Source organism: Pseudomonas sp. M5A4_2d, from assembly GCF_053345295.1.
The window spans coordinates 1-57,671 of record NZ_JBKEZW010000016.1; the positions used below are offsets into that span (position 1 = coordinate 1).

Consider the following 57,671-nt stretch of genomic DNA (forward strand, 5'->3'; position numbering starts at 1 on the left):
GCGTTTTTTGGTTACTTTTTTAGGCGCTTTGTAAAAAAGTGACCCGCCGTAAGGGCGGAACCCTAAGCAGCCGTTACCGCAGCAACGGATATGTACTCAACCTACCTAACCCCCTCACAGGCCTAAAGCGACACAAATAGTTGCGTAGATACCTATGCCGCGATGGCGGTGGGTCCGTCAATGTATCTGGCGACTGACACAACGTATTCGCGAGCAAGCCCGCTCCCACACGAGCCCCCTCCCCCATGTTTGCTCAGCGTTTGGCCTTGGCACGGCGCATCAGGTGATACGCGGCCGGGATCACGAACAGCGACAACAACGGCGCCGTTAGCATGCCGCCGATCATCGGCGCGGCGATGCGGCTCATGACCTCACTGCCCGTGCCGCCGCCCAGCAGGATCGGCAACAACCCGGCGATGATCACCGCAACGGTCATCGCCTTGGGCCTCACCCGCAGCACTGCGCCTTCGGTGATGGCCGCCAGCAGGTCACCGTCCTTGCGCTCGGCCCAGGCGTTTTTCAGGTAAAGCAGCATGATCACACCAAACTCGGCCGACACGCCCGCCAACGCGATAAAGCCCACGCCAGTAGCCACCGACAGGTTGAAGCCCAGCCAGTAGAGCAACCAGACGCCACCGGTCAGTGCGAACGGCAATGTACCGAGGATCAGCAACGCCTCGTCCACACGGCGGAAGGTCAGGTACAGCAACACAAAGATGATCAGCAAGGTCGCCGGCACGACCAGCTTCAAACGCTGATTGGCCCGCTCCAGAAACTCGAACTGCCCCGAATAGCTGAGGCTCATGCCCCGTTGCAGGTGCACCTGCTGGTTGATGGCCTCACGCAGGTCCTTGACCACGGACGCCAAGTCGCGATCACGCACGTCGATATACACCCAACCGGAAGGCCGTGCATTTTCACTTTTGAGCATCGGCGGGCCTTCACTGACCTTGAGCCTGGCCACCGTACCGAGGGTGATCTGGCTGCCCTGTGGCGTATAGATCGGCAGATTGCGCAGCGACTCCACCGAGTCGCGCCAGGCCTTGGGGTAACGCAGGCTGATGGGGAAGCGCGCCAGACCTTCTACAGTTTCGCCAATGGTTTCCCCGCCAATGGCCCCCGACACGATCGACTGCACATCAGCGATGTTCAGACCGTATTGCGCGGCTGCCGCGCGGTCGATATCCACATCGATATAGCGCCCGCCGGTCAGGCGCTCGGCCAATGCCGAACTCACGCCGGGCACACCCTTGGCGACCTTCTCCACGGCCTGGGTCACCGCGTCGATCTGCATCAGGCTGGTGCCCGCCACCTTCACGCCGATCGGGCTTTTGACGCCGGTGGCGAGCATGTCGATACGGTTGCGGATGGGGGGAATCCAGATATTGGTCAGGCCCGGCACCTGCACCACACGGTCCAGCTCCTTCACCAATGTTTGCGGGGTCATGCCGGGGCGCCATTGGTCCCGGGGCTTGAACTCGATCGTGGTCTCGAACATCTCCAGCGGCGCCGGGTCGGTGGCGGTTTCGGCGCGGCCGGCCTTGCCAAACACATGGGCCACTTCCGGCACACTCTTGATCAGGCGGTCCGTGCGTTGCAGCAGTTCACCTGCGGTCTGCGTCGACAGCCCCGGCAATGCCGACGGCATGTAGAGCAAGTCGCCCTCGTCCAGCGGCGGCAGGAACTCGCCACCGAGTTTCGCCACCGGCCACAGCACGCTGGCGACCATCAGCAGCGCCACCAGCAAGGTCACGCGCGGCCAACGCAGCACGGCATCCAGGGCCGGTTGATAGAGTTTGATCAGACCGCGATTGAGCGGGTTACGCTGCTCGTCGGGAATGCGCCCGCGAATCCAATAGCCCATCAGCACCGGGATCAACGTCACCGACAACCCGGCCGCTGCCGCCATGGCGTAGGTCTTGGTGTAAGCCAGCGGGCCGAACAAGCGGCCTTCCTGGGCCTGCAAGGTGAACACCGGGATAAACGACAGGGTGATGATCAGCAAACAGAAAAACAGCGCCGGCCCGACCTCCACCGCCGCATCGGTCACCACCTTCCAGTGCTCATCACCCTCAAGGGTTTTGCCAGGATGGGCGTGGTGCCAGGCTTCGATCTTCTTGTGGGCGTTTTCAATCATCACCACCGCCGCGTCCACCATCGCACCGATGGCAATCGCGATGCCGCCCAGGGACATGATATTGGCGTTGAGCCCCTGGAAACGCATGACGATAAACGCGATCAACACGCCCACCGGCAGCGAGATGATCGCCACCAGGGATGAGCGCAGATGCCAGAGGAAAATCCCGCACACCAGCGCCACCACCAGGAACTCTTCCAGCAGCTTGTGGCTCAGGTTGTCGACGGCACGGTCGATCAATTTGCTGCGGTCGTAGGTGGTGACGATGTCCACACCGGGCGGCAGGCTGCTCTTCAATTGCTCCAGCCTGGTTTTGACCGCAGCGATGGCTTCACGCGCATTTTTACCGCTGCGCAGAATCACCACGCCGCCGACCGCTTCGCCTTCGCCGTCGAGCTCGCCGATGCCACGGCGCAGGTCCGGGCCTAGTTGGACCGTTGCCACATCGCCGAGCGTCACCGGCACATTGTTGCTGTCGAGGCGCAAGGGAATGGCGCGAAAATCAGCCAGGCTTTTCAGGTAACCGGACGCTCGCACCATGTACTCGGACTCACCCATATTCAGCACCGAGCCGCCGGTTTCCTGATTGGCCTTGCCGATAGCCTGCGCAACTTTAGCCTGGGTGATGCCGTGGCTGGCCATGGCCGGTGGGTCGAGCTGCACTTGGTACTGCTTGACCTGGCCGCCGATGGTCGCGACTTCCGCCACATTCGGCAGGGTCTTGAGTTCGAATTTAAGAAACCAGTCCTGCAAGGCACGCAACTGCGCCAGGTCGTGTTGGCCCGTGCGGTCCACCAATGCGTATTGGTAGATCCAGCCGACCCCGGTGGCGTCCGGCCCCAGCGAGGGTTTGGCCGAGGCAGGCAAGCGTGCCTGCAATTGGCTGAGGTATTCCAACACCCGCGAACGGGCCCAATACAGGTCGGTACCTTCGTCGAACAGCACGTAAACGTAGCTGTCACCGAAGAACGAAAACCCGCGTACCGTCTTGGCGCCCGGTACCGACAACATGGTGGTGGTCATCGGGTAGGTGACCTGGTTTTCCACGATCTGCGGCGCCTGGCCCGGGAACGGCGTACGGATGATCACCTGCACATCCGAGAGATCTGGCAAGGCATCGACCGGGGTGTTTTGCACCGCCCAAACGCCCCATGCCGTGATGAATAGCGTGGCGAGCAACACCAGAAAACGGTTAGCCACCGCCCCACGAATCAGCAGGGCGATCATGGCTGGGCTCCCGGTTGCATACCCATTTCAGGCATGCCGGACGGTGGCGCGGTAATTCCCCTCAAACTGGCTTCCGAGTCCAGCAGAAATTGCCCGGAAGCGACCACCTGCTGGCCTTCCTGCAAACCGCTGCGGATCACCGTCTGGTCCCGGTTTTCCGCGCCGGCTTCGACTTCGACCGGCCGATAATGCCCGCCCTCCTCGGCCAGCATCACCAGCACGCGTTTGCCGGTGCGGATCAAGGCTTCGCTGGGCACTTGCAGCACCGCTTGCCCGCTGGTTTGCGCCAGGCGCACTTGAGCGGTCATGCCCGGGCGCAAGGTGCCATCGGGGTTGGGCAATTCCACACGTACCTGCACGGTGCGACTGTCCATGGCGGTGGCCGGCAAGATCGCGCTGACGGTGCCGGAGACGCGCTTGCCGGGTAAACCGACAAACCGGCTCTGCACGGTTTGCCCCACCGCCAATGTCGCCCCTTGGGCCTCCGGTACGGCGATCTGCAGCCACACCTGATCCAACCCGTTGATCCGCGCCAGGGTCTGCCCCGCCGCCAGCGTCATGCCTTCGCGCACCTCCAGGGTTTGCAATGCGCCGCTCAACGGGCTGGTGACCGTCAACACCGACTGCACCCGGCCACTGCGCTCCATTTGCTGGATCAAACCGGTAGGCATGCCGCTCAGTCGCAAGCGTTGCCGGGCCGCCGCGATCAACCCGCTGTCACCGCTGTGACGCAGTGCGAGGAATTCTTCCTGGGCCGCCGCCCACTCGGGGATCAGGAGGTCCGCCAAGGGCGCGCCGGCTTTTAGCACATCCCCCGGCGCGCGCGCATACACCCGCTCGACAAACCCGGCGGCCCGCGCCTGGACCACCGCCACCTCACGCTCGTTGAAGGCAAGGATGCCCGACAGGTCCAGCGTAGAGGTCATCACGCCACGGGTCACGCTCGCCAGGCGCACGCCGATATTCTGGGTTTGCCGTGGGTCGATCTGTACCGTTGGCATAGTTGCAGCAGCACCTTCAGCTTCGGCGTAGCGCGGAACCAATTGCATATCCATGAAGGGCGACTTGCCGGGTTTGTCGAACTTCTGCTGCGGGTACATCGGGTCGTACCAGTACAACGCCTGCTTATCGTCTTTCGATGCAGGCGCAACCGAGGTTTGCGGATGCAACTGCGCCAACCCGTAGCCCGCCCCCAGCCCCAGCAGCACCAGTGCTGCGACGATTCGATTATTCATTGCTGGGCTCCCCATAGGCGAAATACAACTGGGCACCGATCAAGGCGCGCTGCTCGATGGCATCCATCTGTTTGAAGCGGGCCTGGACCAGCTCGCGACGGGCACTGACCACATTCAACAAGTCGCCCTTGCCCGCGCGATAACCGGCCAGGCTCAACGCCACCTTCTCTTCGGCCAGCGGCACCAGGCTGTCCTGGCTGCGCAGCACGGCGCGGTCCAGGCGCTGATACACCGCGAGGTCGTCATCGAGCATCTGGGTATGTTCACGGGTAGCGGCTTCGCGCTCGGCATCCAGTTGATCCACCTCGGCCTGCTTGGCAGCGATACCCGGGTTTTGTCGGCGGCCAGGGAAAATCGGCAGGTCAAAACTCAATTGCAGGCTGACCATATCGCCGTATTCCCGGCCCCGGTGCTGGTAGTCGACCTCCCAACTCCAGTCCGAGGTCTTTTGCGCCCTGGCTTCCTGCAAGCGCGCCTGCGCCTCGCGAGTGCGCGGTACAAAGGCTTGCAGCTCAGGGTGTTGATGCAGGTTGTGGCTGTAGCCGAGACTGTCGATGGTCCATTTGGGTAACTGGCCGCTGGGCGCCTCATTGGCGGCCGCGCCGATCCAGCGCTTGAGGGCGGCGCGCGCCTGGGCGCGTTGTTGGGTCAGCTCGTCCTCGCGCTCCGCCAACTCGGCGGCTTCCTGCTTGGGAATAACGGCATCAGAAGCCTGGCCACGTCCCGCAGCCAACTGCGCACGCACGCTGTCTTGCAGCAGGCGATTCTGCCGATAAAAGTCTTTGAACAAGGCCTCTTTGCGCTCCACGGCGTAGGCGCGAATCCACGCCTGGGCCGTGGCCTGGCGCACGCTCAGCCGCTCGATCCGGCCTTCAGCTGCCGTGCGTTCTATCGTTGCATCCGCCAGCTCCACGCGGGCCTTGCGCTTGTCGCGGCTGGGCACCTGTTGCTGGATACCGATCATCTGGTCGGTCATGTCATCGCCATACAATGTGCCGCGATTGGGCCCGCCGATGGGGAAGTTTTGCAGGCCTACCACCAGTTTCGGGTCGGGCAATTCACCGGCCGCAATTGCCCCCTGTGTGGCGGCTTGCAGCTTGGCCGACTCTGCCGTCAGTGAGGGCGCGTTGTTTTGCGCCAGGCGCAGGGCGTCATCCAGGGTCAGCGCAGAGGCCAGCGCCGGCCACACCAGCACGCCCACCACCAGGGCGCGCATGTAGAGGGAATTCATGTTGAAGATTCCTGATCTGTTCCGCTGCGTCGCGCTTTAAGCGGCCCACAGCAAGGTCATCCCGAGTCGGGATGGGTCTTCAGGTGCAACAGGAATCAGCGACGGGGCGGGCGCCAGACGCCGGGCGGCGTGCGGTCGGGGATGAAGTCCGAGGAGAGGCTGGCGGTTAAAGGGTGTGCCAGGGTCAGTGGGGCCTTGAGCACCGGCATCGACAGTTGCAGCAAGCCACCGCTCTTGCATTCCTGCCCAGGCTTGCAGGCCTTGCCATGGTCGACGCCGTCCTGGCAGCAATCGGGGGACATGTCCGTCATCATTTGCATGTCCGACATCTGCATCGGGCAAGGCTCGGTGCTCGACGGCACACCCGCCATCCCGGTCAGGGGAAGCGTGAGGCTTAACAGCATGACCAGGATTAAACGCAGCAGGCGGCTCATGGGGCGCGAGTCTAGCCAAGCGGGCGTTAAGTCGCCATTAACAATTTCGTGAGCACTCGCCCGTGAAAACGGATCTGCGCCAGGGTCAACGCGGTGTAGCCAATGATCACTGCCGGCGCCAAGCTCGCTTCGACGCAGAACTTGCCCAACGGCTGCAACGTCAGCCCCACAGCGGCGGCACGCGTGCAGAAATCCGCCTCATCACTGCCGGCCGGCAACCACAGCACAAAGTGCAACCCGGCCTGCTGGCCGCTGACCGTGCAGCCTTGCGGGAGACAGGCCAGCAAGGCATCGCGCCGGGCCTGATACGCCTGACGCGAGGCGCGCAGATGGCGCACAAAGGCCCCGCTGCCCAGGAACTCCACCAATCCCACTTGATCCGTGGCGCCCACTGAATGCCCGGTCAGCTGCAAGGTACGCAGCAACGCGGGTCGCAGCGTCCTGGGCACGACCATGAAGCCCACGCGCAAGCCGGGGAACAGGTTCTTGTTGAAGCTGCCGCAGTAAATCACCCGATCGCCGGAATCCAGGGATTTGAGCGCCGCCAGGGGCGCACTGCTGTAGTTGTATTCGCTGTCGTAATCGTCTTCGACCACCCAGGCATCCGCGCGCGCGGCCCAATCCAGCAGCGCCAGGCGGTGCGAGACCGACAGGGTCATGCCCAACGGCGCCTGGTGTGCAGGCGTGACATACGCCAAGCGTGCAGCACCCGGGAGTTGCGCGGTGTCGAGGCCTTCGGCCGTGACCGGGATCGGCACAACCTGCGCGCCTGCCAGCGTGAACAGGCGGCGCGCCGGTGTATAGCCGGGGTCTTCGACACACGCCGTGTCGCCCGGCTTAAGCAAGGTGCGGGCAATCAGGTCGAGGCCATGGCGAATGCCGGTGGTGACGATCACCTCGTCCGCCTCGCAGTGCATGCCGCGATAGCTGCGCAAGTAATCGGCAATTTGCGCGCGCAACGCCGGCAACCCGGCCGGGTGGGAAGCTTCCAGCGCACCCGGCCCTGCCGACAGCAGCCCGCGGGAGATGCAGCGTGCCCAGGCTTTCAGATCGAACAGGCCGGCATCCGGGCGCCGTGCAACGAAGGGCACGTGACTTTGCACGCCCGCATCAGGCTGATCGGGCACGGCCATACGGCGTGGGCTTTCGGTGGGCGCCACGGCCGCAATAAATTGCTCGGGGATCACCGCGCACACCCGCGTGCCGGAGCCCGCCACGCGCTGCACGTAGCCTTCGCTGTGCAATCGCTCGAACGCCGCTTCAAGCGTACCGCGCGACAGCAGCCAGCGTTCGGCCAGGCTGCGGGTGGACGGCAATCGGCTGCCGGCCGGCAATTGGCGGTTCAAGATCGCCGCACGCAAGGCCTCGTAGGCGCCCTGCTGCTTGCCGGCCTCCAATGTATCGGGGCGCGGCAGGTCCAGGGCGGATGCGGCTTTTCCTCGGCTCATAGTGGTCCAATCACTCTATGCATAAGTGGCCCTGAGGATTAAACCACAAAGCCGTTAGAGTTCGGGTTCAATGCATTGCGAAGAAGCTTCCCATGACTCAACGCGCCCTCTCCTCCTGCTTCTGGCTGGTACTGCTGACCGTACTGATCGGCCTGCCACGTATCACCCTGGACATGCACCTGCCGGCCCTGCCCGCCATGGCCGATTACTTCCACACCAGCGACAGCCAACTGCAACTGACGCTCACGCTGTACACCTTGGGTTCGGCGATTTCCCTGCTAGTCAGCGGCCCACTGACGGACCGCTTCGGGCGTCGCCCGATTTTGTTGGCCGGGCTGTTTCTGTATGTGCTCGCGACCGTGGCCTGTGCGCTGGCCAACAGCCTTGAGGTGCTGATCGTCGCCCGCCTGTTCCAGGCCCTGGGCGGTTGCTGCACCACGGTGATCGGTCGGGTAATCGTGCGTGATTACTTCGAGCGTCATGAACAGGCGCGCCTGCTCGGCCTGATCTCCATGGCCATGGCGATCTCGCCGATGGCCGCGCCGGTGCTGGGCAGCCTGATGCTGCCCTTTATCAACTGGCGTGGCCTGTTTGTGGTGCTCGGCGTCATCGGCGCGGGGCTGTACCTGGTGGTGTATCGCCGCTTGCCAGAAACCCGCCCGCCGGAAGTCGCCGCGGCGCCGCCAGGCAACCTGCTGCGCCTCTACGGCCAGCTCCTGCGCGACCGCTACTTCCTGCGTTACTCCCTGGCCATCGGCTGCGTGTACAGCACCTATTTCCCGTTTATCAGCGAATCTTCGGCCTTGTTGCAACGGGGCTTCCACCTGTCCGCCACGGCCTACGCGCTGGTGTTTGCTGCAACCATCAGCGGTTATATGCTCGGGGCAAACCTGTTCCGGCGCCTGGTGCTGCGTTTCGAACCCGACGCTTTGATCAGCGCCGCAATCGGCCTGAACGTGCTGGGTAGCCTGATGCTCGCGGGGGCTACGGCCCTGCTGCCGGGTGATTGGCTGGCAATTGTGCTGCCGATGGTGGTGATCATGGTGTCGGTGGGGATGGTGATTCCGGCCTGCCAGCTCTCGGTATTGCAGCCTTACGGCGCGATTGCGGGGACGGCATCGGGGTTGTTCTTTTTTACCCAGATGTTCCTCACGGCGGTCAGCAGTTGGGCGACCGGGCTGCTGTCGGACGGTACTTCAGAACCGTTGGTGATCATGACCCTGGTCGCCAGTGCATTGCTGGTCACAGGCTGGCTGACCCTGCGCCAAACCAAAAGTGGGAACGGGCTTGCTCACGAAAGCGGTGTATCCGTCAGCTCATGAGTCGCTGAAAGACCGCTTCGCAAGCAAGCCCGCTCCCACTGGGGACCGAGCCAGGCTCAGGTTTAGTGCATGAAGATCGCGATCAGAATAATGACCGGGATAGGCACGCCGAGGAACCACAGAAGTAATGAGCGCATGATGTTCTCCTTGAATTAACGGACAAAGTGTTCGGTTTCGACATACACCACGGCATCCCGACGACGGCCGCCGAAGGTAGCAGCGAAGCTGGCGAAGAAGGCACCGATCAACAGCGCAACAAAGGTCCACAGCGACGTGTAGGCAGCGACTTTCGCAGCGGTATCGGCAGCTTGCTTGGCCTTGAGCTTGGCGTCTTCGATGGCTTTACGGGCTTCGCCGTAGACCTTGTCGATCCGCGCTTCGGCGTCGGCCTGGCTGAGGTTGGTGCGCTGGCTGATCAACTGGGCGAGGTAGGTACGGTCTTCCGGCGCCAGTTGGCCGTCGTTGCTCAGTGTACGGGTGAGGATGCGTGCTACCACGCCGTGTACGGCGTCGTCGCTGACGGCAGCTGGGCGGTCATCGCGGAACAGGCTATCGACGTAATAGTCGAAGTCGCCGCTGTTGGCGCCTTTGGCTGCGCTGCCGGCTGCCTGGCTCATGCCGCTGGCGGCACCCGCTGCAACACTGGCACCGGCTTTAACGCCACCGCTGACCACGCTGCTGACCGAACCGACTACCAGCACCGCAGTGACCAGCGTCGCAACCGCCCAAGCGAGGAAACCATGGGCCGTGTCGCGAAAGTACACTTCATCGCCGTGCATATTGGCCCACTTCACGCGCAACCGACCGGCGATATAACCGCCTAGGCCCGAGGCAACGATCTGGGTAAATGCCAGCCAGACAATGGTGGAAATGCCCAGCCCCTTGGCGCTAATGCCGCTATCGGCCCACGGCGACACCGCCGAAAAGCCCAGGCCGAAGCCCAGCAACACGAGGATCAGGGACAGTGCAGCCGCCGCAGCGGCCCCGGCAAAAATTGCACCCCAGGAAACCCCGGAGCGCGAACTCGACTCTTGCAGCGTGGATGAGGATGTGATCATTGTTGTTTTGCTCCCGGCAGGAAAAATAGTGTTACAAGTCTCAAAAGGGACAGTGCAGGCAGCGTGCCAGTCGGCGCAAAAATTAAAATCCTTATATTTCAATACGTTAACTAAATTGAACTTCGTTAAACCATGCAAGTTGCAAGAAATGCCTGTTCGGGGCGGGCGTTCTGCAATCTCCCCCCAAACGCGGTGCCTGTGGGAGCTGGCTTGCCGGCGATAGCGGTGTACCAATGACAAAACGGTTGCCGGCACACTGCCATCGCCGGCAACCCATCGCCCACACCGGACCGGCTCAGTGATTAAATTTGTGGTGGTTTTGCCAACATGAAGTTTAATTTAGGAAACATTCAGCTGGTTCTTGGCAAAATGGCCCCACTTCTAGTGTGAATCGCTCACCAGGTAATCCTATGACCCGTATTTTGACCATCGAGGATGACGCCGTAACGGCCCGCGAGATCGTCGCCGAGCTGAGTAGCCATGGACTGGACGTGGATTGGGTGGACAACGGCCGCGAAGGCCTGGTCCGCGCTGTGAGTGGTGATTACGATCTGATCACCCTCGACCGTATGCTGCCGGAGCTGGATGGCCTGGCCATTGTCACGACCCTGCGCACCATCGGGGTGTCGACGCCGATCCTGATGATCAGCGCCCTCTCCGATGTCGACGAGCGTGTGCGTGGCTTGCGTGCCGGCGGTGACGACTACCTGACCAAACCGTTCGCTTCTGACGAAATGGCCGCCCGCGTCGAAGTGCTGCTGCGCCGCAAAAGCACGGTCAAGGAATTCGAAACCGCCCTGCGCGTGGCCGACCTTGAACTGAACCTGATCAGCCGCGAAGCCAGCCGCGCCGAACAACCGCTGAGCTTGCTGCCGACCGAATACAAACTGCTCGAATTCCTGATGCGCAACACCGGGCAGATTTTGTCGCGGATGATGATTTTCGAGGAAGTCTGGGGCTATCACTTCGACCCGGGCACCAACCTGATCGACGTGCACATCGGTCGCCTGCGCAAAAAAATTGATCCGCCGGGCCTCACGCCGTTGATCCGCACGGTACGAGGTTCCGGTTATGTCATTGCTGAACCCCTCTAAGGGCTGGCGCTCCTCCAGCAGCCGCTTGCTGGCGCTTTACAGTTCGCTGTTTGTGGCCTGGAGTTGCATCCTCATGGGGGTGCTGTACTACGAGGTGTCAGGGTACCTCGGCGACTTGTCGCGCCACTCCCTGATGCAGCGTCAGCATTTGTTCCAGCGTTTCGACGGCGAAGAACTGGTGGAAGCCCTGACCACCAGCATGACCTTCGACATGAAGGGCGTGGACGCCTACGGCCTGTTCGATGAGCAATTTCGCCCCTTGAGCGGCCCGATCCGCGCCGTGCCACCGGACCTGCCGTTGGACGGCAAGATCCACGCCCTGGCCAATTGCGTCGACTCCGACGACCCGAAACTCCCCAAGGACAGCTGCGACGCCGTGGCCACCCACACCGAAGACGGTCGCTGGCTGGTGCTGGTACGCGCCAACGGTTCGCTGTTCGGCGTTACACGGATCATCTGGCATGCGCTGCTGTGGGCGCTGTCGCTGACGATTATTCCCGGAGCGGCCGGCTGGCATTTGTTGCGCCGGCGCCCGCTGCGACGCATTCGCGGGATCCAGGCCAGCGCCGAAGCTATCGTCGCCGGCGACCTGACCCACCGTTTGCCGCTGTCGAACCGGCGTGACGAACTGGACATGCTTGCCGCCATCGTCAATGCCATGCTCGACCGTATCGAGAAGCTGATGAACGAGGTCAAGGGCGTGTGCGACAACATCGCCCATGATCTGCGCACCCCACTGACACGCTTGCGTGCGCAGCTCTACCGCATCAAACAAGAGGCAGAGCAAGATTCGGGCTACGCGGTGAAACTGGACGACGCGATTGCCGAAACCGACACCCTGATGGCGCGCTTTCGTGGGCTGCTGCGGATCTCGGAGCTGGAAGACCACCAGCGCCGCTCAGGCTTCCTGGTAATGGACCCGTTACCACTGCTGCGCGAGTTGCATGACTTCTATCTACCGCTGGCCGAAGAAGGCGAATTGCAGCTGCGGCTCGAAGTGCCGGACTCACTGCCGTGGATCACCGGCGACCGCGCATTGTTGTTCGAGGCCTTGGCCAACCTGTTGAGCAACTCGATCAAGTTCTCGCCACCGGGCGGTGAAGTGATATTGCGCGGGGTCAATGACAGCGGCAGCACGCGCATCGAAGTACACGATTCAGGCCCGGGCATTCCGGCGGCGGAACGCGATGCGGTGTTCCAGCGCTTCTATCGCGTGGATGAAAGCGACCAGCAAGGCGGGTTCGGCCTAGGCTTGTCGATTGTCGCGGCGATCATCAACTTGCACGGGTTCAAGCTGGACGTCGGCAGCAGCCAGAGTGGCGGTGCGCGGTTGGTGTTGGAGTGTCGGCAGCAACTGATGCCCGAAGCCTGAACATCACAGCGGTAAAAAATGTGGGAGCGGGCTTGCTCGCGAATGCGGAGTATCAGCCACTTAAAATATCGACTGACTCACCGCTTTCGCGAGCAAGCCCGCTCCCACATCAGGCCTGCTTTGCCTGTTAGAAGTTAGCGCGCAGCGCCTCAAGCCCGCCGCTGTAAACACCGGCAAACAAGGCCTCCACCTCCGCATCCGTGGTCCCGGCAGCCGGGGTAAATACGCCGGACCAGGTCACTTTCGCCGACGCCTCGGTCAACGCTTCAACCTGCAAGGTCGCCAGGTAAGCACTCACCGGAAACGGCGACTGCTCAATGGTGTAGCTGTAGGTGCGCGCCACGTTATCAAAGCTCTGCATACGCTCGACCACCACGCCGCCATCTGCGGTTTCCAGGTGACGCACACGCCCGCCTTCACTCGCCTCACTCTTGACGATCAGGGGCAGCCAATCCGGCAGCGCGTTGAAGCCACCGACCAATTGCCAAACCTGATCGGCCGAGACCGGAATTTCAATAACAGAAGAAGCTGTCGCCACAATAAATACTCCAGAAAAAATAAGACTTCAGATCGCCATGCTGTCGACAACACCGCCGTCGACCCGCAACGCGGCACCTGTGGTTGCAGAAGACAGGGGTGAAGCAATGTACGCCACCAGGTTGGCCACTTCATCCACATTTGCCGCACGCTGGATGATCGAAGTAGGCCGCGCATTACGCACGAATACATCCGCCTCGTCCCGCGCACTGCGCCCGGACTTCGCCGTGGCGTCCTTGAGCATATGCTCCAGGCCGTCGGTAAAGGTCGGCCCCGGCAGCACCGCGTTGACGGTCACGCCCGTACCGGCCAGACGTTTGGCCAGGCCGTGGGACACGGCCAAATTGGCGCTTTTGGTCACGCCGTAGTTGATCATGTCCGCCGGTGTCGCCACGCCGGACTCCGACGACAGGAAGATCACCCGCCCCCAGCCCTGCTCGACCATACCCGGCACATAATGCCGCGCCAGGCGCACGCCAGCGATCACATTGACCTCGTAGAAGCGCGTCCACTCACTGTCTGGCGCTTCAAAGAAATCCACATCATTGAAGATGCCCAGGTTGTTGACCAGGATGTCGGCGCGCGGTTCGGCGGCGAACAGTGTCGCTGCGCCCTCAGCCGTACCGAGATCCGCCACCCAGCCACGCAGATCAGCGCCCGGTACCGCCTGGCGAATGCTCGCCAGGGCGTCATCGACCTTCCCTGCTTCACGCCCGATCACCACCACGGTCGCACCGGACTCTGCCAGCGCCTGGCTGATGCCCAGGCCAATGCCTGCGGTGCTGCCGCTGACGATGGCTACTTTGCCGCTTACATCGATGTTCATATCAGACTCCTGAAATTAAAGCGGCAACGGCGCACGGGTCGAGACCAGGCCGGCATCGCGCAGCGCCTGCCAGAAGGCCGCCGGAATATTCTCTGACAACGCTGCGACGTCTTCGGCAATCCGCCCCGGACGACTGGCACCCGGAATCACTGCGGCCACCGCCGGGTGGGCCAGGGAAAATTGCAGAGCGGCCGCTTTCACGCTGACGCCAAACGCCTGGGCAATGGCCTTGATCTGCTCGACCTTGTGGATAATCGCCGGGCTGGCGGACTGGTATTCAAAGTGCGCGCCGCCGGCCAGGATGCCCGAACTGTAAGGGCCGCCGACGACAATCTCGACGTTCTGCGCCAGGGCTGCGTCCATCAAACGCTGCAGCGCACGCTCATGGTCGAGCAACGTGTAGCGGCCGGCCAGCAGGAAGCCATCGGGCTGGGCCTCGCTGAGGTCCAGGGTCAGCTCACAGGGCTCAACGCGGTTCACGCCCAGGCCCCAGGCCTTGATCACGCCTTCTTCGCGCAAGCGGGTCAATACCTTGAAGGCGCCGGTGCGGGCCTGGTTGAAGTAGTCCAGCCACTGGTCGCCGTAGAAGTCCTGGGCGATGTCGTGAATCCAGACGATGTCCAGGCGATCGGTTTGAAGGCGTTCAAGGCTGTCTTCGATGGAACGCAAGGTAGCGTCGGCGCTGTAGTCGTTGAGCATCTTGTTCGGTCGACCGTGCTCAAACACGCCGCTTTTTTCGCCCAGGTCGCGGGTGCTGTGTTCGATTTCATCGAGAATCACCCGTCCGACTTTGGTGCTGAGCACGAAGTCATCGCGGTTGTACTGCGACAGGGCCTGGCCCAATCGAATTTCCGCAAGGCCCGAGCCGTAGAACGGCGCGGTATCGAAGTAGCGCACGCCCGCATTCCATGCGGCTGCGACAGTGGCCCGGGCTTCGTCTTCAGGAATGGCGCGGAACATATTGCCCAATGGGGCGGTGCCGAAGCCCAATGGGCCGGGCAATTTGTCTTTCAAGCTCATGGTGGATCCTTAATCGGGTTCAGGGTCGCTGTGACCGTTGAGCAGATCCTAGATTGCGCAGATCAGACCGTCCAAGACATACTGCGACCAACTTGAGTCCTCGCAGGTCTAACATGATTGATCTCCGCCAACTGCGCTACTTCGAAGTGGTCGCAGAAGAAGAACACGTGGGCCGCGCTGCCGAACGCCTGCACATATCCCAGTCCCCCCTGAGCCGGCAGATCGCCCAGCTCGAAGAACGCCTGGGCCTGACCTTGTTCGAACGCAGCCAGCAACGCATCCGACTGACCCGCGATGGCCAGACCTTTCTTGCCGAAACCAAGGCGCTGCTGACCCATGCCAATCGCCTGGAGTCGTTGGGCAAGCGCCTGGGTCGCGGCGAAGAAGGCGGCCTGTGCATCGGCTATATCGAAAACGCCATGCACGCCGGCGTGCTGCCCAATGCCTTGCGTGTATTGCGGGGCGACCGGCCGACCGTGCATATCAAGCTGTACAACTTGCCCTCCCTGGAGCAGCTCGAGGGCCTGCGCCAACGCAGCCTCGATATTGCCCTGGTCAGCGAACCACCGGCCGCTGATGACCCGGACCTGATCGCCCTGCAAGTGCTGGACGACCCGATGCTGCTGGCCCTGCCGGAGCATCATCCCTTGGCCCGCCAAAGCGAGCTGTTACCCGAACATATGGCCGATCAGGAGTGGATCGGCGTCCAGCGCAAACCTGGCGCCAACCCGGCCGATGACTTCGTCGCCGCCTGCATTCGCGCCGGTTTCACGCCGCAAATCCCCATGGAAGCCAGCGAGCCGTTTACCGCACTCGGCCTGGTAGCCTCGGGATTGGGCGTGGCAATGGTACAAAAAGGCCTGAGCCGCAATGCCCCGCCCGGCGTGGTGTTGCGCGAATTACCATGGCTGACTTACACCACCCCGCTGTGGGCCGCGTGGCATCGGATCAACCTGCGACCCTTGGTCGAAACCTTCCGTAAGGTGCTCACCGAACCTGAAGGCTGACGATGCATTAAATATGGGAGCGGGCTTGCTCGCGAAGGCGGTGAATCAGTCACCGAATGCATCGCCTGACACCCTGCATCGCGGGCAAGCCCGCTCCCACACTCAGACCGCGGCGCATCAGCTAACCCACTCGCGCAGCCGAAACCACAACATCCCCAACGCCAACAGCGGCGAGCGCAAGGCCTTGCCGCCCGGAAAAGTCATGTGCGGCACCTGGCTGAAAATATCCAGGCCCTGGCTGTGGCCGGCATGAATGGCTTCGGCTAAAAGCTTCGCGCACCAATGCGTCACGTTGAGCCCATGCCCGGAGTAGCCCTGGGCGTAGAACACATTCGGGTATTGCTTGAGCCGCCCGACCTGAGGAAAACGGTTGGCGGTGATGCCAATTTTGCCGCCCCACTGAAACTCGATGGGCGTGTTTGCCAAATGCGGAAACACCTTGAGCAGCTTCGGTTGCATATACGCGGCGATGTCCGCCGGGTCACGCCCCGAATAATGGCAGGCACCGCCGAACAACAGGCGTCGATCAGCGGAAAGCCGGTAGTAATCCAGGCCGACTTTCTGGTCGCACAGCGCGAAGTTTTGCGGGATCAATTGCTTGGCCAGCGTCTCGGATAATGGCTCGGTGGCGATGATGTAACTGCCCGCCGGCAGGACTTTACCGCTTAAGCGCGGCTCCAATTCGTCCAAATGTGCATTGCACGCCAGCACCAGGCTGGCGGCACGCACGGTGCCGCCGGCGCAACGCACCTGCACCGTGTCGCCGTGGATCAGTTCAAGCACCTGGGTGTGCTCGAAAATCCGCACCCCGAGGGACTCGGCCACCTGCGCTTCGCCCAGCACCAGGTTCAGCGGGTGCAAGTGCCCGGAGCCCATATCGACCAGGCCACCAGCATAGGCCACCGAGCCGACGACCTGTGGCATATCCTGCGGGCCGACCAGACGGGTTTGATGGGCATAGCCCATCGCCGCCAAACTGTCCTGCTCGCCTTTGAACGCGGCGAACTGCGCCGGGGTATTCGCCAACTCGCAAAAGCCCCAGCGCAGGTCGCAATCGATGGCGTGTTCGCGGATACGCTCGCCCACCAATGCGACTGAATCAATTCCGGCCCGCTCCAGGTAGCGAACGCCCTCCTCGCCTACATACTTGGCAAACCCCGACACATCGTGGCCGATACCGCGGATCAATTGCCCGCCGTTGCGCCCGCTGGCGCCCCAGCCAATGCGCCGGGCTTCCAGCAGGATCACCGAAAGCCCGCGCTGAGCCAGTTCAATGGCGGTGTTGACCCCGGTGAAACCACCGCCGATCACGCACACATCGGCGCTCAGGTCGGTGCCCAGCGACGGACGCTCAGGCATGGCATTGGCCGAAGCCAGGTAATAGGACTGGGCGTGGTCGCTGGCGTGCTTCATTTGTTGGTCTTCACTTTGCTCCAGGCGCGGGTCATCAGGCGCATGGTCGCCGGGGTCGGCGTGGTGGAAATATAGAGTTTGTCGAGCACTTCCTGAGACGGGTACACCTCAGGGTTATTCACCAGTTCCGGCGCCATAAAGGGCTTGGCCGCCGGGTTGGCGTTGGCATAACCGACCGAGGCACTGACCTTGGCGATCACCTCAGGGTCGAGCAGGTAGTTGATAAAGGCGTGGGCTTCTTTCGGGTTGGTGGCGTCGGCGGGAATGGCCAACAGGTCGAACCACAGGTTGGAGCCTTCCTTGGGAATCGCGTACGCGATATTCACGCCGTTCTTGGCTTCCTTGGCGCGGTTGGCGGCCTGGAATACGTCGCCGGAATAACCGAAGGCCACGCAGATATCACCGTTGGCCAAGTCCGAAATGTACTTGGAGGAGTGGAAATAAGTGATGTACGGCCGCAGCGTCAACAGCTTGGCCTCAGCCTGTTTGTAGTCCTCGGGGTTCTCGCTGCGCGGGTCTTTGCCCATGTAGTTGAGGATCGCCGGGAACAGTTCGTCCGCCGAATCGAGGAAGGCCACGCCGCACTCGTGCAGTTTTTTGATGTTCTCGGGTTCGAACAGCACCGCCCACGAATCGATATGGTCGACGCCCAGCACCTGCTTGACCTTGTCGACGTTATAGCCGATGCCGTTGGTGCCCCACAGGTACGGCACCGAGTGGGCGTTGCCCGGATCGTTTTTCTCCAGCAGCTTGAGCAACTTGGGGTCGAGGTTCTTGAAGTTCGGCAACTGCGAGCGGTCCAGCTTGAGGAACGCGCCGGCTTTCACCTGGCGCGCCAGAAAGTGGTTGGACGGCACCACCACGTCATAACCCGTGCGCCCCGCGAGAAGCTTGCCTTCCAGGGTTTCGTTGGAGTCGAACACGTCGTAGACCACTTTTATACCGGTCTTGGCCTGGAAATCGGCCAGGGTGGTATCACCGATATAATCGGTCCAGTTGTAGACGCTGACCGTCGGCGCGGCCTGGCTTGCACTGCTGAACGCCGCCACCAGAGCCAGCGGGAGAAGCTTTTTCACAAGACGCATATCGACACCCCTTTTAGTTTTTTTAGACGCTCAACAGCAGGAACTCACGCTCCCAGGAACTGATCACCCGCTTGAAATTCTCATGCTCGGCGCGTTTGACCGCGACGTAGCCGCGCACGAACTTGTCGCCCAGGTACTGCTTGACCGTGTCGCAGTCCTCCATCCGTGCCAGCGCATCTTCGAGGGTGAACGGCAGGCGCAGGTTGCGGCGTTCATAGGCACGGCCTTCCACCGGCGCGCTCGGGTCGATCTGTTCGATCATGCCCAGGTAGCCACACAGCAAGCTGGCGGCAATCGCCAGGTAGGGGTTGGCATCTGCGCCCGGCAGGCGGTTTTCCACGCGCATCGCGTCGGGGCTGGAGGTCGGCACGCGCAAGCCGACGGTGCGGTTTTCTTCGCCCCACTCGACATTAACCGGCGCCGAGGTGTCCGGCAGGAAGCGGCGAAATGAGTTCACATTGGGAGCGAACATCGGCAGCAGCTTGGGGATGTACTTTTGCAGGCCACCGATGTGGTGCAAAAACAGTTGGCTCATCTTGCCGTCGGCGTCGACGAATACCGGCTTGCCCGTGGCAATGTCCACCACGCTCTGGTGCAAATGCATGGCGCTGCCCGGTTCGTCGGCAACTGGCTTGGCCATAAAGGTGGCCGCCACGTTGTGCTTGAGCGCGGCTTCGCGCAGGGTGCGTTTGAACACGGTGATCTGGTCGGCCAGGTCAAGGGCGTCGCCGTGGCGGAAGTTGATTTCCATCTGCGCCGGGCCGTCCTCGTGGATCAGCGTATCGAGGTCCAGGCCCTGGAGTTCGCACCAGTCGTAGACGTCTTCGAACAGCGGGTCGAATTCGTTGGCGGCGTCGATGGAAAACGACTGGCGCCCGGTTTCAGCCCGACCGGAACGGCCTACAGGGGTTTTCAGCGGCAGGTCCGGATCTTCGCAGCGCTGGGTCAGGTAGAACTCCATTTCCGGCGCGACAATCGGCTGCCAGCCCTGGTCGGTATAGAGCTGCAGGACTTTTTTCAGCACGTTGCGCGGCGACAACTCGATGGGGTTGCCCTGCTTGTCGAAGGTGTCGTGGATCACGATGGCCGTAGGCTCGATGGCCCACGGCACCACGTACGTGGCGTTGGACACCGGGCGGCAGATCATGTCGATGTCGGCCGGGTCGAGCAGGTCGTAGTAGATATCATCGTCGACAAAGTCCCCGGTCACCGTTTGCAGCAACACACTTTCCGGCAGGCGCATGCCTCGCTCATGCAGGAACTTGTTGGTGGGCGCAATCTTGCCGCGTGCGATGCCAGTCAAATCACTGATCACGCATTCGACTTCGGTAATCTTGTGTTCTTTCAGCCAGGCGGACAGCTGATCGAAGGGGGCGTTCATAAGGACCTCGTCATGGGTTGGATGCGGCGTCGGCTTGTACTCTCGGCGCATTGAGGTCTATCTTGATGCCGCCGCACGTCGGTATCTATCCACTTTGCACGAACCATAACGCACCAATAGAGTGCGCCCAGGTTACCCATGACACAGGCAACAGCTTTGCGCGTACAGGCCTTCACCACCGGTGATGTGGCCGCTCAATGCAGTGCGACACCCGGTTGGGTGCAGCAGTACCAGCAGATGTCCCCGGGGCATTTTGCCGGGCAGATCCGCTACCTCGACCTGCAAGGGGTACAAGTGTACGAAGAGTGCATGAACACGCGCGTGGAACAGCACTTCAATGCCCCGCCGGGCGCGTTGGCGTTCTGTTTCGACGGCAGCGACAACGCGCTGTACATGCTCAATGGCGAAAGCCGCAACACCTGGATCACTCCGGAGAATTACCGTGAAGTGGCCGTCGTGTTCGGCCCGCAGTTCGTCCAGCGCCATGGGCTGGACGTGGCGAAACTGGAAGGGTTGTTCATGGCACCGCTGACGTGCCAGCAGAACGCGCTGTTCACGCGCTGGCTCAGCGGCACCCTCACACGGTTGTCCGCCACGCTCGACCCGATCAGCCGCGACACCCTCACCCAACAGTTACTCGACGATTGCCTGTTCATTCTCGACAACGCTTGCGTGTGCCTGGACCGTAGCTCGTTACAGCGCCGCAGTGCAGAACGCCAGTTGATGGCGCGCATCGGCGAGTGGGCAGCGGATGCGCCGGATGAAACCGTCAACCTGTTGGAGCTGGCGCAGATTGCCGGCGTGCCGCTGCGTCAATTGCAGCAAGGGTTCAAGACCTACACCGGGATGAGCCCGGCACAGTGGTTGCGCCTGCGGCGTTTGAACGGGGCTCGACGCGAACTGCTCAATGCCACCGACACCACCGTGGCCGAAGTGGCGATGAACTGGTCGTTCTGGCATTTGGGGCGGTTTTCCAACAGCTATCGGGCGTTGTTCAAGGAACTGCCCAGCGAGACCCTCAAGCGCCACGGTTGACCCACCGTCAACCGGTGGCCGAGTCCGCGCTTTGCATCTTGTAAAACCTCACACATACCCCTAGTTTATGCGCCCCCCTGCCCTGCGCTTTAAGGCCCTGCCCCCATGGTGTTGCGTTTTAGTCCCGTCGTCACTTCACGTTTTGCCCTTGGCTTGCTGCTCAGTGGCGGTATCGGTAGCAGTCCAGCGGCTGACATAGAACTGCCGGCGGTACAGGTCCAGGGCCAGGAGGAATCGGGCTACCGCACGGACACCGCTTCGGTCGGCGGCTTCAGTGAAGCCCCCTTGCTGGACACCCCGGCGTCAATCACGGTGATCAACGCCGCACTGATCAAGGACCAACAAGCGCGCCTGCTCAGTGAAGTGCTGCGCAACGATGCCTCGGTGGGCGACAGCTATGCGCCCATCGGCTACTACGAAAACTTCGTGGTGCGCGGCTTCTCGCTGAACGCCGCGAGCAGCTACAAGATCAACGGGCGCACCATCACCGGCGAACAGAACGTCGCCCTGGAAAACAAGCAGCAGGTGGAAGTGCTCAAGGGCCTGGCCGGTTTGCAAAGCGGGATTTCCGAGCCCGGCGGCGTGATCAACTACGTGACCAAACGCCCGGAGAATGTACGTTCGGTGACGGTGTCTACCGATGACCGTGGCAGTGGCTATATCGCCACCGATGTCGGCGGCTGGTTTGGCAGCGAACAGCAGTTTGGCCTGCGCGCCAACGTCGCCCACGAAGACCTCAATGCCTATGTGGAACATGCCAATGGCCAGCGCGACTTTGTGTCCCTGGCCTTCGACTGGAACATCAGCCCCGACGCGCTGCTGCAACTGGATGCGGAATACCAGAACAAGCAACAGCGCTCGGTGCCGGGTTATCAACTATTGGGCGGAACGCAAGTGCCGCATGACGCTTCGCCAAAGAAACTGTTGGGCCACCAGAGTGGTTCCCATCAGGTCGGTATCGACTCGTTGAACCTCAACGGCAAGTTTGAATACCGCTTCAGCGATCAGTGGAAAGGCAGCGTGAGCGCGGCGCGCAGCCAGGTGGTGATTGATGACTACAGTTCGTTTGCGTGGGGTGGAGACACTCAGGGCGTCGGCAATTACTTCACCCCCGAAGGCAACTACGACATCTACGACTACCGCAGCCCCGACGACACCCGCCGCAACGATGAAGTCCAGGCCGCCATGACAGGGCTATTCGAAACAGCTGGCCTGGGCCATGAGTTGACCTTCGGCACCAGTGCGTTTCGCCGGGTGATCGACAAACGTAAGTCAGTCAATGAGTGGATCGGCAGCGGCAATATCTATGAGGATGCGCCCACCTTCACGCCTACCGATAAACCCCTGAACGACAGCCACCGCAACCTCGACAGCCGCCAATACGGGCTGTTCGTCACCGACCGCATCCGTTTCAACGAGCAATGGCAGACCATCCTCGGCGGTCGCGAAGTGCGCCTGGATGAAAAAGCTTTCGATGAGAATGGCAACGAGTCACGCCACACCCAGCAATACGTGTTCCTGCCTCAAGCCTCGTTAATCTACAAACCCGTGGAAAATATCTCGCTGTACACCAGCTACAGCAAGGGGCTTTCGCTGGGCGGCACTGCGCCGTGGTTCGCCAGTAACAGCGGGGACACCTTGGCACCTACTGTCTCGCGGCAAATCGAAGCCGGCGCTAAATATGACTGGCGTCGCATCAGCTTCGCCGCCGCCGTATTCCAGACGCGCCAGGCTTATCAGTACGCCCGGCCCGCAGGCGACACCTTCACCTACGTGCAACAAGGCGAACAAAAAAACACTGGCCTGGAACTGTCCGCCAACGGCTGGGCCACCGACCGCCTGCAAATCGCAACCAGCGTGGCGGCGATTCGCGCGCGGGTGAACAACAGTGGCACGCCAGATTATGAAGGCCACCAGGCGATCAATGTGCCCACACTGCGCGCCAGTGTGTACGCCGACTACGCGTTGCCATGGATGAATGGTTTAGCGCTGCTCGGCGGCGTGCAATACAGCGCCAGGAAATACGCCAACCGCACCGGCAACGTGGAGGTGGGCGATTACGCAGTGGTCAATGTCGGCAGCCGTTACACCACTAAAATCGACGGTTATGAAACGGTGTTTCGCCTGAGCGTCGACAACCTGTTCGACAAGCGCTATTGGCGCGATGCGGGCGAGTACATGGGCGATGACTATCTGTTCCAGGGCGCACCGTTGACGGCGCGCCTGAGTGCTTCGGTCAACTTCTGAGGGGGGCGGACAGCGGGTCGTCAACCCGGGCAGCGGCGCAAAGCCTCAGCCCGGTAGCGGAATCACCCGTAACCGCCGTACCGACTTGTAGGAAAAACTCGAATAGATCTCTTTGACGCAAGGCAAGGTCTGCAACACCTCCCGCGCAAACTCGCCAAACGACTCCAGGTCCTTGGCCACTACCTCGAGTAAAAAGTCATAGCGCCCCGACACGTTATGGCACGCCACGATCTCGGGAATGTCCAGCAATCGTTGCTCAAACGCACGGGCGATTTCCTGGGTGTGGCTCTCCATCATGATGCTGACAAATGCCGTCACGCCATACCCCAGCGCCTTGGGCGAGAGGATCGCCTGATAGCCGCTGATCACCCCGCTCTCCTCCAGGTTGCGCACCCGTCGCCAGCACGGCGAAGTAGTCAGGGCAACACGGTCGGCCAACTCGGCCACGGTCAGGCGGGCATTGCCTTGCAATGCGTTTAAAAGTGCTTTGTCGGTGCGATCCAGGCTGACGGGCATAGCTTGCCTCTATTCATTATTTTTATGGATATTTCGTCCCTTAATCCGGGATTTTCCTGCCAATGTTGCAACGTTCATCTGTGGTTATGAGCATAGCATTGTAGGAAATAAGGAGCGCCCGACATGAACAATAAACACAACACATTCGGCTTTTCCACCCGCGCTATCCACCACGGTTATGACCCCAAGGACCATCACGGCGCGCTCGTGCCGCCGATCTACTTGTCCGCCACGTTCGCTTTTCCCACGGTTGAATACGGCGCTGCCTGCTTTGCCGGTGAAGCCAGCGGCCATTTTTATACGCGTATTTCCAACCCGACCCTGGCGCTGCTGGAATCGCGCATGGCGACCCTGGAAAACGGTGAGGCGGCCGTGGCCTTCAGTTCCGGCATGGGCGCGATTGCCGCGACGTTCTGGACCCTGCTGCGCCCGGGCGATGAAGTGATCGTCAGCCAGACCCTCTACGGTTGCACCTTCGCCCTGCTGCACCACGGCATCGGTGAATTCGGTATCAAGGTGCGTCATGTCGACCTCACCGACCTGGCCGCCCTGCGCGCTGCACTCACCCCCGCCACCCGCATGATCTACTGTGAGACCCCGGCCAACCCCAACCTGCGATTGGTGGATATTGCCGCCGTGGCCGACCTCGCACATCAGCAGCCCAACGTCACCGTGGTGGTCGACAACACTTACTGCACGCCTTATCTGCAACGCCCCCTGGAGCTGGGGGCCGACGTGGTGGTGCACTCGGCCACCAAATACCTCAGCGGCCATGGTGATATCACCGCCGGTATCGCCGTGAGCAATCAGGCCCTGGCGCAACGCATCCGCCTGCAAGGGCTCAAAGACTTGACCGGCGCGGTGATGTCGCCCCAGGACGCCTCACTGTTGATGCGCGGCCTCAAGACGCTGGCCCTGCGCATGGACCGCCATTGCAGCAACGCCCAGGCGGTGGCCGAAGCCTTGCAGGCGCACCCGGCCGTGCAGTGGGTGACCTACCCCGGGCTGCGCTCTTTCCCACAATACGAATTGGCGGCACGCCAGATGAAACTGTCCGGCGGCATGATTGCGTTTGAACTCAAGGGCGGCATCGAGACCGGTCGGCGCTTTATGAATGCCCTCGGGTTATTCACCCGCGCAGTCAGCCTGGGCGATGCCGAGTCGCTGGCCCAGCACCCGGCCAGCATGACCCATTCCACCTACACCCCGGAAGAACGTGCGCAACACGGTATCAGCGAGGGCCTGGTGCGGCTGTCGGTCGGGCTTGAGGATGTCGCCGACCTGCTGGCAGACATCCATCAGGCGCTGGCCAAATGCAGCCGCACTGCGCCGCGTCGGGCCTTGATCGATACGCACGCCATGAAGTAAGTCCTGTGTTTGATGTAATCATTTCCCACAAACGGTGGTCGGACTGGTCCGACCGCCGTTATGCGTTTTTAATCTGATTTTTTCCAGATTGGATCCCCATGCTTTTGCCAGGCTGTACTAGCATAGGTTCTCGGCGGGAGCATTATCACTGTAGGTTATTCACCTTGGTTACCTTCTTGGACCCCGTCGTTATAAGGCTGAATACCGACATTTAAAACTCATGGACGAACTGATGAACTCACACCTGTTCCCCCATATAGGCAAGGTCATCGCCAGCACCGGCAGTCGCCATTTCCCGCGCATGCTGCATGACCTGATCCTTACTCAACTGGCAGTGGACGCCACCCATATCACCCAATTGCGGGTGAGTGCCGAGGGGCACACCCGACGCCGGATCAGCCCGGTCTACACCGACTCGGTGGCGGCTTTGGGCGCAGAGCAACCCGCCGCACAACTGCACCTGACGCGCCGCAAGGACGATGTGCGCTACGTGCTGTCGGTGTATCGCTCGCATCAGTCCGAGAGCTTTTCGGCGCAGGAACGCAACATGCTGCAGGACTTCTCCACGCTGTTGCTGCCCATGGTCGAGAAGCACATCACCGCCATTCAGCCCGGCCGCCAGAGCAACGACGCAGCGGAGCCGGAAAAACAAGGCATCGAAACCCTGCGCCGACGCATCGAAGAACGCCTGGTGCAATCGGGGCTGCGCCTGTCCAACCGTGAACTTGAGGTGTGCGTAGGCCTGCTGGCCGGGCGCACTGCGCCGGAGTTGGCCGAGCAATTGACGTTGAAGGTCAACACCATCGAGAGCTACCTCAAGCGCGCGGCGATCAAGCTGGGGATCAGCGGGCGGCACTCGTTGTTGCGGTGGATGTACGCGACTGAGGAAGGGATAGCCACGCCGCTTTAACTCAGCGCAAAATCCGGTGGGAGCTGGCTTGGCGGCGATGGCATCGATTGAGTCTTAATGACCATCCGCGGTGCCTGCGTCGCAGCCAATCCAGCTCCCACACCTGATAACGGTTGCTTGAGCGAAATCAGTCCCTTGCAAGCGCCTCAATCGGGTCCAACCGCGCCGCGTTCCTTGCGGGCACAAAGCCAAACACAATCCCGATCATCGTCGAACAGGCAAATGCGGTGACGATAGACCCCAGGGAAAACACCATTTCCCACTCCTTCACAAACAACGAAAACAGATAGCCGATCGCAAACGACAGCGAGATACCAATCATCCCGCCGATCAGGCAGACCATCACCGCCTCCACCAGGAACTGTTGGCGGATGTCCGACTGCCGCGCGCCCACGGCCATGCGTATACCGATTTCACGGGTGCGCTCGGTGACCGACACCAGCATGATGTTCATCACCCCGATACCACCTACCAGCAACGAAATGACCGCGATCAGCGACAACAGCAGCGCCAGGGAGCGGCTGGTTTTCTGTACGGTCTGCATAATGCTGTCGAGGTTATTGGTGAAAAAATCCTTGGTGCCATGGCGTTGCAGCATGAGTTTATTGACGTTGTCTTCCACCACCTTGCTCGGCTGGCCGTCCTTGATGCGCACGGTGATGCTGTCCAGATGGCGCTGCCCCAACAACCGCCCCGCCGCCGTCTCATACGGGACCCACACGTTCAGCGCCTTGCTGGCGGCGAACATGTTTTTGTTGTCAGCCGTCACGCCAATCACCGTGCACGGCAGGTTGCCTACCAGGATCACCTGGCCCAACGGGTCAACGTTTGGCCCAAACAGACGGTGCCGGGTGTTGTGGTCGATCACCACCACCTGGGCCTGGCGCCGCGCGTCGCTTTCACTGAAGGCAATCCCGGCTTCCAGTTTCAGCCCCTTCACGGTGAAGTAACGGTCGCTGACCCCATTCACCTGCGCATCCACGTCGATATTGCCGAAACGCAACAACAGGTTGCGGCCGACCACCGGCGTGGCGCTGTCGACGTAGTACAGTTGGTTCAACGCCTCCACATCCGACGGCATCAGTGTCTCGATGGCCGAGGCGCGACTGTCACCGAAACTGGTGCCGGAAAAGATGTCGATGGTGTTGCTGCCGATGGCCTGGATGTCCTTGAGCACATAGCGCTTGGCGCCTTCGCCAATGGCCGAAATCGACACCACCGAGGTGATGCCGATGACGATGCCGAGCATGGTCAGCAAGGTGCGCATGCGGTGGGAAATCAGCGCCACCCAGGCCATGTTGAACGCTTCCTTGAACAACCCCAGGCTCGCCACCAAACGCCGGGCGCCGCTGCGCTTGGACTCGATCGGGGCCTCGCTGGGCAGCTCCAGGCCGACACTGTCATTGGCCTTGTCGCTGACAATCTCACCGTCGCACACCTCGACAATGCGCTGGGCATTCGCCGCCACCTTCGGGTCGTGGGTGACGATAATCACCGTGTGCCCGGCGGCGTGCAGTTCAGCAAGGATACGCATAACCTCCTTGCCGCTGTGGGTATCGAGTGCGCCGGTGGGTTCGTCGGCGAGAATCACCTCGCCGCCGTTCATCAACGCCCGCGCGATACTCACCCGTTGCTGCTGCCCGCCCGAAAGCTGGCTGGGCCGGTGGGTGGTGTGCCCGGACAGGCCCAGGCGCGTGAGCAATTCCCGCGCCCGGCTGTGGCGTTGGGTCTCCGGTGTGCCGGCGTAGATCGCCGGCATTTCGACGTTATGCAATGCACTCAGGTGCGCGAGCAAATGGTAGCGCTGGAAGATAAAACCGAAGTAGTCGCGGCGCAGCTCCGCCAACTGCTCATCGCCCAGTGAGCGGGTTTCGATACCATTGATCTTGTAGCTGCCGGCGGTGGCGTAATCCAGGCCGCCGAGGATGTTCATCAGGGTCGACTTGCCCGAGCCCGAGGCGCCGATGATCGCCACCATTTCCCCGGCATGAATGGTCAGGTCGATACCTTTGAGCGCAATGAACTCACGCTCGCCGGCCATGAAAGTACGGGTGATGCCCTTGAGTTCCAACAGTGGCTGGGTCATGCGTCAGCTCCCCGCCACAGCGGGCGTTGCGTCGCCGATCACGACCTTGTCGCCCTCGGCCAGGCCCTCCAGAATCTGCACTTTGACGTTGTTATTGATCCCGGTCTTCACGTTGCGCGACACCGCCTTGCCCTTGGCATCCAGCACGCGCAGCGGGTAACTGCCATCGGCGTTGCGCGCACCGAGCGCCGCCACCGGCACCATCAATGCGGCCTGGGCGGTGTCGAGCACGATGCGTACCTGCGCAGTCATCGCGATGCGCAGGCGGTGTTCGGGGTTGGGCACGTCGAACAGCGCGTTGTAGAACACCGCGGTGTTTTGCTTGGGTGTACCGGCCGTCTGGGTTTCGAGGAAGTTCTGCGGCGCCGGCTCAGTGCCGCGCAACTTGGCGTAGTAGCGCTTGTCGGCCTCACCCAGGATGGTGAAATACACCTGCTGGCCGGGGCTGATATGGATTACATCCGCTTCGGACACTTGAGCCTTGACGGTCATGGTGTCCAGGTCCGCCAGCTTGAGCAGCACCGGTGCCAGCTGGCTGGCGATCACAGTCTGGCCTTCCTGGGTGACGATGCCCACCACATCGCCGTCGATGGGCGCGACGATACGGGTGTAGTCCAGGTTGACCTTGGCGGTGTCGATCTGGATATGCGCGCTTTTTATCTGCGCATCCAGGGACAACAGGTTGGCCTGCTGCACCTGGAACGTCGATTCGGCGTCTTCGAAATCCTGGCGCGAGACCGACTCGTCAACCTGCAAGCCTTTATAGCGCTCGTAAACCGACTTGGCCTGTTTGAGTTGAGCGGCCGTGGCACGGCGCTGGGCCTGCAGGTTTTCCTCGTCAACCTGGGCTTTGCGCAGGGTATTCTGCAGGATCAATGGGTCGATTTCGGCAAGCCATTGGCCCTTTTTCACCTTGTCGCCGACTTTGACTTTGAGGGATTTCAATTGGCCGGAAACCTGGGAGCCGACATCCACTTGCTTGACGCCTTCCAGCACCCCCGTGGCCAATACAGCGTTTTCGATGTCACCCCGTTCGGCCGTAGCGGTCAGGTATTGCGGGGCATCGGCGGGTGCTTGCACCGTGTAGACGACCAGACCGGCCGCGATGGCGACTGCCAGGAACACGCCTGTTTTACGAAATTTCACGAAACCACCTCCCCAATCACCACACCTTCCAGCCACCACTGCGCAAGCCCGTGAACATTCGGGGCCTTGAGCAACGTGAAGTGATTCCCGCCGCCATACCAAACCTCCAGGCCACTGCCCTGACGCCGCCAACCGTCGATCATTAACCCCTGCTCCCGTTGATTGCCCGCCGCATCCAGCGCCGGGTCCTGCGCCAATACCAATCGCACAACCCCGTGGTAGCGCTGAGTCGGTCGATACACCGTGCGCAAGGCTGCGGCATACGTGCGTGCGGGCCCCGCCATCGCGTCCACACTGGCACGCGCCGGCAACAAACCAACCGCGACCATACCGGCGTGAAGCCACTGGCGCTGCGCCACTTCATCGCGCCCGGCAAACGCCACAGGGTCGATGTCCAGGGACTTTCCGGCGGACAACTGCATGGCTTCAATCAACCGCAACAACGCCGCCGTCGACGTATACGGCCGCCCTACCACGCCATTGCCCCCCGGCGACTCACTGTCGATCACCGTCAACGACGCCACCTCTCGGCCCATCGCCTGCAACCGCACGGCCATCTCCAGCGCGACCCAGCCGCCGAACGAATGCCCGACCAGATGCACCGGCCCGCGCGGGCACTCCTGCTCCAGCGCCGTCAGATAACACTGGGCTGCCGCTTCCACCTGGCTATGGGGCACCGCCTCGCCATCCAAGCCTCGTGGCTGCAACCCGAACAGCGGCCAGTCGCGCCCCAGCGCTTCACTCAATCCGACAAACCCGGTGACGCTGTCCCCCGCCCCAGGTACACAGAACACTGGCGCATACCCCGCCCGCCCACTCTGAATGCGCAACAGCGGCTGATGCACCCCTTCCTTCACCGCCGAACCTGTCGCCAGCGCCTCGCTCATCGCACGGCCCAACGCCTGAATGTGCGGCGCCTGCATCATGCTCTGGTGGTCCCCTGGCACGTCTATCCGGCGCAATTGCCCAGGTGCCAACGCATCCTCCCAACCCAGCGAAACACTGCGCCGCGACAACTCGGTGGGCCGCTCCATGGCGCTGAAGAGCTGCACCGGCACCGGCAACGCAAACACGCTGTAATGCGCCAGCGCATGCCCATGCCCCACTTCCCGCTCGATAAAGCTCAAGAGGTCCGCGTCCGTAGCCGCTGCCATTTGCGCGTATAGCAAACCTTCATCGCGACAGCGTTGCAGCAGAGCCGCAAAGTCCAGCTGTCCAATGCCCGCCTCCAACTGTTCAAGGCTCGCCAGCTCATCCACACCTCCCTGTGCTTTCCAATACGCTGTGCACTGCAACAACAAATGCCGCTTCAGGGCATCCGGCCCGCTCCAGCGCGCCTTGCCCTGGTCGGTCATGCGCGGCACGTAACTGTCGATCAAACCGAGGAACTCAACCGCTTCATCCAGCCCCAGCAATTGCATCGCCACTTCATACGCCAGCACGCCGCCGAACGACCAGCCCGCCACACGGTAAGGCCCATGGGGCTGAACGCTGCGTATCAGGCCGACCAGGCGGGCCGCCAGGCCTTCCATGGTGTTCAGGTGCGCCTCACCGAGTGCCAGGCCCGCCAGGCCATAGATCGGATAATCACCGGGCAAGTGTTGGCCCAGTGCCGGGAAGTACACGTCCATGCCGCTGAATTCGTGGATCAGGAACAGCGGCGGCTGCGAGCCGCTGCTGCGCACCGTTATCAATGCACTGTCACGCACCACCGGTTCATCCGTGCGCTGGCGCAGCATTGCGGCCACGCTGGCGACGCTGGCGTGCTGGAACAACTCGGCCAAAGACACCTGCAGGCCCGCTTCATCCATCAGGTTGACCAGTCGAATCGCCAGCAATGAATGCCCGCCCAGTTCAAAGAAACTGTCGTGTCGCCCGACCTGTTCCAGCTTCAAGACACCGGCCCACAGCTGTGCGAGGGTGTCTTCCAACCCGTCGGCAGGCGCTTCAAAATCGCGGTGGGTAAAGGCGTCCAAGGCCGGCAAAGGCAAGGCTTTGCGATCGACCTTGCCATTGGCCGTCAGCGGCAAATGCGCCAGCGGCACATAGGCCGACGGCAGCATGTAGTCCGGCAACTGGCCGTGCAGGTGCGCACGCACGTTGTCGATGCCAACAGGCGCGGCCGCCCAGGTGAAATACGCCACCAGGCGCTTGTCACCCGGCACGTCCTCACGCGCCAGCACCACCACGTCCTGGATGCTCGCAAAGCTCGCCAGGCGTGCTTCGATTTCACCCAGTTCGATGCGAAAGCCGCGGATTTTCACTTGGTCGTCATTGCGCCCGATACATTCCAGCAGGCCATCCGCCGTCCAGCGGCCAAGGTCGCCGGTGCGGTACATCAAGGCGCCCGCGTTGAACGGGTCATCGACAAACTTTTCCGCCGTCAGCTCCGGCCGGTTCAAATACCCCTTGGCCACACCGTCACCACCGATGCAAATCTCACCGGTCACACCCAGCGGCACCGCCTGCAATTGCGCATCCAGCACATGGATTTGCGTGTTGGAAATCGGCCGCCCCACCGGCACGCTTTCAGCGTCATACGCGATAGCGCGCACTTCATAAGTGCTGGCGTAGGTGGTGGTCTCCGTCGGCCCATAGCAATGCACCAGGCGCAAGGCGGGCGCGCGGGTCAGCAGGGTGCGGAACGCCGCCGGGTCGGCACGTTCGCCACCGCACAACAGCACGCGCAAGCCGGCCAGCGCATCGGGAATCATCTGCACGTACTGGTTGAACAGCGCCGTGGTGACGAAGAGCACCGTCGCCCCGCTCAACGCCCGACCGAAAGCCGCCGGCTCGAGCAACGTCGCGTGGTCGATCACCTGCACCTGGCCGCCGTTCAGCAGCGGGCCCCACACGTCCATGGTGCTGGCGTCGAACGCCGGGTTGGAGGCAAACGCCACGCGGTCGGCGGCATTGAAGTCGGCGTAGCCGTTGTTAAGCACCAGGCGCGTGATACCGCGATGGGGCACCAACACCCCCTTCGGCGTGCCGGTGGAACCGGAGGTGTACATGATGTACGCCACGCTGTCCGAGGACTGCGACAGGTCCGGGTTATGGCTCGGTTGAGGGTCAAGCGCCAGGGTGTCCAGGTCGAGGCGCCGGGCCGGGTACTCGATGGCGGCATCGCTGCGGGTAATGACCCAGGTCGCGCCGCTGTCATGCACCATAAAGCCCTGGCGTTCGGCGGGCGCGTTGATGTCCAGCGGCACATAGGCAGCGGCGCATTTGAGGATCGCCAGTTGGCTGACCAGCAGGTCCAACGAGCGCGGTAGCAAGATCGCCACGTTATCGGCAGGACGCACGCCCAGGCTCAATAAGTGATGAGCCAGGCGATTGGCGCGAGTGTTCAGTTCGCCGTAACCGAGCACTTGCTCGCCGTGCAACGCCGCCAAGGCATCCGGTCGTGCCTGGGCCTGGGCTTCGAACAGGCGCTGCACCGTGTGTTCGCGGGGAAACGCCCGGGCGGTAGCGTTGAAGTCCGCCAGCTGTTGGCGCTCAGCGATCGGCAGGATCGGCAGGCAGCCGATGGCGATTTCGCGATTGTGCTCCAGCGCCTCCACCACCTGTTCAAGTGCAGTGTGCAGGTAGTCACACAAACGTCGGGCGCCCGGCCCCATGGCTTCAAAGCGGAAGCCATCGCCCAGGTCATCCACGCTCACCGACAGCCCGTAACTGGTATGTTCCTCGGCCTTGAGCAGCTGAATGCCCTGCCATGCCGCCGCCACGCCACCGGCTTGCGGCGCGCTGTGACGGTAGTTGAACAGCACGCTGAACAACGGCGTCGCCACCGGCACCTTACTGCAACGTTGGGCCAGCGCCAGCGGCGCATGTTCATGGCTGAGCAGTTGGGTCAGCCGTGCATGGGTTGCACGCAGCGCCGTACGCACTGAGTGTTGGCCCAGGTCGACCCGCAACGGCAAGGTGTTGATAAACACGCCCATGGCCCGTTCGGCGCCTTCGCCCCCTTGCAGGCGACCGAGCATCACCGTGCCAAACACTACCTGTTCGCGACCGCTGACTTTGCCCAGTACATGGGCCCAGGCCATATGCATCAGGCTGGCGGCGCTGACACCCGATTGGCGCGCCTGGGCACGCAGGCGCTGGCTCAATTGAGGCTCAATTGCCCGCTGAACCTTTTCATCGGCGCCCAGGTTTGCGACCTCGGTTGGCTCGTCGATCTCACCCAGCATCTCGCGAAAGAAGGCCTCGTGATCATCAAGCCCCAAGCGAGTCTGGGCCACATAGTTGCGATACGGCACCGCCGCGCCCAGTTCTTTCTCTTGCCCCAACAGAAACGCCTGCATTTCATGCTGCAGGATTTCCAGCGCAATGTGGTCCATCACCAAGTGATGGAAAAGCAACGTGGCGACCACTCGTTGCGGCTCCTGTGTATACACCAGGCGCATCAAGGGGGCTTGGGCCAGGTCCAGGCGCTGCGGCAACGGGCCTGTTTCGACGCTTAACGAGGCCTCACGCCAAACCACCTGCACCGGCTCTTCCAGACCGTCCCAATGGAAGGACGAACGCAGGATGTCATGTCGCTGAATCACCGCCTGCAACGCCCGGGCAAAGGCTTGCAGGCGCAGCGGACTGTCAAAGGCAAACTGCGCCTGCAGCAGATAAGCATCACCGTCGAGCACGGCGCGATGGTGATAAAGAATGCCCGCCTGCAACGGTGCCAGCGGGTAGATGTCCTGCACATTCGCCGCACCGCCGGGGATGCAGGCGACAATGCGCTCGATGGCGGCCTGGTCCAACGCGATCAGCGCGAGCATGTCCGGCGTGATATGGGCGCAATCAGAGGCAATGCGATTGGCCGGTACCGCGACTTCGCGACCGCCACCCAGCGCCGCAGCCAAGGCGGCCAGTGTCGGCTGACCAAACAGCACTTTCACATCCGCCGACAACCCGAGGCGGCGCATCCTGCCCATCAGGCTGACCGCCAGCAATGAGTGCCCGCCCAGTTCAAAGAAATTGTCGTGACGGCCCACGCGTTCCACATTGAGCAACTCGGCCCACAGGCTGGCCAGGCTGATTTCCGTATCGCCTTGCGGCGCTTCGTACTCGCGCACCACCACCGAATCCAGGCCCGGCGCCGGCAGGGCCTTGCGGTCGAGCTTGCCATTGGGGCTCAACGGCAGCCCCTCCATGTGCACGAAAATCGCCGGCACCATGAACTCAGGCAGGTGCTGCAGCAGATGGCTGCGCAAATCGTCGATGTCGCTGTGAGTGCCGGTGTAATAGGCGACCAGCCGCTCTTCGAGGGCCACCACGGCGGCTTCGTTGACCTGAGGATGCTCCAGCAGCCGCGCCTGGATTTCGCCCAGCTCAATACGCAAACCACGGATCTTCACCTGGTCGTCATTGCGCCCCAGGTACTCGAGAGTGCCGTCGGCCAGGTAGCGGCCGACGTCACCGGTGCGGTACATCCGGCCGTGGGTAAACGGGTCGTCGAGGAAACGCTCGGCGGTCAACTCCGGCCGGTTCAGATACCCCCGCGCCACTTGCACGCCACCAATGAACAACTCGCCCACCACGCCCAACGGCACCGGCTGCAACTGGCTATCGAGCACATACATGCGTGTATTGGCGATGGGTTTGCCGATGGGCGTATTGTCCGGCGTCACCGCGCCTGCGCAGTTCCACGCCGTCACATCCACAGCGGCTTCGGTCGGGCCATACAGGTTATGCAGCGCGCTGCCTGGAAGCTGTTGTTTAAACCGTCGCACCAGGCTGCCCGGCAAGGCTTCACCGCTGCACATCACGCGTACCAGCCCGGCGGCCTGAGTCACATCGCCGTGGGCGAGGAACACATCGAGCATTGAGGGGACGAAATGCAAGGTGGTGATGTGTTCGGCCGCAATCACTTCGCACAGGTAAACCGGGTCTTTATGCCCGCCCGGGCGCGCCATCACCAACCGTGCGCCGGTAAACAGCGGCCAGAAGAACTCCCACACCGACACGTCAAAACTGAAGGGGGTTTTCTGCAGCACCGTGTCCTGCGCCGTGAGCCCATAGGCGTCCTGCATCCACAGCAGGCGGTTGACCACACCGGCATGGTCGTTGATCACGCCTTTGGGCTGGCCAGTGGAGCCGGAGGTGTAAATCACATAGGCGCTCACGCCCTGGACACCGAGGTTGTCGACCGGTTGATGCTGCCAGGTCGGCTGGTCCAGGTCGACCACCGCCACCTCGCCCAGCAACCCACGCGTAGCGCCTTGGGCCAGGACCACTGCCGGTGCGCTGTCCTGCAACATGTAGGTAATGCGTTCGTGTGGATAGGCCGGGTCCAGCGGCACATACGCCGCGCCAGCCTTGAGAATCGCATACAAGCCGATGACCATCTCCAGGCCCCGCTCGACGCAGATCGCCACGCGCGAATCCGGCTGCACGCCCAGCGCCCGCAGGTGATGGGCCAACTGATTGGCCTGCGCGTTCAGCTCGGCATAGGTCAGGTGCTGCTGGCCCGCCTTGATCGCCATCGCGTCCGGCGTGCGCGCCACCTGCGCTTCGAACATCCCGTGCAAGGTCTGCTCAAGGTTGTAACTGACGGCGGTGGCGTTGAAATCGAACAGTAAATGCTGCCGCTCACGTTCACCCACCAGCGGCACATGCTCCAGCACCGCCTGGTCGTTATCGACCATGGCCTGCAGCACGCGGGTGAAGTAGCCGACATAACGCTGCACGGTCGATTCATCAAACAGTGCCACCGCATATTCCAGTGCGCCGAGAATGCTGCCCTGCACTTCGCCGAGGTTCAGCGACAGGTCGAACTTGGCAAAGTGGCTGTTCTCGACGATACCTTCCAGGGCCAGATCACCCAGCGCGAGGATCGGCGCGCTGCTGTCCTGCCAGGTCAGCAGCGTCTGGAACACCGGGCTATGGGCCAGGCTGCGCACCGGCCGGGTGATTTCCACCACCTGTTCGAACGGCAAGTCCTGATGGGCCTGGGCTTGCAGCGTGAGCGCCTTGACCCGCGCCAGCAACGCCTCGGTGCTCAACTCGCCCGACGTGTCGATGCGCACCGCCAGGGTGTTGACGAACAGGCCGATCAACCCTTCGATTTCGCTGCGGTTGCGGTTGGCCACCGGCGAGCCGATCACCAGATCGTGTTGCCCGGACAGCCGCGCCAACAGCGAGGCCCAGGCGGTCATCAAGGTCATGTACAGCGTGGTGCCGTGGCGTTGGCTCAAGGCCTTTAGCCCGGCGGTGAGGCGTTCATCCAGGCGCACGTCGACGCTGCTGCCGGCATAGTCCTGCTGCGCCGGGCGCGGGCGGTCGGTGGGCAGTGTGAGCAAGGCCGGCGCACCGGCCAGGGCTTGCTGCCAATAACTGCTTTGGCGCTGCAGCACTTCACCACTGAGCCACAAGCGCTGCCACACGGCAAAGTCGCCGTACTGAATCGGCAACGGCGGCAACGGGTCGGGCCGGCCGTGGCTGAAGGCTTGATACAGCGCCATCAGTTCGCGGGTCAGCACGCCCATCGACCAGCCATCGGAGACGATATGGTGCAAGGTCAGCAACAGCACATGGTGCTCGTCCGCCATCACCACCAGTCGCCCGCGCAGCAACGGGCCGCGCTCCAGGTCAAACGGCGCCGAGGCCTCGCCATGGATCAACGCATCCAGCGCCTGTTGGGGTTGCGGGTGACGGCGCAGGTCCTGCACTTGCAAGGGCAGCACGTCTTCGGCGGGCACGATCAGCACATGGGCGTCGTCGCCGTGCTGGGCAAAACGACTGCGCAGGGTTTCGTGGCGCGCGACGATACGCGCCAGCGCCCGTTGCAAGGCCTCGACATGCAACTGCCCACGCAAACGCAAGCCGATCGGGATGTTGTAGGCCGTGTTGGCGCCTTCCATCAGCGCCAGAAACCACAGGCGCTGCTGGGCGAAGGACAGCGGCACAGCTTCATCACGGTTGGCCGGGAGGATGTCCGGCAACGTGCTGCGACCCGAGCGGGCCAGCACCTCGGCGACCGCCGCCAGTTCTGCATTGGCAAACAAGTCGCCGAGGTTCAGTTCAACTCCCAGGCGCTGGCGCACTTGCGACACCATGCGCATCGCCAGCAGCGAGTGCCCGCCCAGTTCAAAGAAGTGATCGCGGCGCCCGACACGCGCTACGTGCAGCACATCGGCCCAGATCTGGGCGAGCACGCTTTCGATCTCGCCCTCGGGCGACTCGTATTCGCGGGTAAACACGGCCGCCCTATCGGGCGCCGGCAGGGCTTTGCGGTCGAGTTTGCCGTTGGCGGTCAGGGGCAGCGCGTCAAGCTTCACATAGGCAACCGGCACCATGTAGTCCGGCAGGTGCGCCACCAGATGGGCGCGGATATCATCGATGGCCAGCGGGTCGAGCTGAGCATTTTCAGTGAAGTAGGCCACCAGTCGATCCTCACGGACCAGCACCACGGCCTCCTGAATCCCGGGCAACTGGTTGAGCTGGGTTTCGATCTCGCCCAGCTCGATGCGCACGCCACGGATTTTCACCTGATCATCATTGCGCCCCAGGTACTCAATAGTGCCGTCCGGCAACCAGCGCGCCAGGTCGCCGGTACGGTACATGCGGCCCGCATTGAACGGGTCTTGCAGGAAACGTTCGGCCGTCAGTTCCGGGCGATTCAAATAACCGCGCGCCACGCCCTTGCCGCCTACATACAGCTCACCGGCCACCCCCAACGGCACTGGCCGTTGTTGTTCGTCCAGCAGGTACACCGTGGCATTCGCGACGGGTTTGCCGATATGCAACGGCTGGCCAACCTCGACCTTGCCGGAAGTGGCAACCACCGTGGCCTCGGTTGGGCCGTAGTTGTTGATCAACTCGAAACGCTGGGCACGTGCGAACTGACGCAGGCGATCGCCGCCAATCAGCAAGGTGCGCAGCGTGGGGTGTTCGATCTGTTGGCTGAACGCGTACTCGGCCACCGGCGTGGGCAGGAAGCACACGTCCAGCGGCTGCGCGCACCACCAGGCCAGCAAGGCGTCGATGTCTTGCGCCCCGTCATTGGCGGGCGGCAGGTGCAAGGTCGCGCCGACACACAGTGCCGGCCACACTTCCCAGGCCATCGCATCAAAGCCGAAACCGGCGACGCTGGCAGTGTGGCGCCCGGCACACAGGTCAAAGGCACGGCAGTGCCAGTCCACCAGATTGGCCACCGTGTGGTGTTCGACCATCACGCCTTTGGGCAGGCCGGTGGAGCCGGAGGTGTAGATCACATAGGCGAGGTTCGACGGGGTCGCGGCGGCCTTGGGGTTGCCGGCCGAATGGTGCTGCCAGGTGAAGCGGTCCAGGTTGATCACCGGCACTTCAAGGGCGGGCAGGCGTTCCAGCAGTGCGTGCTGGGTCAGCACCGCCACCGGGGCGCTGTCGGTCAACAGGTAGTTCAAACGCTCGGCCGGGTGGGACGGGTCGACCGGCACATAGCAGGCTCCGGCCTTGAGGATCGCCAGCAACCCGGCCAGGGTGTCCAGGCCACGTCGGGCGACGATGGCCACGCGATCGTCCGGTTTGACGCCCAGCGCCAGCAGGTGATGGGCCAGCAGGTTGGCTTGCTGATTCAGCTCGGCGTAAGTCAGTTGGCGGCCCTGGTGCACCGCTGCGATGGCCTCGGGCGTGCGGGCGGCCTGGGCTTCGATACGCCCGTGCAATGTGGTGCCCTGCGGGAAGTGGGCCTGAGTGGCGTTGAACTGCTCCAGCAGTTGTTGTTGCTCGGCGGCAGGCACCACCGACACGAGGTTAAGCGCCGTATGCGGCGCTTGCTCCAGCGCGGTCACCAGGTTTTCCAGGGCGGTTTGCAGGTAGGCGCAGACGCGCTGCGGGTCGACCAAGGTGCTGGCGAGCAGGCTCAAGCCGAAGCCGTCGCCGAGGTCATCCACACTCAACGTCAGCGGGTAGTTGGTGCGTTCTTCGGCGCTGAGCGCGACGATCCCTTGCCAGGCCGATACCGCCGCGTTACCGGCCGCCGGCGCACTGTGACGGTAATTGAGCAGGGCGCTGAACAGCGGCGTCGGCGCCACCACCCCGCTGCAACGCTGGGCCAGCGCCAAAGCGGCGTGCTCATGGCGCAGCAAGGTGGTCAGCCGTGCGTGGGTGGCCTTGACCCCGGTGCGCACGTCCTGGCCATCCACGTCCACGCGAAACGGCAGCGTGTTGATGAAAATCCCCAGCGCCCGATCAGTGTCATGGCTGCCTTGCATGCGGCCCATCAGGACGGTGCCGAATACCACCTGTTCTTTGCCGGCCAGTACCCCCAACACCTGAGCCCAGCCCAGGTGGAACAGGCTGGCGGCACTCACGCCGAGTTGCCGGGCTTGCGCGCGCAAGCGCTGCCCCAACACCGGCGCCAATGGCAGGCTGACTTCAGCAATGCCCCGGGCATCGCCCTGCACATCCTGCAAACCAAACGGTAAGGTCGGCTCGCTGATATCGCCGAGCATCTGGCGGAAGAAACCTTCGTGTTCCTGCTCGCTGATGCCCAGTCGCGCCTGGGCCACATAGTTGCGAAACGGCACGGCCTGGCCCAGCGCTGCGCCCTGCCCCAGCAAGCACGCCTGCAGTTCGTGGCACACCACTTCGAGGGCGCTGTGGTCGAGGGCCATATGGTGGAACAGCAAGGTGGCAACGATGCGCTGATTCAGCGGGTCTTCGGCACGAACCAGGCGCAGCAGCGGCGCCTGCGTGACGTCGAGTCGATAGTGGCGGGCGTCGAACAGCGCGTGCAGTTGCGCGGCGATGTCGCCGTCGGCAGGGTTCAGTTGAAGGGCCTGCACCGGCAGGCGCGCCTGGCGCCATACCACTTGCGAGGGTTCCTGCAAGCCGTCCCAGACCACGCCGGTACGCAGGATGTCGTGGCGGTCCATCACGGTTTGCAAGGCCTGGGCGAATGCCTCGAAGCGCGCCAGGTTGTCGAACGCAAACTGCGATTGCATCACATACGGGTCGCCCTGTTCGGCGCTGACGTGGTGGAACAGAATGCCTTCCTGCAAGGGCGCGAGCGGGTAGATATCCTGGATATTCGCCACGCCGCCATCGACGGTCGAGACGATACGGTCGATCTCGTCCTGGCTCAGCGTCGACAAGGTCAGCATGGCGGGTGTGATGCGCTCGGCACCCGCCGGGATAGCATTGGCCGGCACTTCGACTTCACCGGCCTTACTCGCCGAATACTCCCCGGCCTGGATCAACGCGATCAGCGCGGGTTTGTATTCACGCAACGCGGCAAGGATCGCCGGGTCGCTCAGCGCTTGTTTATTGCCTTGTACCGACAACTGCTCGCCCTTGAGCGCCAGTTGGATGTCCTTGGTTTTCAGCGTCGCCAACAGCTCAAGAATACTCACAGGACGATCTCCATTCGTTCGGTTATGGCGGCGTAGCCGGCCAGGGTCGGCTGTTCAAACAACGCCCGCACATCGGCTTCCATGCCTTCCTGGCGCAGGCGTCCGATCAAGCTCACGGCGAGCAGCGAATGCCCGCCCAGTTCAAAGAAGTTGTCATGGCGCCCTACCCGCTCCACCTTGAGCAGTTCCGCCCACAGCTGCGCGAGGAGGATCTCGGTGTCACCTTGCGGCGCCGCGTACTCACGCACGATCAGCGCCTCCATGCCAGGCGCGGGCAAGGCCTTGCGGTCGAGCTTGCCGTTGGGGCTCAGGGGCAACGCGTCAAGGTGCACGAACAGCGCGGGCACCATAAAGTCCGGCAACTGAAGCAACAGGTGGGCGCGCAGGTGTTCGATGTCGGCCGGCACACCGGTGTAGTAAGCCACCAGGCGATCTTCGCGGGCCACCACCGCAGCTTCCTTGACCTGCGTATGCTCCAGCAGTCGCGCCTGGATTTCGCCCAGTTCGATGCGCAAACCGCGGATCTTCACCTGATCATCGTTGCGGCCCAGGTACTCGATATTGCCGTCGGGCAAGTAGCGGCCGACGTCACCGGTGCGGTACATACGGCCGCCCGTGAAGGGGTCTTTGAGGAAGCGTTCGGCGGTCAGCTCAGGCCGATTCAAGTAGCCGCGCGCCACTTGCACGCCACCGATAAACAGCTCGCCGACCACCCCCAACGGCACCGGCTGCAACTGTGCATCCAGCAGGTACATGCGCGTGTTGGCAATCGGCTTGCCGATGGGCGTGTTGTCCGGCACGTCGGGGCGTGCACAGTTCCAGGCCGTCACATCAACGGCCGCTTCGGTCGGGCCATACAGGTTGTACAGGCCGATCCCCGGCAGTTGTTGCTTGAAGCGCCGCACCAGGCTGCCCGGCAAGGCTTCACCGCTGCACATCACGCGCACCAGCCCGGCGGCCTGGCTCACATCGCCGTGGGCCAGGAACACATCGAGCATCGACGGCACAAAGTGCAGCGTGGTGATGTGCTCCGCTGCGATCACTTCGCACAGGTACGCCGGTTCCTTGTGGCCACCCGGACGCGCCATCACCAGGCGTGCGCCGGTAAACAGCGGCCAGAAGAACTCCCACACCGACACGTCGAAACTGAAGGGGGTTTTCTGCAGCACTGCGTCATGGGCTTTGAGGCCGTACGCGTCCTGCATCCACAGCAGGCGGTTGACCACGCCAGCATGCTCGTTGATCACGCCTTTGGGTTGGCCGGTGGAACCGGAGGTATAGATCACGTAGGCCTGATGCTGGGCGGTGAGGCCCGGCACGTGGGGGTTGGCTGCGGGCTGGTGTTGCCAGGTGTCCTGGTCCAGGTCGAGTACCGGCACGTCGCCGAGCAACTCAACGGTTGCGCCCTGCGCCAGCACCACCACGGGCGCGCTGTCTTGCAGCATGTAGGCAATACGCTCCGCTGGGTACGCCGGGTCGAGTGGTACATAACCGCCACCGGCCTTGAGGATGGCAAACAGGCCGATGACCATGTCCAGGCTCCGTTCGACGCAGATACCCACACGCGAATCCGGCTGCACGCCCCGCTCGCGCAGGTGATGGGCGAGACGGTTGGCGCGTGCGTTGAGCGCCTGATAGGTCAGGTGCAGGTCACCGGCTTTGACCGCGATGGCGTCCGGCGTGCGCTCGACCTGGGCTTCGAACAGGCCGTGCAGGGTCTGCTCGAGGTTGTAGTTCACCTCCGTTGAGTTGAATTCGACCAGCAGTTTTTGCCGCTCGTCATGGCCTAGAATCGGCAAGCGATTGAGCGGCTGATGCGGCGCCTGCTCCAGGGCTTCGACCAGCCCGGCCAAGGCTATTTGCATATAGCCACACACCCGTTGCGCGTCGATTTGCACCAGGGCGGTGACCTCGTAGCCATCGCCCAGGTCATCCACGTTCAAGGTCAGCGGGTAGTTGGTGCGCCCGTCGTTGACCAGGGTTTGCATGCCTTCCCAGGCCTGTTGCGCATCTGCCGATTGAGTCGCGGCGCCGCGATGGCGGTAGTTGAGCATTGAGCTGAACAGCGGCGCCGGTGCCGCCACTCCGCTGCAACGCTGCGCCAGGGCCAGCGATGCGTGCTCATGCCCCAGCAACGCGGTGAGTCGGGCGTGGGTCGCACGCACCGCAACGCGGGCACCTTGCGCGTCGATTTCCAGGCGCAGCGGCAAGGTATTGATAAAGACCCCCAGCGCCCGGTCAGCGCCCTCGCCGCCTTGCATGCGGCCAACCAGCACCGTGCCGAACACCACGCTGTGACGCCCTGACGTGGCCGCCAGCACTTGGCCCCAGGCCAGGTGGAACAGGCTCGCCGTGCTCACGCCGAGCAAACGGGCCTGGGCGCGCAGGCGGCGGTTGAGGTCGCTGTCCAGGCGCAGGCAGTGTTCTTCGATTTCGCTGCCGTCGCCGCGCACATCCTGCAAGCCGAACGGCAAGGTGGGTTCGTCCACATCACCGAGCATCTCGCGAAAGAAGCGTTCGTGTTCCTGTTCGCTGACGCCCAAACGCGCCTGGGCCACATAGTTGCGGTACGGCATCGGCGCCGCCGTGGGGGCCGGGTGACCGAGCAGATAGCCCTGCATTTCGCGCAGCACCACGTCGAATGCGGTGTGGTCGAGGGCGATATGGTGATAGAGCAGCACCACCACGACACGCGCGTTGGCCGGGTCATCGGCATACATCAGGCGGATCAGCGGCGCCTGGCTGATATCCAGGCGGTAGCGCCGCGCATCGAAACGCTCGTGCAGACCGGCCAGTACATCGCCTTGCAAGTGCAGCGCCTGCACACTCAGCTCGGCCTCGCGCCACACCACTTGCAGCGGTTGCGCCAAGCCCTCCCACACCACACCGGTGCGCAGGATGTCATGGCGGTCGATGACCTTTTGCAGCGCCTGGGCAAAGGCATTCAGGCGCTCCACACTGTCGAAAGCCAGGTGCGATTGCAGCAGGTACGGGTCACCCTGCTCGGCGGTGATGTAGTGATAAAGAATGCCTTCCTGCAACGGCGCCAGCGGGTAGATGTCTTGCACATTGGCGGCGCCACCGGGGACGCAGGCGACCACCTGATCAATCGTCGATTGGTCGAGTGTCACCAGCGCGAGCATGTCCGGGGTGATGCGTTGGCAGTCGGCGGCGATGCGGTTAGCCGGTACCTGCACTTCGCGACCACTGCCCACGGCGGCGGCCAGGGCAGCGAGCGTTGGCTGGCTGAACAGCACGCGCACATCAGCGCTGAGGCCGACCTGGCGCATGCGCTCGATCAGGCTGACGGCCAGCAGCGAATGGCCACCCAGTTCGAAGAAGTGATCGTGACGGCCGACTTGCTCGACCTGCAACACCTCGGCCCAGATACGCGCGAGGGTGGTTTCCACCTCACCTTGAGGTGCCTCATAGTCGCGGCTCAGCAACGCCGCTTGATCGGGTTGCGGCAGGGCCTTGCGGTCCAGTTTGCCGTTGGCGGTCAGGGGCAGCGCGTCTAGCTTGACGTAGGCTGCCGGCACCAGCGCGTCGGGGAGCTGATCGCGCAGGTGCGCGCGCAGGGTGTCAATCGCCAGCGGGTACTGTTCGGTGAACCAGGCGATCAGACGGCCCTCGCGCACCAACACCACGGCTTCGCCAATGCCGTCCAGTGCAGCCAGGCGGCTTTCGATTTCGCCCAGTTCGACACGCACGCCGCGCACTTTGACCTGGTCATCATTACGGCCCAGGTACTCGATATTGCCATCGGGCAACCAGCGCGCCAGGTCGCCGGTGCGATACATGCGCCCTGGGTTGAACGGGTCTTGCAGGAAGCGTTCGGCGGTCAAGTCCGGGCGGTTCAAATAACCCCGCGCCACGCCGCTGCCGCCCACATACAGTTCGCCGGCCACGCCCACCGGCACCAGGCGCCGTTGTGCATCGAGCAAGTACGCGCTGGCATTGGCGACCGGCCGGCCGATATGCAGCGCCTGCCCGGCGCGCACACGGCCAGAGGTGGCGACCACCGTGGCTTCGGTCGGCCCGTAGTTGTTGATCACGGCAAAGCGCCGCTCTTGAGTGAACTGGCGCAGGCGGTCGCCGCCGATCAGCAGGATGCGCAGGGTCGGGTGTAGCAGGTTCTGGCTGAACGCGTATTCGGCCACCGGCGTCGGCAGGAAGCTCACGTCCAGCGGCTGCGCCAGCCACCAGGCGAGCAATTCGTCGATGTTTTCATTCCCGACATTGGCCGGCGGCAAGTGCAGCGTTGCACCTGAACACAGCGCGGGCCAGACCTCCCAGGCCATGGCGTCGAACCCTGCACCGGCGACGCTGCTGGTGTGGCTGCGCGCATCCAGGCCGAAGGCTTCGCAGTGCCAGTGCACCAGGTTTTCCACGGTGCGGTGTTCGACCATCACGCCTTTGGGTTGGCCGGTGGAGCCCGAGGTGTAGATCACGTAGGCCAAATGGGCCGCAGTCAGGCCGGCGAGCTGAGGATTGCTCACGGCAAGGTGTTGCCGACTGTCGTCAAACAGGTCCAGGCTGGCGACTGCGCCTAACAGCTCGCGGGTGCTGGCTTCGGCCAGCACCGCCACCGGCGCACTGTCCTGCAACAGGTAAGCGATACGCTCGGCGGGATACGCCGGGTCGATGGGCACATAACCGGCGCCGGCTTTAAGAATGCCCAGCAGCCCGACCAACATCTGCGGGCCACGACGGCAGCAGATCGCTACCCGATCATCCGGCTGTACGCCCAGCGCCAGCAGGTGGTGGGCCAACTGGTTCGCGCGTTGGTTGAGCTGCTGATAGGTCAGGGATTCGCCGTCTTGCTGCACGGCAATCGCGTGGGGCTGGCGTTCGACCTGGGCTTCGAAGGCACCCTGAACGGTCTGACCGCTAGGGAAATCGGCGGCGGTGGCGTTGAACTCACGCAGCAGGGTGTCGCGTTCTGCCGGCGGCAGCATCTGCAACTGATTCAGTGCGGTGTTCGGTGCCAGCTCCAGTGCCGCGACCAACTGCTCCACGGCGCTATGCATGTAACCACACAGGCGCTGGGCGCCGATCTGCGGCAACGCCAGTACGGTCAAGCCAAAGCCTGCACCGAGGTCATCGACGCTGAGGGTCAGCGGGTAGTTGCTGCGCTCTTCGCCGCCCAGCAGTTGCACGCCTTCCCAAATACCGTGGCCGTCGCGGGCCATTTCGTCGGGGGTGCTATGCCGGTAGTTGAGCAAGGCGCTGAACAGCGGGACCGCGGCCGGGACGCCGCTGCAACGCTGAGCCAGCGCCAGGGACGCATGTTCGTGCCCCAGCAAAGCGCTCAAGCGTGAATGGGTTGCCTTGAGCGCACTCGCGGCGCCGCCCGCCACATCAACACGCAGCGGCAAGGTGTTGATAAACATACCCAACGCGCGGTCCGCGCCATCGCCGGCCTGCAGGCGGCCCATCAATACGGTGCCGAACACCACGTCGTCGCGCCCCGACACCCACCCCAACACTTGAGCCCAGGCAAGGTGCATCAGGCTGGCCGCACTGACGCCCGACACACGCGCCTGCTCACGCACCCGCAACGCCAACCCCGCGTCCAGGGGCTGCTCGGCCTCTTCGATATCACGGCCGTCACCCTGCACATCCTGCACGGCAAACGGCAGGGTCGGCTCATCGACATCGGCGAGCATGTCGCGGAAGAACTGCTCATGCTCAGCCACGCTGACCCCCAGGCGCGCCTGGGCTACGTAATTGCGGAACGGCGCCGCCACCGGCAAGGCATCCGCCTGATTGAACAGAAACGCACGCATCTCCTGGCCAACCACTTCCATGGCGGTATGGTCGAGCGCCAGGTGGTGGAACAACAGGATGGCGGCGACCCGATTATTCGCCGGGTCGTGGGCGTAGACCATGCGCAGCAGCGGCGCCTGGGTGATGTCCAGACGGTAATGACGGGCGTCAAAGCGCGCATGCAGTTGTTCAATGATGCCGCCGTCGGCCGGGTCCAGGGCGACTTCCTGAACCGTCAACTGTGCTTCGCGCCAGACCACTTGCACCGGGCTGTCCAGGCCTTCCCAGACCACGCCGGTGCGCAGGATGTCGTGACGCGCCACGACCTGTTGCAGCGCGCCCATAAAGCCGTGCAGGCGCTCAAGGCTGTCAAACGCCATGCGCGATTGCAGCAGGTACGGGTCGCCCTGCTCGGCGCTGATGTGGTGATACAGAATGCCTTCCTGCAACGGCGCCAGCGGGTAGATATCCTGCACATTGGCCGCGCCGCCAGGAACAGTGGCGACGATACGCTCGATAGCGCTTTGGTCAATGTCCAGCAGCGTCAACATCACCGGGGTGATACGCGTGCAGCCCGATGGAATGCCATTGGCCGGCACCACGATCTCGCGCCCGCTGCCAACCGCCGCCGCCAAGGCCGCGAGGCTGGGTTGGCTGAACAGCACGCGCACATCGGCACTCAGGCCGACCTGGCGCATGCGTTCGATCAGGCTGACTGCGAGCAACGAATGCCCACCCAATTCGAAGAAATGATCATGGCGCCCGACGCGCTCCAGCTTGAGCACGTCCTGCCAGATCTGCGCCAGCAGGGTTTCCACCGCGCCTTCCGGCGCCTCATAGCCACGGCTGAGCAACGCACTCTGACCCGGCACCGGCAGGCCCTTGCGGTCGAGTTTGCCGTTGGCGGTCAGCGGCAACAGTTCCAGCCAGACATAGGCCGACGGCACCATGTAGTCCGGCAACCGGCCTTGCACGTGGGCGCGCAGCGCTTCGATTTCCAACGGTGCCTGGGCGGTGTAGTAGGCCACCAGGCGTTTATCGCCAGGCTCGTCTTCGCGGGCCATTACCACCGCATCCTTGACGCCAGGGATGGCGGCCAGGCAGCTCTCGATTTCACCGGGTTCGATACGGAAACCGCGGATCTTCACTTGCAGGTCATTGCGCCCCTGGTACAGCAAGTTACCGTCGGCCTGCCAGCAGGCCAGGTCGCCGGTGCGGTAAAGCTGGCCTTCACCGAAGGGGTTCGGAATAAATTTTTCGGCGGTCAGTTGCGGCTGGTTCAAGTACCCCTTGGCCACGCCCGCACCGCCGATATACAGCTCGCCGACCACGCCCAGCGGCAGCGGTTGCTGGCGCGCATCCAGCACGTAGGCCTGAGCATTCGCAATCGGCCGTCCAATCGGGACGCCGCCCGCGCCCGCCGCGCTGATTTCAAACGTGGTGGAGAACGTGGTGGCTTCGGTCGGCCCATAGCCGTTCAACAGGTGTTGGGGTTTGCCGTGTTTGAGCACACGGCCGATCACCAGCGGGTCAAGCACGTCGCCGCCGACAATCAGGTAACGCAACTGACGGAACACCGGCAACAACGCATCAGCGTATTGATGGAACAGGCCCGCGGTCATCCACAGCACGCTGACCGCTTGCTCTTGCAACAGCGAGGCAAACGCCGCTTGCGACAACAGCACCGCATGCTCGACCACCACCACGCAACCGCCATTGAGCAACGGCGCCCACACGTCGAGGGTGCTGGCGTCGAAGGCCGGGTTGGAAGCGAAGGCCACACGGTCGCGCTCGTTGAAATCGGCGTAGCCGTTGTTGAGCACCAGGCGCGAGACCGCGCAGTGTGGCACTTGCACGCCTTTCGGTGCGCCGGTGGAGCCGGAGGTGTACATGATGTACGCCACGCTGTGCGACGACTGGACCAGGTCGGGATTGCGCGGTGACAGCGCATCCAGGTTCAGGTCGGCCAGGGCATTCAGCACGTGGCGCGCACCGCTGTCCTGCACCATGAAGGCCTGGCGCTCGACCGGGGCGTTGACATCCAGCGGCACATACACCGCCGCGCACTTGAGGACCGCCAGTTGGCACACCAGCAAATCCAGGGAGCGTGGCAGCGCAATCGCGACGCTTTCGCCCGGTTGCACGCCTTGGTTGATCAGGTGATGGGCCAGGCGATTGGCCCGGCGGTTGAGGTCGCGATAACTCAAGGACAATGCACCATGCACCGCCGCCACGGCTTCGGGACGGGCCAGCGCCTGGGCTTCGAACAGTTGGTGCACGGTGAGCTGCGACGGGTATTCGCGGGCGGTGGCATTGAAACCCACCAGCACTTGGTGGCGTTCGGCTGCGGGTAAAATCGACACCGCCTGCAATGCCGTGGTCGGCGCTTGTTGCAGCGCGGTCACCAGGTGGGCCAACGCGGTGAGCATATAGTCGCCCACGCGCTGCACATCCAGTGTGGCCACGCCTTGTACGGTGAGCGCAAACCCTGTGCCGAGGTCATCGACGTTCAGCACCAGCGGGTAATTGCTGCGTTCTTCGGAACTGAGAATTTCGATACCGGAGGTGGCGAACGGGCTCTCTCCCGGCGCGTCCCCGGCCGCGCTGTGGCGGTAGTTGAGCAGCGTGCTGAACAACGGCAACGAACCCGGCACGCCACTGCAACGCTGGGCCAGTGACAGCGAGGCGTGCTCATGCCCCAGCAACTGCGCCAGGCGTGCGTGGGTGGCGCGTACGCCGGCTTGTACACTGGTCGCGCCGAGGCTGACCCGCAGCGGCAAGGTGTTGATGAACATTCCCAGCGCACGGTCGGCGCCCTCGCCGCCTTGCATACGGCCGAGCAGCACGGTGCCGAACACCACGTCTTGCTGGCCGGAAACTTGCGCCAACACCTGGGCCCAGGCCAGGTGCACCAGGCTGGCGGTACTGACGCCCAGTTGCCGCGCCTGTTCGCGCAGGCCTTGGCTGAGGGCCGGGTCCAGCGGCAGGTGAGCGTCGACGATACCGCTGCCGTCGCCATTGACATCCTGCAAACCGAACGCCAGCGTCGGCTCGTCGATATCGCCGAGCATGTCGCTGAAGAAGGCTTCATGCTGCGCCTGCGTAGTACCCAGTCGCGCCTGGGCCACGTAGTTACGGTACTGCACCGCGTCCGGCAGTTGCGCGCTGCGACCGGCCAGGCTTGCGCTCATTTCTTCCACCAGCACGTGCAAGGCGGTGTGATCGATCAGGATATGGTGCAGCAGCAGAATGCCGACGAAGCCATCCTGCTGCTGGGCGTAACCAAAATGCATCAGCGAGGCGCGGGACAGGTCGAGGCGATAGTGGCGTGGGTCGAAGCGTTGTTGCAGCTGCGCCAGGGCATCAACACCCTGTACGTCGATGCGCTCAACCGCCAGCGGCGCCTGGCGCAAGACCACTTGTACCGGTTCATCCAGGCCTTCCCAGAGAATGCCGGTGCGCAGGATGTCGTTGCGTTCTATGACGCTGTGCAACGCACGGACAAACGCATCCAGCGCTGTTTGGTCGGCAAAGCTGAATTGCACCTGCAACACGTAGGGGTCGCCCTCGGTGGTTGCCAGGTGGTGATAAAGAATACCGGCCTGCAACGGCGCCAGGCCGTAGATGTCCTGCACGTTGGCGATGCCACCGGGCACGGTGCGCAGGATATGGTCGATAGCGGCCTGGTCCAGCGCCACCAACGGCAGCATGTCAGGGGTAATGTGGGCGCTCGTTGGCGCGATCAGGTTGACCGGCACCTGTACGTCCCGCTGCCCGCCCACCGCGCCCGCCAGTGCAGACAGCGTGGGTTGACCGAACAGCACGCGCACATCAGCGCTCAAGTCCATCTGGCGCATGCGCTCGATCAACTTGACCGCCAGCAGCGAGTGGCCGCCGAGTTCAAAGAAGTTGTCGTCGCGGCCCACCTTGTCGAGCTTCAACAGCTCCTGCCAGATACCGGCGATGGCGGTTTCAATCGCACCTTGCGGGGCGGCATAGTCACGCCGCGCCAATGCATCGGCATCCGGTGCGGGCAAGGCCTTGCGGTCGAGCTTGCCGTTGGTGGTCAGCGGGAACTTATCCAGCAGCACGAAGGCGCTGGGCACCATGTATTCGGCCAGGCTCAGCAGCAGGTGGTCGCGCAGTTCGGCGGCGCTGACTTCGTGCTCGGCAATCACATAGGCTACCAGGCGTTTGTTACCCGGCTCGTCCTCACGGGCGATCACCACGGCGTCACGCACGCCGTTGGCGGTGGCCAGGCGTGCTTCGATTTCACCCAGCTCGATACGGAAACCGCGGATCTTTACCTGGTCATCGTTACGGCCCAGGTAGTCGACACTGCCATCGGCCAACAGGCGGCCGAGGTCGCCGGTCTTGTACATGCGCAGGCCGGTGGCCGGGTCGGCCAGGAAGCGCTCGGCGTTAAGCGCATCACGGTTGAGGTAACCGCGCGCCACACCAGCGCCGCCGACGTACAACTCGCCGACCACGCCAAACGGCAGCGGCTCGCGATGCTCGTCCAGTACGTAGAGCTGCAGGTCGGGAATACGCACGCCAATCGGGCTTACGCCGACCAACTGCGCATCCGCCGCCTCCAGCGCGCGATATGTGACGTGCACGGTGGTTTCGGTGATGCCGTACATGTTGACCAGTTGCGTTCCGGCGTTGATCGAGCGGCTGTACCACGGCTTGAGCATGCCGGGTTCCAGCGCTTCGCCGCCGAAAATCACCTGGCGAAAGGAATGCGACTGAAGGCTGTTGCCCTGCGCGGCGATCAGTTGCCGGAAGGCACTGGGCGTCTGGTTGAGGATGCTCACGCCCGCTTCGCAGAGCAGCGTGTAGCACTCATCCGGCGAGCGGCTGACCAGTTGCGGCACGATCAGCAACTGGCCACCGTGCATCAGCGCGCCCCAGATTTCCCACACGGAGAAGTCGAACGCGAAGGAATGGAACAGCGCCCACACATCGTTAGGGTTGAAGCCGAACCACTGCTCGGTGGCCGTGAACAACCGCGCCACCTGGCGGTGCTCGATCATCACGCCTTTGGGCAAACCGGTAGAACCTGAGGTGTAGATCACATAGGCCAGGTTGGCCGGGCTGAGGTTGACCCGCGGGTTGACGATGGACTCACCGCGCACGCTGTCGAGGTCAATCGACAGCCGGTCGCCGACCAAATGGCGAGTGGTGGCTTGCACCAGCACCGCCAAGGGTTCGCTGTCAGCCAGGGTGTAGGCGATGCGCTCCAGCGGGTAAGCCGGGTCGATGGGGACATAACCGGCGCCCGCCTTGAGGATGCCCAGCAGGCCGATGATCATTTCCGGGCCGCGCTCCACGCAGATCGCCACACGGCCATCCGGGCGAATGCCTTGGGCCAGCAGGCGGTGGGCGACCTGGTTGGCGCGTTCATTGAGTTGGCGGTAGGTGAGGCGCAGGTGTTCGAAGCGCAAGGCAATGGCGTCGGGCTGGGCGGCGGCGTGGGTTTCGACCTGGTGGTGGATCAGCGCGGTGTCGGTGTAGTGCGCGGGGCTTTGGTTGAGGCTGTGCAGCAGGTGGTGACGCTCGGCATCGGGCAGGATATTCAGGCCGCTCAGCAGTTGATCCGGTCGCTGCTCCAGGGCATCGGCCAGGCTTTCCAGCGCGGTATGCAGGTAACCGGCAACGCGTTGCGCGCCGATGGATGCATCCACCATTACCGTCAACGCAACGTCTTCACCCAGGTCATCCACGTTGACCGTTAGCGGGTAGTTGGTGCGCTCTTCGGCGCCCAGCACCTGAATGCCTTCGGCAACCTCAATCACCGCGGCCATGTCGGTGGCGGCGCTGTGGCGGTAGTTGAGCATTGCGCTGAACAGCGGCGTCGGAGCCGCCACACCACTGCAACGCTGGGCCAGTGCCAGGGAGGCATGTTCGTGATTGAGCAAGGCGGTAAGGCGCGCGTGGGTGGCCTTGACCTCGGCGCGCACAGCCTGCGCGCCCACATCCACGCGCAGTGGCAAGGTGTTGATGAACATGCCCAAGGCCCGCTCACCGCCCTCGCCCGCGCCCATGCGGCCGAGCATCACCGTGCCGAACACCACCGACTCGCGACCCGAGACCACGCCCAATACGCGCGCCAAGGCCACGTGCATCATGCTTGCCACGCTCACGCCAAGCGGTCGCGCCAAGGTGCGCAGGCGACGGCTCACGGCGCTGTCGACGAGAAGGCGCGCCTCATCAATACCCTGCCCGTCTCCCCGCACATCCTGCAGCCCGAACGGCAAGGTCGGCGCATCGATATCCGCCAGCATCTCGCAGAAGAACGCCTCATGCGCCTGCTCGCTGACGCCGTGGCGCACTTGGGCGATATAGCTGCGAAACGCCACCGGCTCGGCGGCGTGGGCTTGCTGACCGGCCAGGTACAACTGGATTTCATGGCGCACCACGTCGAGCGCAGTGTGGTCGAGGATGGTGTGGTGAAACAGCAGCATCGCCACCACACGCTGGTTGGCCGGGTCGTCGGCAAACACCAGGCGCAGCAACGGCGCCTGGCCCAGGTCCATGCGGTAAGTGCGTGCATCGTAGCGCGCCAGCAGTTGCGCCAAAGCATCACCGCCGTTCACGTGCGCTTCTTCGCAGGCCAGGGTTGCCTTGCGCCACACCACTTGCAGCGGCTCGTCGAGGCGCTCCCAGGCCATCGACGTGCGCAGGATATCGTGGCGGTCAATGACCCATTGCAGCGCTTGCGCAAACGCATCCAAACGCGCGCGGTTGTCGAATACAAACTGCGCGTGCAGCACGTAGGGATCGCCCTGCTCCGCCGAGAGATGGTGGTAAAGCATGCCCTCCTGGAGCGGCGCCAAGGGGTAGATGTCCTGCACATTCGCCGCACCGCCGGGGATGGCGGCGACGATACGGTCGATGGCCGGTTGGTCGAGGCTGACCAGGGGCAGCATGTCCGGGGTGATGCGGTAGGCCGGGCTCAGCCAGTCACCGCCATGCTCGGCCACCCACTCAAGCAGGCGGGGTTTGTGGGCAATCAGTTGGTCCCACAGCGCGTCATCCAGCGCTTCGTCGTCGCCCAGGATGATCAGGTCGCCCTCTTCCAGTTGCAGACGGATCGCATGGGTGGAAATCGCTGCCAATAATTCGCTGAACTGCATGGGGGTAACCTGCCTGATAAGTCACGGTTGAGGAGAAAGTCCGTTTTCAGCTGCCGCTTGGATCGGGTGTGCTGGGCGCCCTGAAAAAAATCGCGGGCGCAGCCGGGGGCCTGGAGAGGCTTCCGGCAGGCTTGGAAAATTAAGGGATTTGGCAGGCAGGGGGTGACATGGGAAGCGGGGACAAGCGGGAATCAGGGAACGTTCACTTTTATTGCAGCGACACGCTGTCGATATGTCGATAGTCCAGCTGCAGCTCAAGCGCCAGCTGTTTGGCGCGCCCGAGCTGGATCGGGCCGCGCTCGATATCCACCAGCAGCCCCGGGCAATCGAGCGCCGCTAATCCGGCGATGTCTTTGAGCCGCCCATCGGTAATCACCAGCAAACGCTGCTGCTCGGCCGGGTAACGCTTACGCCGCGCGCGCAGCCAATGCCCGGCTTCGGACAACGCCGCCAGCAACGGCGTGCCGCCGCCGGCGCCGAGTTGAGCCAGCCACCCGGCCAAGCCCTTGGCGGCCTTCAACCCCTGCACCTGCCATTTGGGCGCTTGCCCGCTGGCCGTCAGTAACGCCATGCGCGCCCGCTGCCGATACGCGTCATCAAATAACTGGGCCAGCAGGCCTTTGGCGTCGCTCAACGCGCCATGGCGCCGAGTGGACGCCGAGGCATCGACAATCACCAGCCACAACTCATGGGCTGAGCGGCTGCGCAGGTGGTAGACCACATCCTCACGGGTTTGCGGCCGACCACCGAGCAAGGTGCCCGGCCAGTTGATCGAACCCAACGTTGCACGACGCGCTTTGCCGTGCCTGCCTTTTTCCAGTCGCCCCGCCTTGGGCCGGGCATCCGCCCCCGCGTCAGGTCGGGGGCGAATGCCTAGGGCTTTTTTGGCCAGGTGGGCACATCCCGGCGTGCGCCCGTGGGCAAGGCCGGTGCGGGCATATCGCCCCATTGGCCTTGGCCGGGCGAGGAGTCCGAGGGTTGTGGCGCCTGGCCTTTATCGGGCGGGCTCGCCGGAGGGGTTTGCGCCTGACGGCGATGGCGCAAGGCGAATTCGGCCACGGCTTCGATATCTTCCTCGGCGATGGCGCCAGCGCCACGCCAGGCCGCATGGGCGCGCGCGCCGCGCAACCACACGAGGTCTGCGCGCAAGCCATCGACACCGGCGGCAAAACAGCGCTCGGTGATCTGCGCCAACGCCTGATCATCCAACGCAATGCTGTCGAGCCGCGCCCGCGCCTGGGTGCAGCGATCGCGCAAGGCGGCTTGCTGCGTGGCCCATTGGCTGCAGAACGCTACGGGATCGCTGTCGAAATCCAGGCGGCGGCGGATAATTTGCCCGCGCTCGGTGGGCAGGGTTTGCCCGCTCAATGCCACATTGAAGCCAAAGCGGTCGAGCAGTTGCGGGCGCAATTCGCCCTCTTCCGGGTTCATGGTGCCGATCAATACAAAGCGCGCCGAATGCCGATGGGAAATCCCGTCGCGCTCGATCAGGTTGGTGCCGCTGGCGGCCACATCCAGCAGCAGGTCCACCAGGTGATCGGGCAGCAAGTTGACTTCATCGACATACAGCACGCCGCCGTCAGCCTTGGCCAGGACACCGGGGGAGAATTGCGCGCGGCCTTCGCCCAGCGCAGCGTCCAGATCCAACGTGCCCACCAGCCGCTCTTCGGTAGCGCCCAACGGCAAGGTGACAAACTGACCGCTGGCCAACAAATCTGCCAGGCCTCGTGCCAGCGTGGACTTGGCCATGCCGCGCGGGCCTTCGATCAGCACACCGCCGATTTTCGGGTCGATGGCGGTGAGGCACAGGGCCAGTTTCAAGTCGTCGGCGCCGACCACGGCGGACAGCGGAAAATGCGAAATATCAGTCATCAGCTGTCTTCTTCTATATCCAGCAACAGGTTTTCCAACGCCTCGCGATACGCTCCGGGCTCTTGCCACATGCCGCGCTGCTGGGCTTCGAGCATACGCTCGGTCATATCGCGCAAGGCATCGGGGTTGTGCTGCTGCACAAAGGCCCGGGTGTCAGGGTCGAGCAAGTAAGCGTCGGCGAGCAAGGCGTATTGGTGATCATCAATCAGCGCGGTGGTGGCGTCGAACGCGAACAGGTTGTCTACCGTCGCGGCCATTTCGAACGCGCCTTTATAGCCATGGCGCTTCACGCCGTCGATCCATTTGGGATTGGCGGCACGGGAACGGATGACCCGGTTCAGCTCTTCCTTCAGGGTGCGGACCTTGGGCAGGTCCGGCTGGCTATGGTCGCCATGATAGCTGGCGGCCTTATCGCCGCTCAGGGTTTCCACGGCCGCGAGCATGCCGCCCTGGAATTGGTAGTAGTCGTTGGAGTCGAGCAGGTCGTGCTCGCGGTTATCCTGGTTCTGCAACACTGCCTGCACCTGGCTCAGGCGCTGGGCGAACTGTTCGCGGGCGGCAGTACCCTCATCGGAACCGCCATACGCATAGCCCCCCCAGTTCAGGTAGACCTCGGCCAAATCCTCGCGGCTCTGCCACAGGCGACCGTCAATCGCACCCTGTACGCCCGCGCCATAGGCGCCAGGCTTGGCGCCGAAGATGCGCCAGCCAGCCTGTTTCGCGGCCGCTTCTTCATCCAGGCCCGCGCTGAGCAGCGCCTCGCGCTCGCTGCGCACCTTGGCCGCCAGCGGGTTTATGTCATCCGGCTCATCCAGGGCCGCCACTGCCTGCACGGCTGCATCAAACAGCCGGATCAGGTTGGCAAAGGCATCACGGAAGAACCCGGACACGCGCAGCGTCACGTCAACGCGCGGGCGGTCCAACAGGCTGATCGGCAGTATCTCGAAGTCATCCACGCGCTGGCTGCCCGTGGCCCATACCGGACGCACGCCCATCAGCGCCATGGCCTGGGCAATATCATCACCGCCGGTACGCATGGTGGCGGTGCCCCAGACCGACAGGCCGAGCTGGCGCAGGTGGTCGCCATGGTCTTGCAGGTGCCGCTCAAGGATCAGGTTGGCGGATTGGAAGCCAATGCGCCAGGCCGTGGTGGTGGGCAGGTTGCGCACATCCACGGTGAAGAAATTGCGCCCGGTGGGCAGTACATCCAGGCGCCCACGACTGGGTGCACCGCTGGGGCCTGCGGGTACAAAGCGGCCACTCAACGCCTCCAGCAAACCCTGCATTTCCGCAGGCCCGCACGCGTCCAGACGCGGTGCCACGACGAAGCGCAGGCTCTCGATGACCGACTTCACATCCTCCCAGCCAGGTTCCTCCAACTGCTCGATCGGCCCTTCCAGCGCTTGCTCGATCAAACGCGCGGCATATAACTCCAGGCGCTCGCGGGTATCACCGGCGGTGCGCCAGAGCTGCTGATCAATGTTTTGCAAAACCTCGGGGCGACGCCCGGTCCAGGGCTCGGCCAGGGCACAATCGAGTGGGTCAAAGCCCAGCTCAAACGCCTTGGCCAGCACCCGCAGCAAGCTCGATTGCGGGCCACGCCCATCGCCGCGCGGGATGCGCAGCAAGGCCAGCAGGGTGTCGATGCGCAAACGGCCTTCGGGCGACTCGCCAAAAATATGCAGGCCGTCACGGATCTGCGACTCCTTCAAATCGCACAGGTAGGTGTCCAGGCGCGGCAACCAGACCGTGGCGTCGGCGTCGTTATCCAGCTCCAGCTCCTGATCGATATGGGTTTCGCGCACCAGCTTGAGAATGTCTTTTTGCAATTCAAGGGCGCGGCGCGGGTCCAGCAATTGCGCCTCGTAATACTCGTCGGCCAACAGCTCGAGGTTACGCAGCGGGCCGTAGGTCTCGGCACGCGTCAGCGGCGGCATGAGGTGGTCGATGATCACCGCTTGAGTGCGACGCTTGGCCTGGGCGCCCTCGCCCGGGTCATTGACGATAAATGGGTAGATATTCGGCAACGGCCCCAGCAGCGCGTCGGGCCAGCAGTTCTCCGACAGCCCCACGCCCTTGCCCGGCAGCCATTCGAGGTTGCCGTGCTTGCCCACATGGATCACCCCATGGGCGCCGTAGGTGTGGCGCAACCAAAAGTAAAACGCCAAGTAGCCGTGGGGCGGCACCAGGTCCGGGTCGTGGTACACCGCGCTGTGGTCAACCTGATAACCCCGCGCCGGCTGGATGCCGACGAAAGTCAGGCCCAGGCGCAGGCCGGCGATCATCATGCGGCCGTCGCGGCACATTGGATCGTTATGCGGTGCGCCCCAACGCGCCAATACCGCCTGGCGATTGGCTTCAGGCAGGCGCTTGAACATCGCCTCGTAGTCGTCCAGGCCCAGGCTTTGGTGGCACGGGCGCAG

Annotated in this window: 28 protein-coding genes (1 of these 28 running past the window's edge); 8 read left to right on the forward strand and 20 right to left on the reverse strand. The window is 63.1% G+C overall.

Features of this window, described 5'->3' with window-relative positions:
- Nucleotides 1-253: 253 nt before the first annotated feature.
- From ACLBW8_RS27060 to pdxR, 5 genes are all read right to left on the reverse strand, one after another.
- Nucleotides 254-3,364, reverse strand: coding sequence for an efflux RND transporter permease subunit (locus ACLBW8_RS27060; RefSeq protein WP_447806753.1), 3,111 nt, complete (start codon nucleotides 3,362-3,364; stop codon nucleotides 254-256).
- Entirely contained in the window at nucleotides 3,361-4,599 is a 1,239-nt protein-coding gene (locus ACLBW8_RS27065) for an efflux RND transporter periplasmic adaptor subunit (RefSeq protein WP_447806754.1), read from the reverse strand. The genes ACLBW8_RS27060 and ACLBW8_RS27065 overlap by 4 nt, the downstream gene beginning before the upstream one ends.
- Nucleotides 4,592-5,830 carry a TolC family protein gene (locus tag ACLBW8_RS27070; protein ID WP_447806755.1) on the reverse strand — a complete coding sequence of 413 codons (1,239 nt, stop codon included), beginning with the start codon at nucleotides 5,828-5,830 and terminating at the stop codon, nucleotides 4,592-4,594. The genes ACLBW8_RS27065 and ACLBW8_RS27070 overlap by 8 nt, the downstream gene beginning before the upstream one ends.
- A 95-nt stretch (nucleotides 5,831-5,925) precedes the next feature.
- Nucleotides 5,926-6,264, reverse strand: coding sequence for a hypothetical protein (locus ACLBW8_RS27075; RefSeq protein WP_447806756.1), 339 nt, complete (start codon nucleotides 6,262-6,264; stop codon nucleotides 5,926-5,928).
- 26 nt (nucleotides 6,265-6,290) lie between these two features.
- Nucleotides 6,291-7,712: a MocR-like pyridoxine biosynthesis transcription factor PdxR gene (gene pdxR, locus ACLBW8_RS27080; protein ID WP_447806757.1), complete on the reverse strand. Its 1,422-nt coding sequence runs from the start codon at nucleotides 7,710-7,712 to the stop codon at nucleotides 6,291-6,293.
- A gap of 92 nt (nucleotides 7,713-7,804) precedes the next feature.
- Between pdxR and ACLBW8_RS27085 the strand changes: the two genes are divergently transcribed.
- Nucleotides 7,805-9,034, forward strand: a complete 1,230-nt coding sequence (locus ACLBW8_RS27085) for a multidrug effflux MFS transporter (protein WP_447806758.1) — start codon at nucleotides 7,805-7,807, stop codon at nucleotides 9,032-9,034.
- A gap of 152 nt (nucleotides 9,035-9,186) precedes the next feature.
- Here ACLBW8_RS27085 and ACLBW8_RS27090 read toward each other — a convergent pair whose 3' ends face one another.
- Nucleotides 9,187-10,092, reverse strand: coding sequence for a hypothetical protein (locus ACLBW8_RS27090; protein WP_064452032.1), 906 nt, complete (start codon nucleotides 10,090-10,092; stop codon nucleotides 9,187-9,189).
- A 410-nt stretch (nucleotides 10,093-10,502) separates the two neighbouring features.
- On the opposite strand from ACLBW8_RS27090, the gene ACLBW8_RS27095 reads away from it, so the two are divergent.
- The gene (locus ACLBW8_RS27095) at nucleotides 10,503-11,186 is read left to right on the forward strand and encodes a response regulator transcription factor (RefSeq protein WP_003219726.1); all 684 of its coding nucleotides are present in this window, start codon (nucleotides 10,503-10,505) and stop codon (nucleotides 11,184-11,186) included.
- Nucleotides 11,164-12,558: a sensor histidine kinase gene (locus tag ACLBW8_RS27100; protein ID WP_447806759.1), complete on the forward strand. Its 1,395-nt coding sequence runs from the start codon at nucleotides 11,164-11,166 to the stop codon at nucleotides 12,556-12,558. Before ACLBW8_RS27095 ends, ACLBW8_RS27100 begins: the two co-directional genes overlap by 23 nt.
- Before the next feature lie 127 nt (nucleotides 12,559-12,685).
- Here ACLBW8_RS27100 and ACLBW8_RS27105 read toward each other — a convergent pair whose 3' ends face one another.
- Genes ACLBW8_RS27105 through ACLBW8_RS27115 form a run of 3 tightly spaced genes read right to left on the reverse strand, consistent with a single transcriptional unit; the run spans nucleotide 12,686 to nucleotide 14,941 of the window.
- Nucleotides 12,686-13,096, reverse strand: a complete 411-nt coding sequence (locus tag ACLBW8_RS27105) for an SRPBCC family protein (protein ID WP_064452030.1) — start codon at nucleotides 13,094-13,096, stop codon at nucleotides 12,686-12,688.
- 27 nt (nucleotides 13,097-13,123) lie between these two features.
- Nucleotides 13,124-13,921: an SDR family NAD(P)-dependent oxidoreductase gene (locus tag ACLBW8_RS27110; RefSeq protein ID WP_064452029.1), complete on the reverse strand. Its 798-nt coding sequence runs from the start codon at nucleotides 13,919-13,921 to the stop codon at nucleotides 13,124-13,126.
- A 15-nt stretch (nucleotides 13,922-13,936) separates the two neighbouring features.
- On the reverse strand, nucleotides 13,937-14,941 hold the full coding sequence (locus ACLBW8_RS27115; protein ID WP_447806760.1) for an aldo/keto reductase: 1,005 nt from the start codon (nucleotides 14,939-14,941) through the stop codon (nucleotides 13,937-13,939).
- Between the two features lie 113 nt (nucleotides 14,942-15,054).
- Here ACLBW8_RS27115 and ACLBW8_RS27120 point away from each other — a divergent pair, with 113 nt between their 5' ends.
- Nucleotides 15,055-15,948, forward strand: a complete 894-nt coding sequence (locus ACLBW8_RS27120) for a LysR substrate-binding domain-containing protein (RefSeq protein ID WP_064452027.1) — start codon at nucleotides 15,055-15,057, stop codon at nucleotides 15,946-15,948.
- Between the two features lie 117 nt (nucleotides 15,949-16,065).
- Here the strand turns inward: ACLBW8_RS27120 and ACLBW8_RS27125 are convergent, their stop codons facing one another.
- The 3 genes from ACLBW8_RS27125 to ACLBW8_RS27135 are packed head-to-tail and all read right to left on the reverse strand — an operon-like array spanning nucleotide 16,066 to nucleotide 19,827.
- Entirely contained in the window at nucleotides 16,066-17,361 is a 1,296-nt protein-coding gene (locus ACLBW8_RS27125; RefSeq protein WP_447806761.1) for an NAD(P)/FAD-dependent oxidoreductase, read from the reverse strand.
- Nucleotides 17,358-18,446 (reverse strand): polyamine ABC transporter substrate-binding protein, encoded by a 1,089-nt coding sequence (locus ACLBW8_RS27130; RefSeq protein WP_447806762.1) that lies wholly within the window; start codon nucleotides 18,444-18,446, stop codon nucleotides 17,358-17,360. Before ACLBW8_RS27130 ends, ACLBW8_RS27125 begins: the two co-directional genes overlap by 4 nt.
- A 22-nt stretch (nucleotides 18,447-18,468) precedes the next feature.
- Nucleotides 18,469-19,827, reverse strand: coding sequence for a glutamine synthetase family protein (locus ACLBW8_RS27135; RefSeq protein ID WP_447806763.1), 1,359 nt, complete (start codon nucleotides 19,825-19,827; stop codon nucleotides 18,469-18,471).
- A gap of 138 nt (nucleotides 19,828-19,965) precedes the next feature.
- Between ACLBW8_RS27135 and ACLBW8_RS27140 the strand changes: the two genes are divergently transcribed.
- Both ACLBW8_RS27140 and ACLBW8_RS27145 read left to right on the forward strand, forming a co-directional pair.
- Entirely contained in the window at nucleotides 19,966-20,862 is an 897-nt protein-coding gene (locus tag ACLBW8_RS27140) for a helix-turn-helix domain-containing protein (protein ID WP_064452023.1), read from the forward strand.
- 105 nt (nucleotides 20,863-20,967) lie between these two features.
- Nucleotides 20,968-23,109 (forward strand): TonB-dependent siderophore receptor, encoded by a 2,142-nt coding sequence (locus ACLBW8_RS27145; protein WP_447806764.1) that lies wholly within the window; start codon nucleotides 20,968-20,970, stop codon nucleotides 23,107-23,109.
- A gap of 45 nt (nucleotides 23,110-23,154) precedes the next feature.
- Here the strand turns inward: ACLBW8_RS27145 and ACLBW8_RS27150 are convergent, their stop codons facing one another.
- Nucleotides 23,155-23,625, reverse strand: coding sequence for an Lrp/AsnC family transcriptional regulator (locus ACLBW8_RS27150; protein ID WP_064452020.1), 471 nt, complete (start codon nucleotides 23,623-23,625; stop codon nucleotides 23,155-23,157).
- A 123-nt stretch (nucleotides 23,626-23,748) separates the two neighbouring features.
- On the opposite strand from ACLBW8_RS27150, the gene ACLBW8_RS27155 reads away from it, so the two are divergent.
- Both ACLBW8_RS27155 and ACLBW8_RS27160 read left to right on the forward strand, forming a co-directional pair.
- Nucleotides 23,749-24,993: a methionine gamma-lyase gene (locus ACLBW8_RS27155; RefSeq protein WP_432750252.1), complete on the forward strand. Its 1,245-nt coding sequence runs from the start codon at nucleotides 23,749-23,751 to the stop codon at nucleotides 24,991-24,993.
- A 220-nt stretch (nucleotides 24,994-25,213) separates the two neighbouring features.
- Nucleotides 25,214-25,903, forward strand: coding sequence for a LuxR C-terminal-related transcriptional regulator (locus tag ACLBW8_RS27160; RefSeq protein WP_447806765.1), 690 nt, complete (start codon nucleotides 25,214-25,216; stop codon nucleotides 25,901-25,903).
- A 127-nt stretch (nucleotides 25,904-26,030) separates the two neighbouring features.
- Here the strand turns inward: ACLBW8_RS27160 and ACLBW8_RS27165 are convergent, their stop codons facing one another.
- The 7 genes from ACLBW8_RS27165 to cobN form a co-directional block, all read right to left on the reverse strand.
- Nucleotides 26,031-27,989 (reverse strand): MacB family efflux pump subunit, encoded by a 1,959-nt coding sequence (locus ACLBW8_RS27165; RefSeq protein WP_447806766.1) that lies wholly within the window; start codon nucleotides 27,987-27,989, stop codon nucleotides 26,031-26,033.
- Between the two features lie 3 nt (nucleotides 27,990-27,992).
- Complete coding sequence (gene macA, locus ACLBW8_RS27170) at nucleotides 27,993-29,135, reverse strand: macrolide transporter subunit MacA (RefSeq protein WP_447806767.1); 1,143 nt, start codon at nucleotides 29,133-29,135, stop codon at nucleotides 27,993-27,995.
- Nucleotides 29,132-40,468, reverse strand: coding sequence for an amino acid adenylation domain-containing protein (locus tag ACLBW8_RS27175; protein WP_447806768.1), 11,337 nt, complete (start codon nucleotides 40,466-40,468; stop codon nucleotides 29,132-29,134). The genes macA and ACLBW8_RS27175 overlap by 4 nt, the downstream gene beginning before the upstream one ends.
- Nucleotides 40,465-53,376: an amino acid adenylation domain-containing protein gene (locus ACLBW8_RS27180; RefSeq protein WP_447806769.1), complete on the reverse strand. Its 12,912-nt coding sequence runs from the start codon at nucleotides 53,374-53,376 to the stop codon at nucleotides 40,465-40,467. The genes ACLBW8_RS27175 and ACLBW8_RS27180 overlap by 4 nt, the downstream gene beginning before the upstream one ends.
- 208 nt (nucleotides 53,377-53,584) lie before the next feature.
- Entirely contained in the window at nucleotides 53,585-54,196 is a 612-nt protein-coding gene (locus tag ACLBW8_RS27185) for a vWA domain-containing protein (protein ID WP_447806772.1), read from the reverse strand.
- A gap of 53 nt (nucleotides 54,197-54,249) precedes the next feature.
- Nucleotides 54,250-55,248 carry an ATP-binding protein gene (locus ACLBW8_RS27190; RefSeq protein WP_447806770.1) on the reverse strand — a complete coding sequence of 333 codons (999 nt, stop codon included), beginning with the start codon at nucleotides 55,246-55,248 and terminating at the stop codon, nucleotides 54,250-54,252.
- A protein-coding gene (cobN, locus tag ACLBW8_RS27195) for a cobaltochelatase subunit CobN (RefSeq protein ID WP_447806771.1) crosses the window boundary here: on the reverse strand, nucleotides 55,248-57,671 show its 3' portion. The gene runs 1,338 nt beyond the window's last position; only the last 2,424 of its 3,762 coding nucleotides appear in the window; its start codon lies beyond the right edge, outside the window; it ends in the stop codon at nucleotides 55,248-55,250. Before cobN ends, ACLBW8_RS27190 begins: the two co-directional genes overlap by 1 nt.

What these genes read in the sequence shown, in the direction of transcription:
- ACLBW8_RS27060 (WP_447806753.1), bottom strand. Translation starts at nt 3,364, where the DNA reads ATGATCGCCCTGCTGATTCGTGGGGCGGTGGCTAACCGTTTTCTGGTG.
- ACLBW8_RS27065 (WP_447806754.1), bottom strand. Translation starts at nt 4,599, where the DNA reads ATGAATAATCGAATCGTCGCAGCACTGGTGCTGCTGGGGCTGGGGGCG.
- ACLBW8_RS27070 (WP_447806755.1), bottom strand. Translation starts at nt 5,830, where the DNA reads ATGAATTCCCTCTACATGCGCGCCCTGGTGGTGGGCGTGCTGGTGTGG.
- ACLBW8_RS27075 (WP_447806756.1), bottom strand. Translation starts at nt 6,264, where the DNA reads ATGAGCCGCCTGCTGCGTTTAATCCTGGTCATGCTGTTAAGCCTCACG.
- pdxR (WP_447806757.1), bottom strand. Translation starts at nt 7,712, where the DNA reads ATGAGCCGAGGAAAAGCCGCATCCGCCCTGGACCTGCCGCGCCCCGAT.
- ACLBW8_RS27085 (WP_447806758.1), top strand. Translation starts at nt 7,805, where the DNA reads ATGACTCAACGCGCCCTCTCCTCCTGCTTCTGGCTGGTACTGCTGACC.
- ACLBW8_RS27090 (WP_064452032.1), bottom strand. Translation starts at nt 10,092, where the DNA reads ATGATCACATCCTCATCCACGCTGCAAGAGTCGAGTTCGCGCTCCGGG.
- ACLBW8_RS27095 (WP_003219726.1), top strand. Translation starts at nt 10,503, where the DNA reads ATGACCCGTATTTTGACCATCGAGGATGACGCCGTAACGGCCCGCGAG.
- ACLBW8_RS27100 (WP_447806759.1), top strand. Translation starts at nt 11,164, where the DNA reads ATGTCATTGCTGAACCCCTCTAAGGGCTGGCGCTCCTCCAGCAGCCGC.
- ACLBW8_RS27110 (WP_064452029.1), bottom strand. Translation starts at nt 13,921, where the DNA reads ATGAACATCGATGTAAGCGGCAAAGTAGCCATCGTCAGCGGCAGCACC.
- ACLBW8_RS27115 (WP_447806760.1), bottom strand. Translation starts at nt 14,941, where the DNA reads ATGAGCTTGAAAGACAAATTGCCCGGCCCATTGGGCTTCGGCACCGCC.
- ACLBW8_RS27120 (WP_064452027.1), top strand. Translation starts at nt 15,055, where the DNA reads ATGATTGATCTCCGCCAACTGCGCTACTTCGAAGTGGTCGCAGAAGAA.
- ACLBW8_RS27125 (WP_447806761.1), bottom strand. Translation starts at nt 17,361, where the DNA reads ATGAAGCACGCCAGCGACCACGCCCAGTCCTATTACCTGGCTTCGGCC.
- ACLBW8_RS27130 (WP_447806762.1), bottom strand. Translation starts at nt 18,446, where the DNA reads ATGCGTCTTGTGAAAAAGCTTCTCCCGCTGGCTCTGGTGGCGGCGTTC.
- ACLBW8_RS27135 (WP_447806763.1), bottom strand. Translation starts at nt 19,827, where the DNA reads ATGAACGCCCCCTTCGATCAGCTGTCCGCCTGGCTGAAAGAACACAAG.
- ACLBW8_RS27140 (WP_064452023.1), top strand. Translation starts at nt 19,966, where the DNA reads ATGACACAGGCAACAGCTTTGCGCGTACAGGCCTTCACCACCGGTGAT.
- ACLBW8_RS27145 (WP_447806764.1), top strand. Translation starts at nt 20,968, where the DNA reads ATGGTGTTGCGTTTTAGTCCCGTCGTCACTTCACGTTTTGCCCTTGGC.
- ACLBW8_RS27150 (WP_064452020.1), bottom strand. Translation starts at nt 23,625, where the DNA reads ATGCCCGTCAGCCTGGATCGCACCGACAAAGCACTTTTAAACGCATTG.
- ACLBW8_RS27155 (WP_432750252.1), top strand. Translation starts at nt 23,749, where the DNA reads ATGAACAATAAACACAACACATTCGGCTTTTCCACCCGCGCTATCCAC.
- ACLBW8_RS27160 (WP_447806765.1), top strand. Translation starts at nt 25,214, where the DNA reads ATGGACGAACTGATGAACTCACACCTGTTCCCCCATATAGGCAAGGTC.
- ACLBW8_RS27165 (WP_447806766.1), bottom strand. Translation starts at nt 27,989, where the DNA reads ATGACCCAGCCACTGTTGGAACTCAAGGGCATCACCCGTACTTTCATG.
- ACLBW8_RS27180 (WP_447806769.1), bottom strand. Translation starts at nt 53,376, where the DNA reads ATGCAGTTCAGCGAATTATTGGCAGCGATTTCCACCCATGCGATCCGT.
- ACLBW8_RS27190 (WP_447806770.1), bottom strand. Translation starts at nt 55,248, where the DNA reads ATGACTGATATTTCGCATTTTCCGCTGTCCGCCGTGGTCGGCGCCGAC.